Source organism: Pradoshia sp. TA40_28 (assembly GCF_059694525.1).
Genome location: NZ_JCATZO010000007.1, coordinates 57,672 through 115,342, shown reverse-complemented (window position 1 = coordinate 115,342; position 57,671 = coordinate 57,672). Strand labels below are relative to the sequence as shown.

Annotated in this window: 63 protein-coding genes and 2 riboswitches (2 of these 65 cut by a window edge); of the genes, 39 read left to right on the top strand and 24 right to left on the bottom strand. The window is 37.9% G+C overall.

The features are described from left to right. From AC58NB_RS11210 to AC58NB_RS11155, 12 genes are all read left to right on the top strand, one after another. Positions 1-107 carry the final stretch of an FMN-binding negative transcriptional regulator gene (locus tag AC58NB_RS11210; RefSeq protein WP_497426916.1) on the top strand. The gene continues 508 nt to the left of window position 1, outside the view, so the window shows 107 of its 615 coding nt (coding positions 509-615); its start codon lies off the left edge, out of view; its stop codon occupies positions 105-107. A gap of 433 nt (positions 108-540) precedes the next feature. Next, the gene (locus AC58NB_RS11205; RefSeq protein WP_497426915.1) at positions 541-2,604 is read left to right on the top strand and encodes a class I SAM-dependent methyltransferase; all 2,064 of its coding nucleotides are present in this window, start codon (positions 541-543) and stop codon (positions 2,602-2,604) included. Positions 2,605-2,788: 184 nt separating this feature from the next. After that, a complete protein-coding gene (locus tag AC58NB_RS11200) occupies positions 2,789-2,935 on the top strand; it encodes a DUF2087 domain-containing protein (RefSeq protein WP_497426914.1) in 147 nt (48 codons plus the stop codon). A gap of 170 nt (positions 2,936-3,105) precedes the next feature. Further along, positions 3,106-3,651, top strand: a complete 546-nt coding sequence (locus tag AC58NB_RS11195) for a GNAT family N-acetyltransferase (protein ID WP_497426913.1) — start codon at positions 3,106-3,108, stop codon at positions 3,649-3,651. 158 nt (positions 3,652-3,809) lie between these two features. Further along, entirely contained in the window at positions 3,810-4,571 is a 762-nt protein-coding gene (locus AC58NB_RS11190) for an SDR family NAD(P)-dependent oxidoreductase (protein ID WP_497426912.1), read from the top strand. A 41-nt stretch (positions 4,572-4,612) separates the two neighbouring features. Beyond that, positions 4,613-4,894, top strand: coding sequence for a hypothetical protein (locus tag AC58NB_RS11185; RefSeq protein ID WP_497426911.1), 282 nt, complete (start codon positions 4,613-4,615; stop codon positions 4,892-4,894). 311 nt (positions 4,895-5,205) lie between these two features. Further along, positions 5,206-5,829 carry a hypothetical protein gene (locus tag AC58NB_RS11180; RefSeq protein WP_497426910.1) on the top strand — a complete coding sequence of 208 codons (624 nt, stop codon included), beginning with the start codon at positions 5,206-5,208 and terminating at the stop codon, positions 5,827-5,829. Then, complete coding sequence (locus AC58NB_RS11175; protein WP_497426909.1) at positions 5,822-6,583, top strand: ABC transporter permease; 762 nt, start codon at positions 5,822-5,824, stop codon at positions 6,581-6,583. Before AC58NB_RS11180 ends, AC58NB_RS11175 begins: the two co-directional genes overlap by 8 nt. 28 nt (positions 6,584-6,611) lie before the next feature. Then, on the top strand, positions 6,612-7,277 hold the full coding sequence (locus AC58NB_RS11170) for an ABC transporter ATP-binding protein (protein ID WP_497426908.1): 666 nt from the start codon (positions 6,612-6,614) through the stop codon (positions 7,275-7,277). A gap of 19 nt (positions 7,278-7,296) precedes the next feature. Beyond that, entirely contained in the window at positions 7,297-8,283 is a 987-nt protein-coding gene (locus tag AC58NB_RS11165) for an ABC transporter substrate-binding protein (RefSeq protein ID WP_497426907.1), read from the top strand. A gap of 243 nt (positions 8,284-8,526) precedes the next feature. Beyond that, positions 8,527-9,084 (top strand): DUF2238 domain-containing protein, encoded by a 558-nt coding sequence (locus AC58NB_RS11160; RefSeq protein ID WP_497426906.1) that lies wholly within the window; start codon positions 8,527-8,529, stop codon positions 9,082-9,084. 285 nt (positions 9,085-9,369) lie between these two features. Continuing rightward, on the top strand, positions 9,370-10,323 hold the full coding sequence (locus AC58NB_RS11155) for a zinc-binding dehydrogenase (protein WP_497426905.1): 954 nt from the start codon (positions 9,370-9,372) through the stop codon (positions 10,321-10,323). Positions 10,324-10,828: 505 nt separating this feature from the next. Here the strand turns inward: AC58NB_RS11155 and AC58NB_RS11150 are convergent. Next, positions 10,829-11,257 (bottom strand): RrF2 family transcriptional regulator, encoded by a 429-nt coding sequence (locus AC58NB_RS11150; protein ID WP_497426904.1) that lies wholly within the window; start codon positions 11,255-11,257, stop codon positions 10,829-10,831. A gap of 136 nt (positions 11,258-11,393) precedes the next feature. Between AC58NB_RS11150 and AC58NB_RS11145 the strand changes: the two genes are divergently transcribed. From AC58NB_RS11145 to AC58NB_RS11135, 3 genes are all read left to right on the top strand, one after another. Then, positions 11,394-12,152, top strand: coding sequence for an SDR family NAD(P)-dependent oxidoreductase (locus tag AC58NB_RS11145; RefSeq protein WP_497426903.1), 759 nt, complete (start codon positions 11,394-11,396; stop codon positions 12,150-12,152). 670 nt (positions 12,153-12,822) lie between these two features. Continuing rightward, a complete protein-coding gene (locus AC58NB_RS11140) occupies positions 12,823-13,725 on the top strand; it encodes a patatin-like phospholipase family protein (protein WP_497426902.1) in 903 nt (300 codons plus the stop codon). Between the two features lie 382 nt (positions 13,726-14,107). After that, a complete protein-coding gene (locus AC58NB_RS11135; protein WP_497426901.1) occupies positions 14,108-14,395 on the top strand; it encodes a hypothetical protein in 288 nt (95 codons plus the stop codon). A gap of 127 nt (positions 14,396-14,522) precedes the next feature. On the opposite strand, the gene AC58NB_RS11130 is transcribed toward AC58NB_RS11135, so the two are convergent. Then, positions 14,523-15,116, bottom strand: a complete 594-nt coding sequence (locus AC58NB_RS11130) for an SCO family protein (RefSeq protein ID WP_497426900.1) — start codon at positions 15,114-15,116, stop codon at positions 14,523-14,525. A gap of 197 nt (positions 15,117-15,313) precedes the next feature. Between AC58NB_RS11130 and AC58NB_RS11125 the strand changes: the two genes are divergently transcribed. The 3 genes from AC58NB_RS11125 (at position 15,314) to AC58NB_RS11115 (ending at position 17,830) form a co-directional block, all read left to right on the top strand. Further along, positions 15,314-16,570, top strand: a complete 1,257-nt coding sequence (locus tag AC58NB_RS11125; RefSeq protein WP_497426899.1) for a M48 family metallopeptidase — start codon at positions 15,314-15,316, stop codon at positions 16,568-16,570. Between the two features lie 193 nt (positions 16,571-16,763). After that, complete coding sequence (locus AC58NB_RS11120; protein WP_497426898.1) at positions 16,764-17,297, top strand: DinB family protein; 534 nt, start codon at positions 16,764-16,766, stop codon at positions 17,295-17,297. Positions 17,298-17,365: 68 nt separating this feature from the next. Then, positions 17,366-17,830, top strand: a complete 465-nt coding sequence (locus AC58NB_RS11115) for an NUDIX domain-containing protein (RefSeq protein WP_497426897.1) — start codon at positions 17,366-17,368, stop codon at positions 17,828-17,830. Between the two features lie 134 nt (positions 17,831-17,964). Here AC58NB_RS11115 and AC58NB_RS11110 read toward each other — a convergent pair whose 3' ends face one another. Further along, complete coding sequence (locus AC58NB_RS11110) at positions 17,965-18,195, bottom strand: IDEAL domain-containing protein (protein ID WP_497426896.1); 231 nt, start codon at positions 18,193-18,195, stop codon at positions 17,965-17,967. Positions 18,196-18,457: 262 nt separating this feature from the next. On the opposite strand from AC58NB_RS11110, the gene AC58NB_RS11105 reads away from it, so the two are divergent. Further along, on the top strand, positions 18,458-19,039 hold the full coding sequence (locus AC58NB_RS11105; RefSeq protein ID WP_497426895.1) for a competence protein ComK: 582 nt from the start codon (positions 18,458-18,460) through the stop codon (positions 19,037-19,039). Positions 19,040-19,066: 27 nt separating this feature from the next. Here AC58NB_RS11105 and AC58NB_RS11100 read toward each other — a convergent pair whose 3' ends face one another. Then, on the bottom strand, positions 19,067-19,441 hold the full coding sequence (locus AC58NB_RS11100; protein ID WP_497426894.1) for a YhjD family protein: 375 nt from the start codon (positions 19,439-19,441) through the stop codon (positions 19,067-19,069). A 211-nt stretch (positions 19,442-19,652) separates the two neighbouring features. On the opposite strand from AC58NB_RS11100, the gene AC58NB_RS11095 reads away from it, so the two are divergent. Then, positions 19,653-20,264 carry a TVP38/TMEM64 family protein gene (locus AC58NB_RS11095; protein WP_497426893.1) on the top strand — a complete coding sequence of 204 codons (612 nt, stop codon included), beginning with the start codon at positions 19,653-19,655 and terminating at the stop codon, positions 20,262-20,264. Positions 20,265-20,430: 166 nt separating this feature from the next. Here AC58NB_RS11095 and AC58NB_RS11090 read toward each other — a convergent pair whose 3' ends face one another. Next, positions 20,431-21,231, bottom strand: coding sequence for an SDR family oxidoreductase (locus AC58NB_RS11090; protein WP_497426892.1), 801 nt, complete (start codon positions 21,229-21,231; stop codon positions 20,431-20,433). Between the two features lie 167 nt (positions 21,232-21,398). On the opposite strand from AC58NB_RS11090, the gene addB reads away from it, so the two are divergent. Next, complete coding sequence (addB, locus tag AC58NB_RS11085; protein ID WP_497426891.1) at positions 21,399-24,878, top strand: helicase-exonuclease AddAB subunit AddB; 3,480 nt, start codon at positions 21,399-21,401, stop codon at positions 24,876-24,878. Next, a complete protein-coding gene (gene addA, locus AC58NB_RS11080; protein WP_497426890.1) occupies positions 24,871-28,611 on the top strand; it encodes a helicase-exonuclease AddAB subunit AddA in 3,741 nt (1,246 codons plus the stop codon). Before addB ends, addA begins: the two co-directional genes overlap by 8 nt. 195 nt (positions 28,612-28,806) lie before the next feature. Here addA and AC58NB_RS11075 read toward each other — a convergent pair whose 3' ends face one another. Then, on the bottom strand, positions 28,807-29,715 hold the full coding sequence (locus AC58NB_RS11075; RefSeq protein ID WP_497426889.1) for a 3-hydroxyacyl-CoA dehydrogenase: 909 nt from the start codon (positions 29,713-29,715) through the stop codon (positions 28,807-28,809). Between the two features lie 334 nt (positions 29,716-30,049). On the opposite strand from AC58NB_RS11075, the gene hlpB reads away from it, so the two are divergent. Beyond that, positions 30,050-30,352, top strand: a complete 303-nt coding sequence (gene hlpB / locus AC58NB_RS11070; protein WP_497426888.1) for an HNH nuclease-like protein HlpB — start codon at positions 30,050-30,052, stop codon at positions 30,350-30,352. 5 nt (positions 30,353-30,357) lie between these two features. Here the strand turns inward: hlpB and AC58NB_RS11065 are convergent, their stop codons facing one another. Genes AC58NB_RS11065 through AC58NB_RS11040 form a run of 6 tightly spaced genes read right to left on the bottom strand, consistent with a single transcriptional unit; the run spans position 30,358 to position 32,237 of the window. Further along, positions 30,358-30,576 carry a spore germination protein gene (locus AC58NB_RS11065; RefSeq protein ID WP_497426887.1) on the bottom strand — a complete coding sequence of 73 codons (219 nt, stop codon included), beginning with the start codon at positions 30,574-30,576 and terminating at the stop codon, positions 30,358-30,360. Beyond that, complete coding sequence (locus AC58NB_RS11060; protein ID WP_497426886.1) at positions 30,576-30,971, bottom strand: spore germination protein GerPE; 396 nt, start codon at positions 30,969-30,971, stop codon at positions 30,576-30,578. The genes AC58NB_RS11065 and AC58NB_RS11060 overlap by 1 nt, the downstream gene beginning before the upstream one ends. A gap of 12 nt (positions 30,972-30,983) precedes the next feature. Next, the gene (locus AC58NB_RS11055) at positions 30,984-31,160 is read right to left on the bottom strand and encodes a spore germination protein GerPD (RefSeq protein WP_497427046.1); all 177 of its coding nucleotides are present in this window, start codon (positions 31,158-31,160) and stop codon (positions 30,984-30,986) included. Between the two features lie 8 nt (positions 31,161-31,168). After that, the gene (gene gerPC, locus AC58NB_RS11050; RefSeq protein WP_497426885.1) at positions 31,169-31,777 is read right to left on the bottom strand and encodes a spore germination protein GerPC; all 609 of its coding nucleotides are present in this window, start codon (positions 31,775-31,777) and stop codon (positions 31,169-31,171) included. Positions 31,778-31,782: 5 nt separating this feature from the next. Then, positions 31,783-32,004, bottom strand: a complete 222-nt coding sequence (locus AC58NB_RS11045; protein ID WP_497426884.1) for a spore germination protein GerPB — start codon at positions 32,002-32,004, stop codon at positions 31,783-31,785. Between the two features lie 11 nt (positions 32,005-32,015). Beyond that, positions 32,016-32,237 (bottom strand): spore germination protein, encoded by a 222-nt coding sequence (locus tag AC58NB_RS11040; protein WP_497426883.1) that lies wholly within the window; start codon positions 32,235-32,237, stop codon positions 32,016-32,018. A 184-nt stretch (positions 32,238-32,421) separates the two neighbouring features. Between AC58NB_RS11040 and AC58NB_RS11035 the strand changes: the two genes are divergently transcribed. From AC58NB_RS11035 to AC58NB_RS11010, 6 genes are all read left to right on the top strand, one after another. Then, positions 32,422-33,615, top strand: a complete 1,194-nt coding sequence (locus tag AC58NB_RS11035; RefSeq protein WP_497426882.1) for a DUF418 domain-containing protein — start codon at positions 32,422-32,424, stop codon at positions 33,613-33,615. After that, positions 33,612-34,115 (top strand): DNA topology modulation protein, encoded by a 504-nt coding sequence (locus AC58NB_RS11030; RefSeq protein ID WP_497426881.1) that lies wholly within the window; start codon positions 33,612-33,614, stop codon positions 34,113-34,115. Before AC58NB_RS11035 ends, AC58NB_RS11030 begins: the two co-directional genes overlap by 4 nt. Before the next feature lie 16 nt (positions 34,116-34,131). After that, positions 34,132-35,019 (top strand): fumarylacetoacetate hydrolase family protein, encoded by an 888-nt coding sequence (locus tag AC58NB_RS11025; protein ID WP_497426880.1) that lies wholly within the window; start codon positions 34,132-34,134, stop codon positions 35,017-35,019. A 51-nt stretch (positions 35,020-35,070) separates the two neighbouring features. Continuing rightward, complete coding sequence (locus AC58NB_RS11020) at positions 35,071-35,445, top strand: YisL family protein (RefSeq protein ID WP_497426879.1); 375 nt, start codon at positions 35,071-35,073, stop codon at positions 35,443-35,445. Positions 35,446-35,723: 278 nt separating this feature from the next. Then, positions 35,724-36,518, top strand: a complete 795-nt coding sequence (locus AC58NB_RS11015) for a GNAT family N-acetyltransferase (RefSeq protein ID WP_497426878.1) — start codon at positions 35,724-35,726, stop codon at positions 36,516-36,518. A 246-nt stretch (positions 36,519-36,764) separates the two neighbouring features. Continuing rightward, positions 36,765-37,457, top strand: a complete 693-nt coding sequence (locus tag AC58NB_RS11010; protein ID WP_497426877.1) for a copper homeostasis protein CutC — start codon at positions 36,765-36,767, stop codon at positions 37,455-37,457. A gap of 134 nt (positions 37,458-37,591) precedes the next feature. On the opposite strand, the gene AC58NB_RS11005 is transcribed toward AC58NB_RS11010, so the two are convergent. After that, positions 37,592-38,161, bottom strand: a complete 570-nt coding sequence (locus AC58NB_RS11005) for a DUF2777 family protein (protein WP_497426876.1) — start codon at positions 38,159-38,161, stop codon at positions 37,592-37,594. A 222-nt stretch (positions 38,162-38,383) separates the two neighbouring features. On the opposite strand from AC58NB_RS11005, the gene asnB reads away from it, so the two are divergent. Together asnB and AC58NB_RS10995 are read left to right on the top strand one after the other, a co-directional pair. Next, entirely contained in the window at positions 38,384-40,234 is a 1,851-nt protein-coding gene (asnB, locus tag AC58NB_RS11000; protein ID WP_497426875.1) for an asparagine synthase (glutamine-hydrolyzing), read from the top strand. Between the two features lie 254 nt (positions 40,235-40,488). Further along, positions 40,489-41,037: a DUF4240 domain-containing protein gene (locus AC58NB_RS10995; RefSeq protein WP_497426874.1), complete on the top strand. Its 549-nt coding sequence runs from the start codon at positions 40,489-40,491 to the stop codon at positions 41,035-41,037. 74 nt (positions 41,038-41,111) lie between these two features. Here AC58NB_RS10995 and AC58NB_RS10990 read toward each other — a convergent pair whose 3' ends face one another. The 3 genes from AC58NB_RS10990 to AC58NB_RS10980 form a co-directional block, all read right to left on the bottom strand. Continuing rightward, positions 41,112-41,600 (bottom strand): aminodeoxychorismate lyase, encoded by a 489-nt coding sequence (locus AC58NB_RS10990; RefSeq protein ID WP_497426873.1) that lies wholly within the window; start codon positions 41,598-41,600, stop codon positions 41,112-41,114. Beyond that, positions 41,590-41,973 carry a hypothetical protein gene (locus tag AC58NB_RS10985; protein WP_497426872.1) on the bottom strand — a complete coding sequence of 128 codons (384 nt, stop codon included), beginning with the start codon at positions 41,971-41,973 and terminating at the stop codon, positions 41,590-41,592. Before AC58NB_RS10985 ends, AC58NB_RS10990 begins: the two co-directional genes overlap by 11 nt. Positions 41,974-42,472: 499 nt before the next feature. Beyond that, positions 42,473-44,215 carry a glycoside hydrolase family 13 protein gene (locus tag AC58NB_RS10980; RefSeq protein WP_497426871.1) on the bottom strand — a complete coding sequence of 581 codons (1,743 nt, stop codon included), beginning with the start codon at positions 44,213-44,215 and terminating at the stop codon, positions 42,473-42,475. A 506-nt stretch (positions 44,216-44,721) separates the two neighbouring features. On the opposite strand from AC58NB_RS10980, the gene AC58NB_RS10975 reads away from it, so the two are divergent. The 3 genes from AC58NB_RS10975 to AC58NB_RS10965 all read left to right on the top strand — a co-directional run bounded on the left by AC58NB_RS10975 (position 44,722) and on the right by AC58NB_RS10965 (position 49,063). Next, positions 44,722-46,254 (top strand): alpha-amylase family glycosyl hydrolase, encoded by a 1,533-nt coding sequence (locus tag AC58NB_RS10975; protein WP_497426870.1) that lies wholly within the window; start codon positions 44,722-44,724, stop codon positions 46,252-46,254. A gap of 79 nt (positions 46,255-46,333) precedes the next feature. Next, positions 46,334-48,001 (top strand): glycoside hydrolase family 13 protein, encoded by a 1,668-nt coding sequence (locus AC58NB_RS10970; protein ID WP_497426869.1) that lies wholly within the window; start codon positions 46,334-46,336, stop codon positions 47,999-48,001. Positions 48,002-48,031: 30 nt separating this feature from the next. Beyond that, positions 48,032-49,063 (top strand): LacI family DNA-binding transcriptional regulator, encoded by a 1,032-nt coding sequence (locus AC58NB_RS10965; protein ID WP_497426868.1) that lies wholly within the window; start codon positions 48,032-48,034, stop codon positions 49,061-49,063. A gap of 66 nt (positions 49,064-49,129) precedes the next feature. Here the strand turns inward: AC58NB_RS10965 and AC58NB_RS10960 are convergent, their stop codons facing one another. The 5 genes from AC58NB_RS10960 to AC58NB_RS10940 form a co-directional block, all read right to left on the bottom strand. Then, entirely contained in the window at positions 49,130-49,996 is an 867-nt protein-coding gene (locus tag AC58NB_RS10960; RefSeq protein ID WP_497426867.1) for an SDR family oxidoreductase, read from the bottom strand. A gap of 243 nt (positions 49,997-50,239) precedes the next feature. Then, positions 50,240-51,112 (bottom strand): SDR family oxidoreductase, encoded by an 873-nt coding sequence (locus AC58NB_RS10955; protein ID WP_497426866.1) that lies wholly within the window; start codon positions 51,110-51,112, stop codon positions 50,240-50,242. A gap of 233 nt (positions 51,113-51,345) precedes the next feature. After that, positions 51,346-51,837, bottom strand: coding sequence for a YajQ family cyclic di-GMP-binding protein (locus AC58NB_RS10950; RefSeq protein WP_497426865.1), 492 nt, complete (start codon positions 51,835-51,837; stop codon positions 51,346-51,348). A gap of 126 nt (positions 51,838-51,963) precedes the next feature. Further along, on the bottom strand, positions 51,964-52,098 hold the full coding sequence (locus AC58NB_RS10945; RefSeq protein WP_491076499.1) for a DUF3941 domain-containing protein: 135 nt from the start codon (positions 52,096-52,098) through the stop codon (positions 51,964-51,966). Positions 52,099-52,186: 88 nt separating this feature from the next. Then, on the bottom strand, positions 52,187-53,044 hold the full coding sequence (locus tag AC58NB_RS10940; RefSeq protein WP_497426864.1) for a DegV family protein: 858 nt from the start codon (positions 53,042-53,044) through the stop codon (positions 52,187-52,189). A gap of 135 nt (positions 53,045-53,179) precedes the next feature. Between AC58NB_RS10940 and AC58NB_RS10935 the strand changes: the two genes are divergently transcribed. Continuing rightward, positions 53,180-54,022 carry a YitT family protein gene (locus AC58NB_RS10935; RefSeq protein WP_497426863.1) on the top strand — a complete coding sequence of 281 codons (843 nt, stop codon included), beginning with the start codon at positions 53,180-53,182 and terminating at the stop codon, positions 54,020-54,022. A gap of 38 nt (positions 54,023-54,060) precedes the next feature. On the opposite strand, the gene AC58NB_RS10930 is transcribed toward AC58NB_RS10935, so the two are convergent. The 3 genes from AC58NB_RS10930 to AC58NB_RS10920 form a co-directional block, all read right to left on the bottom strand. Continuing rightward, the gene (locus tag AC58NB_RS10930; RefSeq protein WP_497426862.1) at positions 54,061-54,255 is read right to left on the bottom strand and encodes a DUF3813 domain-containing protein; all 195 of its coding nucleotides are present in this window, start codon (positions 54,253-54,255) and stop codon (positions 54,061-54,063) included. Continuing rightward, complete coding sequence (locus AC58NB_RS10925) at positions 54,256-54,393, bottom strand: competence protein (protein WP_497426861.1); 138 nt, start codon at positions 54,391-54,393, stop codon at positions 54,256-54,258. A gap of 78 nt (positions 54,394-54,471) precedes the next feature. Beyond that, positions 54,472-55,290 (bottom strand): Cof-type HAD-IIB family hydrolase, encoded by an 819-nt coding sequence (locus AC58NB_RS10920; protein WP_497426860.1) that lies wholly within the window; start codon positions 55,288-55,290, stop codon positions 54,472-54,474. Between the two features lie 145 nt (positions 55,291-55,435). Here AC58NB_RS10920 and AC58NB_RS10915 point away from each other — a divergent pair, with 145 nt between their 5' ends. From AC58NB_RS10915 to thiM, 4 genes are all read left to right on the top strand, one after another. After that, positions 55,436-56,197, top strand: a complete 762-nt coding sequence (locus tag AC58NB_RS10915; protein WP_497426859.1) for a prolyl oligopeptidase family serine peptidase — start codon at positions 55,436-55,438, stop codon at positions 56,195-56,197. A 71-nt stretch (positions 56,198-56,268) separates the two neighbouring features. Then, a complete protein-coding gene (locus AC58NB_RS10910) occupies positions 56,269-56,577 on the top strand; it encodes a metal-sulfur cluster assembly factor (RefSeq protein ID WP_497426858.1) in 309 nt (102 codons plus the stop codon). 138 nt (positions 56,578-56,715) lie between these two features. Continuing rightward, positions 56,716-56,815: riboswitch (TPP riboswitch) on the top strand. A gap of 67 nt (positions 56,816-56,882) precedes the next feature. Continuing rightward, positions 56,883-56,983, top strand: a riboswitch (TPP riboswitch). An 86-nt stretch (positions 56,984-57,069) separates the two neighbouring features. Next, positions 57,070-57,312 (top strand): hypothetical protein, encoded by a 243-nt coding sequence (locus AC58NB_RS10905; protein ID WP_497426857.1) that lies wholly within the window; start codon positions 57,070-57,072, stop codon positions 57,310-57,312. A gap of 3 nt (positions 57,313-57,315) precedes the next feature. Next, positions 57,316-57,671, top strand: partial view of a hydroxyethylthiazole kinase gene (thiM, locus tag AC58NB_RS10900; RefSeq protein WP_497426856.1) — the beginning only. The gene runs 400 nt beyond the window's last position; only the first 356 of its 756 coding nucleotides appear in the window; it begins with the start codon at positions 57,316-57,318; the stop codon falls past the right edge of the window.

Below are 57,671 nucleotides of genomic sequence, written 5' to 3'. Positions count from 1 at the left end.
AGTCCATAGAAAGACAAGAGTTCATCATTAAACATCTAGAAAGCAGTCATGATCAAAATGATAGGCAAGTAGCTGATTTGATGAGGAAAAATTTAACCAATGAATGACCAGTAATTGGTTTATTCTAGTGTGATATTTAGCTTTTGGACAATATTTAGGGATTCAAAGCAGCTTAGCAATTGAAGAGGATATTAGGCACAAACTATACAGTTAGAAAAGTATATCTAATAATTAGTTCACTTTTCCTTTCAATTATTTTTAAGGGCTATAAATATAACTAAAACAGCTTACCCCTATACGTACGGCATTTTATCAACTCCACCTTGGCTTCCAATTGTAATCAGTTTATATAATGTTCGTTGCTTGTTTAATATATCCTGTTTTAAATTAGCTGGACAATAATAGGTCTTGGTCCGAGAAGGATTAAGGTCTTTTATGTTGAATTTCTATTAGTAGTGAAGAGGGAGCTTATCATTTAGAGGAAATCTAAATGTCCTTGAAAAATAGGAGATATCATTACAACTAGGGGGGAGTTGGTTTATGGTAAAAAGCTTGGAAATCATGAATAAAATCGAACACAAGGAGCGAGGTTGGCTGAAAGCAAATCCATGGGCCAGATACTTACTGTTAACGAAAGAGCATCCAGTCAACATGGAGAATGTGGTAACGCTTGAATCGATTCCGAAAAATCCAGTATGGGACTATACCAAAAAGACACTCGAAATCCTAGAAAATGAACCACACATTTCTGAAGAAATAGCTAATGTAATAGAAGAAACACTGGTTTGGGCAGAAGTCGCTAAGTGTGGATCCCCTTCGGTACGAAAAAGGTGGATAACAGATGGAGTTAATATATATGTACACAATATCGGTTCCGCACAGATTTATCTAAGAGAATCGACTAAACCAGCGGAGCATACCGAATTGGTTGCTACACTCATTTCCACTCATGGGCTGGTAGGACAATATATACGAGGAGAATCTCTCTTGTCGAAAAGCCAATCCCTCTATCCCATTTTGAAACGATGGAGCTGTGGAAAAAACAATCAATCTATCCAGTTGCTCATGCTTTTAAATAAGTGTATCATTGCGGCGGTCAGTCCGTCTCTTTGGGAAACGATTGAAAAAGAGGTTCGACAAGCCGTGACATCTATCGTGAATGACCATTTCGCACAAGAGGATACATGGAAAGAACGGCTTCGTAAACTCCGTCAGCAATCTATTCGAAACGGAGAGAATTTTGATATCGAATTCCGGCGAATTTTCAGTGATACTCGCCTTCAAAAAGTGATAGAAAACCTGCTTGATTCTCGGGATTTATGGTATGTGGAAGCCGCATTGAAGGATTTCACACTAGAGGAGTTTGCAAAGATTTTTCTCTTAATCAGCCTAAAAAGTTCCTTGGAACAGGTGAATCATATTAATTTCTCCAAACTTATGAGAGAGATGTACTATGATTATAAAGGGAAGAAAAAGGTGAATTTATATAAGAAAAGAATCTTTGAAAAATATTTAGCTGAATGCACTTTTGACGATTTGTTGGCGGGGAAAATTAAGGATAACCCACATGTATCGGTTCAGGTGGATCAAAAGGGAGATACATTATTCTTTCGTTTTTCTTTTAGCCCGCCAAGTCAAAAACTGATTGAATTTTGCGTTGAATCAGAGAAATATGGAACCATGTTTGAAAAAGCGATTCTCCTTTTGTACGACTTTTTTGAGTTGAGAAGAGATCAGTTTGACCGCTTTCACAACGAAGATGAGTATTTGGAGACGATGAATCAAACCATTGATTTCAAAAGAGTTATAGTGGACTATATCACGGGAACGGACATTGCAGATATAGGACCGGGCGGCGGAGCGTTGTTGGATGAAATTGTTAAAAGATATCCCGAGGCGAATGCATTCGGCATTGATTTCAGTAAAAATGTCATAGAGTCCCTGGAAAGACGAATTCAAAAGGAAAAATTACCTTGGACAGTTCGGTTCGGCAATGCGTTGGATCTTGAACGGGATTTGGATCAACCCGTAGATACCATCATTTTTTGTTCCATACTACATGAACTCTATTCCTATATTGAGACAGACGGAATCAAATTTAACTTGGAAACCATCCAAAAAGCCCTTCAAAGTGCTTTTCGAATGATACGAAAAGGCGGGAGAATCATTATCCGTGACGGCATTATGACTGAACCAAAAGAGGAATCACGAATCATCCGTTTCCGAGATTCTGACGACTTGAAAATTCTTGATCGGTATATCAAGGACTTTGGGGGACGAACCATTTCTTATGAAGTGGCTGGACAGAATGAAGTTAAAATGCGTATCAATGATTGCATGGAATTTCTCTATACCTACACGTGGGGAGAAGAAGCTTACCCGCATGAAGTTCAGGAACAGTTTGGCTATTTGACCCCTTCTGAGTATGAAGCTTTAATTAAGAAGACCTTAGGAGAGGAAGCAGAGATATTGGTTAACCAGCATTATTTGCAGGAAGGGTACACGCATGCCTTAGATTCGAAGATAGAGCTTTTAGATGAAGCATATCGTCCCGTGCCGTTACCTGATTCAACTTGCTTAATTGTGATTCAGAAAAAAATTTAGAGACAATCCTTGTTTAAAGCTGATATCTTACAATGAAATTTGAAATATGTTCTTAACAAAAGGGTGTTGATCTATAAGGATTACTACCCTTTTCTATTTGTACTTCGTATGTTTGTAAAGGAACAAATTAATGAAAAAGGAATTTGTATATGGATGTCGAAATCATTTATAGAAGTAAGAGAGATTGGTAAGGATATACTCCGAAAAAGAAATTAATGAGATCCTAAAAACCATATACAATGACTTTGCGATAATTAGAAGATCACTAATTGAGTATGGCTTTATGGGACGTAGTAAGGACTGCGCCGAATATTGGATAAAAATGAAGTAGAAAGATAATAGATTTCTAGCCTTTCTTATTGTTAATAGAAAAAGTTAGAGAACTAAATATGCACTTTAGTGGTAAAGAATTGTATGCTCTATAGTGATTAATGGGAAACTTTAAAAATCAATAGTCTTTTACAGATATAAGAATAGGAAAGTTGAAAGGGGATTTGGTAGATGCTTGTACATAAAGTGGATGATGAAGTTTCGTTGAGAATGTTTACTAAAGATGATGCAGCTGAGTTCTATAATTTAACAATGAATTCTAAATCCTATTTAAAAGAGTGGCTCGGTTGGCTCGACTATACTAAAAGCGTAGAAGATACTGAAAAAAATATTCAATCTAGATGGAAAGAACTAATAGATAACGGCGGATATCCTCAATCTTTTGCGATTATATATAATGAGAAAATTGCTGGTACAATCGGGTTCAATGAAATTTATCGAGCTAATAAAATTGGCATTGTAGGTTATTGGTTAGGAGAAGACTTCCAGGGAAAGGGCATAATGTCGAAAGCTTTTAAAGCATTAATGGATTACGGATTTAGTGATCTTAAGCTGAATCGAATTGAAGTCAGAGTTGCCGTTGAAAATAAAAAGAGTAGAGCACTTCCAGAAAGATTTGGTTTTAAGGAAGAAGGATATATAAGACAGGCAGAGTGGTTATATGACCATTTTGTAGACCACGTAATATATGGTCTATTAGCTAGTGAATGGAAGTAGGTTAAAACCCACTAACGCAGGAGATCATTTTCATGCATCCAAATACAGGTATTGATATCACTATTAGTATAGACTGATTCCTATAAATTTTTTGATTGTCATATATAATCAATGGGTAAGCATCAACTAAATACAAACTATGCAAAGGGGATTATACTATGGGGAGATTAGCCGGAAAAGTAGCTATTGTTACAGGAGCAGGCCAAGGGCTGGGACTGTCATTTGCGAAAGCGCTTGCTGAAGAAGGGGCGAAAATTACCATTGCTGAGTTCAATGCTGAAACAGGGAGAAAAGCTGTTGAAGAACTAAAAGAAATGGGTGCGGAAGCTTTATTTGTTCAATGTGATGTTTCGAATGAAGAGCAAGTAAAAAACGTTGTCAATAAAACGGTTGAAACACTAGGTACTGTAAATATTTTAATTAATAATGCACAGGCCTCAAAACCAACGGCTTCTATCCTTGAAACAACATATGAATCAATGGAACTGGCCTGGAAAACAGGTACAGTTGCTTCACTTTTCTTTATGCAACAATGTGTCCCGCATATGAAAGAGTCAGGTTACGGCCGTATTATCAATGTGTGCTCAGATACTGGTATTGATGGAATGGAAAAATTCGCGGCTTATGGTTCAGCAAAAGAAGCCATTCGTGGCTTAACACGTGTAGCTGCACGTGAATTCGGTAAATTTGGCATAACGGTCAATGTCGTTTCTCCAGGTGCACTGACACCTGCAGCAAAACTATGGATGGAACATGATCCAGAAGGATATAAAAAAACAATGGAGCCAGTTCCGTTAGGCCGTCTTGGTGACCCGGAAATGGATATAGCTCCAGGGGTTGTGTTCTTAGCTAGTGAAGAAGGAAGATTCATGACAGGACAGACTGTATTTTTAAATGGTGGGCATACTTTCGGGCGCTAAGAACCTATTGTGTTGGTAAATTCAGGTATGGAGTGCAAAATATGAATCTTGTCAAACACTTGGGGATAGAGTGTATACTAATTGTTGTAATTTTACTATCTAATTTTTATGTAGATAGTTATCTTAGTAAGCCGTTTACTTACACGGATCTAATAGCAATCATTATTGGAATTCCTATCCTAATCTTTAATTTTACTTTTTATGATAAGTTAAAAAAACGTCTAAAACCTATTTCTTTAGCTAAAGAAATTTTACTTTTGGTAGTAGCCTTTTGTATCGCCATTATTTTTACGGGGATTTTAATAGGAGAATTGCAGTTTTAATCCTTTTTAACGACCGATTGCTTTTATGAAATTCAAATAACGAAGGACATACCAAATTATATTTGGTATGTCCTTTCCCATTTATCGCTATTTTAGTTTAGGTCTTGATAAGTGCTAATAAGATTTTTAAGTAAGATAGTTTTGAAGAATAATGTAAAGGCTTAATAGAGTGTTCAGTGTTTAACTGTTGATGTAAATATCAGTTGAACCATTTTGATAATCATTATCATTTATGATAATATTATTCAGGAATAACTTTTATTACTATAATCTTTATCACTTTCTAGTAAGAAAGGAGAAGGAAGTGAAAAGTGAAAAAATATATTTGGCTAAATCCTGTCGTTTTAAAGATGTACGATCAGGAAGAATTACATTCTACTTTAGAAAGTTTAGGGTTTCAAATTGTTACTTGTGATGAAAATCACTTACAAATAGTGAAAGATAAATATAAAGAGAGATACGAAGGTTGTAAGAATCTTCTTTGTGATAACAGATGTCCTAAAGCTATATCCTATGTAAGAACTCATTATGATCATGCTAGTTTGGAGTACTCTTCTATCCAGCCGATCTTAATTCATTGTGCTGAAGAACTGGCTAATAGATATAAAGACGATGATGCAGAACTATATATCATTACTCCTTGTACAGATTTAAGAAATCTAGGGAACAAATTAGCATTTAAAAATACGATATTTCAAACATGGACTCAATTTTGCAGAGAACATCATGTCAGATTAAATAGTCAACCAACTGAAAACAGTCCGATACCACCAGGGTTTTTTGATAATATCCCTAATGTGGTCAGTCTTGCATCTAAGGATGATATCGATCGCTTTTTCCAGGATACATCTAAGGAAGATAAGCAATTAATCGAAATGTTGTATTGCCAAGGTGGTTGCCATAACGGAGATGGAGTTCGAATAACAAATGAATAATATAATAAAAAGATTGATACCGATTGCTGTTATTTTAATCGTATGGTATTTATGCAGCTATTTCGAGGTATGGAGCGCCTATATTTTGCCTAGTCCAATGCAAGTATGGGATACCTTTGTATCAATGGTACAAACCGGAGAACTGTTTATTCATATCTTTGCAAGTTTGAATAGAGTACTAGTTGGTTTTTCAATTGCTTTTGTATTCGCCTTTATCCTAGGCACCATTGCTGGTTTAAAGCCATCTCTTTCTCCTTATTACAATCATATTGTGGAGTTCATTAGAAATGTGCCTCCTCTGAGCCTGATTCCCTTGTTGATTTTATGGGTTGGGATCGGAGAAGAATCAAAAACGATCATAATCATTTTAGCATCGTTTTTTCCAATGTTTTTAAATATAAAAAAGGGATTTAGTTCATGTGATCATAAGCTTCTGGAGGTCGGAGAGGTTTTAGGATTAAATTCGGGGCAACGTTTTTTGAAGATCATACTCCCATCTGCTGTCCCAGATATTCTATTAGGGATGAAGGTTGGCCTGGGATATAGCTGGAGAGCTATTATTGGTGCAGAAATGATTGCCGCTTCAAGCGGTTTAGGATACTTCATATTGGATGCGCAGACGATGTCCCGCTCTGATAAAGTGATTGTGGGAATTCTCGTGATTGGTCTCCTTGGAGTCATCTGCGATAAAGTTTTCTCGTTCATAAGCAAGAAATTCACTCGTAGAGGAGGGATAAAAAATAGCTGGGATTAAAATAAATCAACTTTATAAAAGTTTCATAGTGGATGGGAAAAGGCATGATGTATTGCAAAATGTTAACGTTGATTTTCCGCAGAATAGCATCAGTGTCATTCTGGGGAAAAGCGGATGTGGGAAGACGACACTTCTACGCATCTTAGCCAATCTTGAACAATGCGATCAAGGCGAAGTCTCGATAGATAGTAATGAAAAAATTAGCTTTGTTTTTCAAGAACCACGTTTGATGCCATGGTTATCTGTATCCAAGAATATTACATTTGGATTAGAAAAACAAAAGATTAACGATGAGGAAATAGAAGAGTTAATGAACTTGATTGGATTAAAAAAGTTTGAAAAAGCTTATCCACATCAATTATCCGGTGGTATGCAACAAAGAGTTGCATTAGCAAGAGCATTAGCCTATGACCCATCCATCATTTTAATGGACGAACCATTTGCTGCACTTGATTATTTCACACGTGAAACAATGCAGAAAGAATTAATAAGAATTTATCAACTAAAAAAGAAAAGTATTATCTTTGTTACCCATAGTATCGAAGAAGCTATAGCAATAGGGCAAAATATATTTGTAGTTAATGATGGGAAAATTCATGCTCAGTTTAACCTGGAGCCTTATGAATATCCAAGAGATGTTTTATCGCCATCTTTAATCGAAATAAAGAAAGACATCATAGAAAAATTAGCGTGAGAGTGAGGACATCAAAATAATGAAGAAATGGTTATTATCTTTACTTGCTTTACTGAGCGTTTCAGTTATTGTGGCCTGTGGAAAGGATAACGATTCCGATAAGGAAAGCTCCAAAAACAATGAAGAGAATACGTATACAGTTGATAAGGTGCAGGCAACTTATGTGCAATCTCCTTTAAATGTACCGTCGATTGTCGAAAAAGAAAAAGGATTGTTAGCTGAGTCTTTTGCAGAAGAAGGAATCGAATTCGGATATTCTAATCTAACGACCGGTCCAGAACAAACTCAAGCATTAGCTTCGGGAGATATCCAATTCCTGAATGCAGTAGGTGCTACATCTGTCATATTATCTGCATCGAATGGGGCGGATATCAAAATTTTGAGCATGTATAGTCGTTCTCCTGAGGCTTTTATGTTATTTACAAACCTTAAAGGTATTAAATCACCTACCGATTTAGTAGGGAAAAAAGTAGCGGGTCCAAAAGGAACAGTTTTACATGAATTGCTTATCAATTATTTAGCAACTGAAGGCCTAACAGAAAAGGATATCGAATTTGTACAAATGGATATTCCATCTGCACAAGCGGCGTTAGTGGCAGAAGAAGTAGACTTTGCGTTACTGGCTGGTCCGACTGCCTATAATATGATTCAAGATGGGTATCAGGTTGTTACAAATGGTGATGGACTGGTTGATGGAACAATCGTAGTGGCTACTAGTGAAGAATTCTATTCGAAGAATCCTGGCTTAGTAAAGAAATTTTTACAGGTACAGAAAGAAACATTGCAATACATGGATGAAAATTATGAGGAAGTTATGGAGATTGCAGCAAAAGAAACCGATCTGCCTCTTGATGGCGTAAAAGAGATGTATGAAATGTATGACTTTAATATGGAAATTTCACCTTCTGATATAGAAAGTATGGAAAAAACAGTGGAATTCATGAAAGAGAATAATATGATTGAAAACGATGTAGATATCCAGTCATTACTATTGGACGTAGAATAATTGAAAGAAGCATGTTTCTTTACTACTTAAGAAACATGCTTTTTTATTTGTACTTTCTAAGAGGAATTAGCTTCAACACTGAAAACGATAGTTGTTTAACTACCTTGTGCAAGGTATATTTTCCCTTCAAAAGTCACCGTTCACGCATCTTTTTTTATTTTATACTAAAGTAAGGACGCACCTATACATACAGCATATTTTATTAAAACAGATTAAATTTTGGCACCGAGAGGAGATATGGTGATGAATAGGATGAAAATGGTGACGGCTATTTTTTGGATAGTTACTCTGTTAATGTTAGTTGGAACGATGATTATGTTTTTAGAAGACGACGGTACGAAGGGGTTCATGGGCATTTTGACTTGTGTGACCTTACTTGTTATTGGGGGCTGGCAATGGAAGGCAAAGCAACCGCTTGATGGGCCACTTATGATCATGACGTATTTATTTATTTTTATTTCAGTTGGAATTGGTACATTCAGTGGAGGGTATGGGATTAAGCATTTTGATGATTTCCTCCATGTTACCTCTGGCATTTGGCTCGGATATGCGGCATTGGTGCTAACCAGGCAAATAATTGGTGAAGAGCTCATGCGGAATTTACCGAAAGTATTTCTGACTGGCCTGATGGTTGTTTTTGCGCTTTGCTCAGCTGGTGCATGGGAGCTGCTCGAGTTTACCGGTGATCAATTGTTTCATTTTACCGCTCAAGGGCGAGATCTCAAGGATACGATGTTCGATATGATGGATGGATTAATTGGCGGAATCATTAGCGCCATCGTTTACTTTATTAGACAATAATGAGAACAAGTCGGCCGTTTTAGTGTGGCCGGCTTTTTTATGTAATTTACCTGATTTTTTCTCATTCGATTTTTACGCTGAAAAGGTTATTTTGTTCTGATTCTTCGTTTAAATATGAGGCTGTTTTCTTTAGTGAAATTCCATATACATAGAAGGATAGGGTAACAATTAATACGTCCAATATACTATATGCGTATAATTTGATTGTTATCTTTTTATTGTTAAAATATAAATAAATCAAAATATTCTCAAATATCAAGAAGAAAACAATTAGGAGGCGGTATTATGAAAGGCTGGCTATTTTCAGGTACTAATATTCCACTGGAATTAATAGAAAAAGAAGATCCAAAAGCGATTCCAGGTCATGTTGTTATTGATGTAAAAGCTGCTGGGTTATGTCATTCAGACGTAGCTGCATTACAAGACCCAGGTTGGATGCCACTCTTCCCGAATGGTCCTGTCATTATGGGGCACGAGTTTGCAGGGGTTGTTATTGAAGTGGGTGAGGGTGTTGAAAATATTAAAGTTGGAGACCGCGTTGGAGCTAATCCAATGAATAGAGAAACGAAAATAACTGCCGGGTATACCTATGATGGCGGCTATGCAGAAAAAGTACGTGTTCCTGCTGATCAGTGCGTCGTCATTCCTGATGGCGTGTCCTTTGTAGAGGGTGCCGCGTCAACGGATGCAGGAATCACATCTTATCGCGCTCTTTTCAGTATTGGACAAGCGAAAGAAGGTACAAAGTTAGGGATTATCGGAGTAGGCGGTCTTGGTCAATTTGCACTGCAAATGGCATTAATTAAAGGGTGCGAAGTATATGCTACAGATGTTTCTCCAGAAGCTCGAAAACTTGCCGAAGAACTTGGTTGTAAAAAAGTATACGATACTGTTCTTGATATGAAAGAAGCTGAATGCGATGTCATAGTTGATTTTGCTGGTTTCGGACAAACAACTTCAGATGCCCTGGAGGCTGTGAGACCACAAGGAACAGTTGTGATTGTTGGTATGGGCAAATTAGAGTCTAATATCAATACTTATTTAATGATTACAAAAGAAATTAAGCTTTTAGGAAGTACTGGGGGAACAGTTGAAGACTTAAAAGGTGTATATGATTGCTTTGCTACTGGGAAGATGAGTCCAAACCTCACCACAATCCCATTTGAAGAAATTGACAAAGGCTTAGAAAAACTCAAAAAACATGAAGTGAAAGGCCGCTTAGTAGCTGTATTTGAATAAATATAAGGTATCTTAGTAACAAGTATAGGAAAGGGCATTAATCCATCTTTGATCTGACCCAAGAAAGTTAGACACCAATCTCGGGGCAGTTCACTTAGATTAATGCCCTCATTCTTATTAATATGGTTGGTCAAACTGGTCAGAAAAAGGTTGATGCCTCTGACGGGATTCGAACCCGCACTCCTTTCGTAAGCATAGGCTAGGGGAGAACACGCTTCCCTACGGAATTTCACCGACAGGAATTCCACCTGTCTCAGCTGATTTGCTTTTCGGTGCTTCTGAAACCCTTGCCTTGCGACCCGTTCAATACAATGTTTTACGGCGCTCTTCCCTTCTAGAGCTACAGAGGCTTATTCATAATTATTATATAGCACCAGTTTGGCATTGAGTATAATATTTTTAACAAATAATGGAGTTTAGATCTGAACAATAAATTTAATGTTCGTTCTTGATACCCGTCTTACTTTAATGGTAGAGAGGCTGTTTGTCGTACAATATGGTTGAATCAAAACAGATTGCTTTTTAAAGAACCTTTTACAAGATTAGTAATAGAATATTTGCTCAAGACATCTTTTATTTTCTGTTGCGCTTCTAGTAGGATATCTAAAATAATTTGATCCATCTCATCTATTTCTTTATCCATTTTAGTTGGATGTGCGTGTTTCACAATCGCAACATACACATCATAAAGAGTTGTCTCATCGGGATTAACAATTAGTTTATATCCACCGTAGCGTCCTTCGAATCCTTCGACCATTTTTTCCTGTATTAATTTAGCTAATACCTTCCTAATAAAGCTCGATTCAACACCTAGTTTGTTAGTTAAAGAGCTACTTGTTACAAGATCTTTTTCGTCTGCAAGTATGGCTAAAGACTTAATGGCAACTATAAAGTTTGTTTTACCTAAGTAGCTTAATTGTAAGAGGTCTTCCATACATTCACGTCCAATCTGTTAATATTTTAGCAATGAATTGTTTGAAAATAAAGATAAAATGGTTGACCTTACATGAATGGGTTGTTACGTTTTAATTGTGATATATAATCACATTTAATCGGATGGAGGGATTTTGATGGGACGTTTAGATAATAAAGTAGCGATCATTACGGGTGCTGCTTCAGGTATGGGATTAGCTGCAGTTCAATTATTTATAAAAGAAGGCGCAAAGGTTGTTGCAACAGATATTGCGTTTGATCAGCTAAAAGAAGTAACAGCAGTAATAGAAGGTGATATCCTATGTGCTCATTTAGATGTAACTTCTGAAGAAGATTGGAAAAAGGTTATGGTACAAACAAAAGAAGCGTACGGCAAAATTGATATTTTAATAAATAATGCCGGTGTATCGTTCCATAGAACACTTTTGGAAGAAACAGTAGAAGGTTGGAATCGTACAATTAACTTGAATTTAACATCTGTTTTCCTCGGTATGCAATCTGTAATTCCTTTCTTGCAGGAAAATGGTGGTGGATCAATCGTCAATTGTGTATCTTTATCAGCCATTATAGGTAGCGCTGACAATGGTGCTGCTGCGTATGCTGCGGCAAAAGGTGGCGTACGTGCTTTATCCAAGCATGCAGCTATTAACTTTGCAAAAGATAATATCCGTGTAAATTCTATTTATCCTGGAGCGATCTTAACCGGTGCTGCCGAGCGTCATGGGGTAACATCTCGGGAAGTATTGGGTAAAGCATTTGAAGGTACAATACCCTTACCGCCATTTGCAGGGGAAGCCCTTGATATTGCGAACGGTTATCTATATTTAGCATCTGATGAATCCAAATTTGTTACTGGTGAGGAATTAATCATTGATGGTGGATGGAGTTCTAAATAGTTGAAGCACTCTCACTGATTATACTGAGTAAAAACGATAGATGAAAAAGAGATATTTTACCTTATTGAGGCTTATAAGTTGAATATATATAATGAAACCAAAGGTAGCGTTGATTCATAAGGATTAACGCTTTTTTCTGTTGAATCTCTTATGTGGTCTGAAGAAGGATTTCTTAAATCTAATGGAGAGCTTACTTAATTTAATGTGATTCTTTGGAAGAGTGTGCCCGAGTATAATTATTAAAATCTATCTTCGTTCATTAATCCCTTTGGAATTAATTTGAACGTTATTATTGTTAGAGAAATTTATATTAATTCCCTTATAATAAAATACAAAGGGAAATAGTTAGTTGTTCAGTAGTATAGTTAGTCACATCAAAAATATCCCTGATGATAGGGTATTTTGTGACCGGAACGTACTGAAAAGAAAAGTAATTGCTATCATACCATTTAAATAGAAAGAGCTGCCCCTTATTAGCCATTACTTAACTGGCTTTCGGGACAGCTCCTTTTTACGAGAAAAATAGTATAGATGAACCAGCGCTATAGAAGTTTTGATACGTTACAATGGATTGTGGATGAGGAGTTATGAAGAGAGAGCATGGAATTCCTTGTGGCTTAAATAACATCTATAAACATATATAATGAGCAAAAATAAAGGAGACTTTTTGATGATTCCTATCAATATAAAAAATACGAGCTTGATCTTAGAGGGCGGAACATTCCGCATGGTATATACAGCGGGTGTCTTAGACGGTTTTTTAGAGAAAGAGATGATGTTTCCTTACATATTGGGAATCTCTGCGGGTGCCATTAGTGCTTGTTCCTATATTTCTGAGCAAAAAAACAGAACGATTCGCTTCATATCTACTTATCGGAATGATAAGCGATATGTCGGAATGCGTAATTTTCTCACGGAGAGAAGCCTATTTGGGCTGACATTTGCCTATGATACGGTTCCAAACCAATTGGATTTCTTTGATTGGGAGACATTTCAAAGCTACCAAGGTGAGGTTTTATTTGGTGTGACAAATGCTTATACCGGAAAGGTAGAATACATGGACGGCAAAACAATGGACAAAGGGGCTACTATTTTACGAGCCACATGCGCTATTCCCGTTCTGTTTCCTGAAATCAAAATAAATAATATTCCTTACTATGATGGAGGATTAGCTGATTCGGTACCAATCGAAAAGGCGATAGCGGATGGTTATGAAAAGCATGTCATCATTTTGACCAGACCAAAGGGCTACAGGAAGAAGCTCGACAGTCAGACAAAATGGGCAGTGAAGCTATTGCGTAAGAAATATCCTCAACTGGTTCAAGCCATGGTGAACCGTGCACAACATTATAATCAAACAATGGATTTGATTGAAAAGCTGGAGCAAGAAGGGAAAGCATTCGTTTATCGACCGCCGTTTGAGCTTAAGAGTTTTGAAAAAAACACGGAGATTATGTGGAAATCACATAAAAAAGGGTTAGAACAATTTCATGACCGAAATCAGGAATTGCTAGACTTTCTCGGTACTGATTATATAGGCTGCAATGCTAAAGATTCACTCATGAAAATATAGGTTTCTCTAATTGGGCGAGGTATTCTAAGTTCCGTTGCCGAGGTCGAGAGCATAGGGAAAGGCTGTCAACTGACAGTCTTTTTCTTATGCTCTTAGAGGGCAGGTTGGCGAAGGAAGGATTAGAACTAGCTTTCGATCCTAAGAGAATGCTTTAAAGAATCATCCCTGAATCGGCAGATCTACGTTGGTTTATAATGATGGGCTATGGGGAGTAGGGATAAACATATATTTTTAAAGGTATAATTTTGGAAAAAAACGCCCTTTTTTGTTAGTATTTATTTGAAATTGAGAGTAATAATACATTTTCTTGTATTTTTTATGAGTAAAATACTCTTTAACATCATTTTCAATAGTAACTTGAATATGAAGGAGAATTATACTTATGCACCAGACCTGCTATACCATCACAAAACTGAAAACCTTGTATACTCATCATAATACAGCTATTGTAGAAGTCTTTTATAAAGACGATGTTCCGATTTTTGTTCTTTATTTATCCTCAGGTTACTATAAGATTATCGATATTGAACGGAATACTAAAATAAAAACTTACCATTGGAATTATATTAAAGTAGTTGAAATAATTATGTGCCATACCAGACCCCTATTACCTAAACAGGATATTTTATTGAAATATCCTCATTTCAGCAATGAACAGGTAACTACTTAATATAAGATTTTTAACGATCATGATACCGTATAATCAGACATTAACTACAAGTAAAATAGACGGCAAAAGAGCTGTCTTTACTTTTAATTTATCTAGCTCTTCTTTATGCAAAACCTTCTGAAAAGGACTACATTTTTTCCGCATGCTTGACGATTTTCTTATACACTTCTTCGCGGTCAAAATCCTTTTCTCCCATTCCAAAAACTTCAATGACACGGTTTTTTTCATTAAGAAGGTAAGTCGCATTGGTGTGGATCAAAAATCCGGAACCAGGGTCTTTATATTGGAAGCGGAATGCATCTGCCAGTTTTCGTGTATCCTCTGCTTCTCCACGTAATACATACCATCCATCTGCGGTATTTGTTTTGAAAGTCTCCCCATACTCTTTCATAATTGGGAGTGTATCCCGTAACGGATCAATCGTGACAGTCAGGAATTCTACTTTATCACCAAATAGCCCGTCTTTCACAAGCCGGTCCCGTATATCGACCATTTGATAGGTTGTATTGGGACAGACATCTGGACAATTCGTATACATAAATTCCAATAAGCGTATTTTTTGTGCCATTTCCTTGAAAGAATAATCTGTACCGGTAGTGGATTCCATCGTAACTTCCTTTGGAAAGTCCATTTGCGACTGTCTATAACCAGTGAAATAATAAATTCCAGCACCAATACTTAAAACTAATAAGATGGTAAATCCTATGTATAGCTTTTTCATAACTTCAACAGTTCCCCTCTGCTTGTTAGTTCTCCTTATTTTACCATTATATATATGATGGTTATGGTGAAGTTATTGGAAACTTGTGAGAAATACATGACTATTTAGTGTCGGAATAGAGAAAGAATGAATAAGAGTTCTAACTTGTACGAATGCTTGTAAACTATATAGATGGAATGTTTTTAGGAGGGGTAATTTTGCGAAAAAAATGGACATGGCTCATCATTGGCTTATTTCTGATTTATGCATTGGCGATATATGTTTATCTCTTTCATGGTGCCAATACAGCTATTCCTGAATCGGTGAAGGGAACCAGTGCTGATCCCAACACATTTATGAACAAGGATTTGATAGAAAAGAGTGAAAGCTACTCTAAAATACGGAACTTTTTCTTCTTTATCAGTACACCGCTTGAGTGGCTATTTTATGCGATGGTCCTAATTTCTGGACTGTCCAAAGGAATTGAAAAATGGGGCAAGCAAACCTGGAAAAGACGTTCTGTTCAAATTAGCGCCTATGTCTTTTGGCTTTCACTCTTGTTATTCATTGTCTTTTTGCCGCTCTCATACATTCGATATAAAATCTCGATGGTCTATGGTATATCCTCTCAGGTTTTCTCCTCGTGGATGAAGGATAATTTAATTGAATTTTGGGTGGATTTAGGAATGACTTTAATTGTTGTTCTCGTATTGTACTGGCTCATTAGGAAAAGCCCTGCTCGCTGGTGGCTGTACAGCTGGCTGCTATGTATTCCATTTACGATATTTGTGATGTTTATTCAGCCAGTTGTTATCGATCCGCTGTACAATGACTTTTACCCGCTTAAAGATAAAGCGTTAGAAGAGCAAATTCTTGAGCTGGCGGCAAAAGCCAATATACCGGCTGAGCATGTGTATGAAGTAAATATGTCGGAGAAAACCAATTCTTTAAATGCTTATGTAACAGGGGTTGGCTCAAATTCCAGAATTGTTCTGTGGGACACAACATTAAACAGTCTTGAGGATGATGAGATTCTTTTTATCATGGCTCATGAAATGGCTCATTATGTGGAAAAACATATATACATCGGAATTGGCGGCTATTTGATCCTTATGTTGGTTGGCTTATGGCTGACGGATAAATGGATGAAGAGGACGATACGGAAAAGAGGAGATTTATATCATTTAGAATCGATGAGTGATATTCGCTCATTACCGCTCTTTTTATTGATTACATCAATTCTTTTGTTTGTCGCAAACCCCATTACAAATTATGTTTCGCGTGTACAGGAAACAAGAGCAGATAACTATGCGTTAAAAATGACTAATAATCCTGATGCGGCCATTTCCTCTTTTCAGAAGCTATCCGAAAAGGGGCTAAGCCAAATGAACCCACCTTTGCTAGTTAAAATATTCCGTAATAGCCATCCAACCATGCTAGAGCGAATTGAGATGGTAGAAGAATTTAAAAAATAGTTTCTGTTACCTTTTATTGCTGATAAGGAGGAAGGGAGTCTTTTTGACTAAAAAACTAAATAAAGATAAAAGAAAAGTAAAGCAGAGCCATCCCAAAGAAGGATTGGCTCTGTTTTCTTTTTGATGATTGATAAAGGATTTTAGGCAGAGAATGATGAATATATAGTAAATAAGTGAAAAGAGGAGAAGTCATATGCAAAATCGATTAGATGAAAATGAGTATGCGCCTTATTATCAACCGTATGTGGAAATGGTTCCAGATGGGGAGTTAATTCAGATTCTTTCCGAACAAAGGGAGGAGACAATGGCTTTCCTGAAAGACATCACTGATACGCAGGGCGATTTCCGTTATTCAGAAGGGAAATGGTGCGTTAAGGAAGTCATTGGCCATATGATTGATACAGAGAGAATCATGGCATATAGGCTACTTGCCATTGCAAGAGGAGAACGTGTGAATCTCCCGGGATTTGATGAAGATGAATATGTTCAGCACGGATCCTTTATGAGGCTATCGATAGATGAACTTCTTCAAAACTTTTCGATAGTCCGTCAGTCTACGATTGTATTAGTGAATAGTCTAAGCGATGAAGACTGGCTTCGCTGGGGATCAGCCAACGATTTCGAAATAACCGTTCGTGCGCTGGCCGTTATTATTGCCGGGCATGAACTACATCACCTTACGATGATCAGAGAGCGTTATATGAAATCTGATTCCTATCCAAACTAATAAAGCTGAGGCTGAGTATTCAGCTCTTTTTTGTGATTGGAGAATACACAAATAAAGGAGAATCTATAATGCCTATTCGAAATTCAGTTAAAGCCATTATTATTCAGGACAATCAGCTACTCGCGATCAAGAAAGAAGATCAGGAAGGAATCTATTTTATATTACCCGGTGGTGGACAAGAGTACGGAGAAACCTTTCATCAAACGTTGAAGAGAGAATGCATAGAAGAAATAGGACAGGATGTTGAAATTGATGATTTAATCTTGATTCGTGAATATATTGGAAAAAACCATGAACATTTTGCTTCTGATTCTGAGACTCATCAAATTGAATATATGTTTTCGTGTAAGATCAAAGGCGCTCATACAATGGTGCAAAATGGAATTAATCCAGACGAAGGTCAAATAGGAGTGGAGTGGCTGTCATTAAGTGATTTATTAACCTACAGACTCTATCCGCAACAAATGCGGCAATATCTTATTAAATATACTCAAGGTGAACCTGTTCCCGTATATTTGGGAGATGTAAATTAGAGGATCCTTTGTAATGGATTCAGTATAGTATGTACTAAAAGAGTGCAAACAAGAAAATCACAGGGCGGGAGTAAAAAATCCTCGCTCTGTGATTTTGTTTATACACCATATTTACCTGTTACAAGTTATTGGACTTAGTTACCAAAGTTTTTCTCCAATTCAATTAGCTCGGCGGAAAGTTTCATAAACGCTTCTTTGTCTTTATTGTCCAAGGCCAGATCAATTTCTTTTTTCAATTTCCTATGTGCATGGGTTAGTTGGGCTTCGTAAATCATCATATCCATCAGTAGATCTTCCATGGTCCCCTGGTCAACAGTCACATCAACAGCTTTTACGATATCTGTATTTGCTTTTTCGTGATTCATGGATAATCCCCCCGTTGCTTTTTTTTATTATAAGTCAGATAAAAAGAAAAATCAACTAAATATTTAAATTATTCAGAAAATTTGTTTTGATAGTTTGATATAGTTATTATATAAAATACCCAATCTGTAAGATGGAAAAACCACTTAGGAAACATAAGAGTTTTGGTTTAAATTTGAAATTTTGGTGAATAAACCAATTATTTTGAAATATTATGTTATATTGAAATGGTAGGTTAATGCAGGCTCATATAAGGAGGAAGCCATGGAAACAAATGTGATAAGCAGGAGAGAGGATTACGAAATCAGTCCATTTACATTTGCTGTTATGCCAGTGGAATATGGATCAAAAACGTATTCTAAAATTATTGAATTTGATGATGAGATTTTAGTACCTTTAAAACCATCCGAAGTAGTTAAATCCAGCTGTGATTATTTTGGTGCAGACTATCCTGGAAGATGCCAGTCAACGAAAACGCTTCTTGGTATCTCGCATAAAGTCCCTATTTCATTAGAACCGGGAAATCGCTTATTCTTTTTTCCAACTACATCTCCTGCGAAAGAATCGTGTATCTGGCTTTCTTATGAGCATATTGTATCCAGAGTCAAGATTAGTTCGACTAAAACACAAATTAATTTCCACAATAAACAATCTATTGTCATACCGGTATCCTATAGTATCATTGAAAATCAAATGCTCCGAACAGCATTGCTAAAGTCTAAGCTCCTTCAGAACCTTGCAGAGGCAGAGCGAAAGACAAATTATTTATACAATGCCCTCCAAGTTAATGATCGGAAATCGGATTTTCAGACAAAGAGTCTGAACCAGTCTCCAAATAGAGCCTAGAAAAAGTATTATCTTTCTTAACGTCGTTTATTTTTTTAGTTCATCAGTCCACTGCTTCAAAAAATAATATTCCAGTAATTCCTGTACTTTATTGCGGATACGGGGATTAAAATAATTATGATACTCCTCATAACCCTTATAAAGAAATAAAAAAGATGTGAATGATTCGTCTCTTTTGGTTTCTTCCACTTTGAGTTGATGCTGCCTCATATAGTGGCTTACTTGCTTTAATTCCGCTTGGACCTGTTTCATGGTTTCATCAATTAGTAATAGGTAAGGTTGTTTTAATTTGAAGGGCGATACTTTTACTACTTGAAGATCTCGTGAAAGTACGGTGAGAACCATTGGTAAATAAATCGCTTTTTCCATTATATTGCGTTCTTCTGTAGGGATGCGGGTCATGTATATCGCGTCCTTTCAATGTCTGTAAAAAACGAACATACGTTCCTGTATAGAATAATCGCTTTTCACATTTTTGACAAGTTTATTTTCTAACTAATTCTCTCTTTACAGCAATCTGATATAATAGAGGCAAGGATTGTTTTAATCTATCGTATATGGGGATATTTATATAGTATGGACTGAATTTGTTATTTGTTTGTGAGGAGAGACTATGGATCTTAATTGGTTAACAGAATGGCTAACAATGGAGCATTTAGCCGAATTAATAAGTGATTATAGAAACTTAGGTCCCATTCCGGGATTGCTGCTCCCGTTTGTTGAAGCATTCCTTCCTTTCTTACCTTTGTTTGTTTTTGTGACGGCTAATGCCAATGCTTTTGGTTTATGGATTGGATTTCTTTTATCCTGGACAGGTGCTGTGGCTGGTGCGATGGTTGTGTTTTATTTGTCCAGAAAATATGGAAAGAAAAAAGCCCTGTCATTTTTATATAAACATTCTGCTGTGCAAAAGGCGATGCTCTGGATCAATCATCATGGATTTGGTCCGTTGTTTATCTTACTTTGTTTCCCATTTACTCCTTCCGCAATCGTTAATATCGTTTGTGGATTATCTGACATTAGTCCGAAACAATATCTGCTTGCGGTCTTTACTGGGAAATTGGTTATGATTTTTACTATTAGTTATATTGGCCATGACATTATGTCTTTAATTCGCGAACCGGTTAAAAGCATTATTGTTGGTATCGTCATTTTTCTTTTATGGCTTATAGGTAAGCAAGTCGAGATGCGTTTGAAACGGGTGGAACAGAAGGAACCTTCGTAGAGGGCATGACATCTATTTGAGAAAAAATAGTAGTTGGCAAAAATTTACTGAAAGTTTATAATTATAATTAAATTAATCGTTGAAGGTTTTTAACGGACTTTTACTACAAAAATAAAAACAATGATCATCTGTATCGAAGATCATTGTTTTTATTTTTGTGGTGTGCTTATATAGTTTTTTCCCACATATCTCTTTCGTATGTCTTGCTTTGATTTTCAGATGCTTCCGGATAAACTGTTCTGAACTTATGTTTATCAGCTGGAATGATCTCGACCATTTTGGCAATCATTTCTTCCGGGTCAAACTGCTTCTCGAAAACGTTTACCCCTTTTTCGAATTCCTCGCGTGGCGTGAAATTCTCTTTAGGGTCATACCATTTCCACGGTTCCTCCATCATGCGGTCGTTAAAGCCTGTTTTAAATGGCCCTGGATTGATGGTCGCCACCTGTATACCCAGTGGTTCCAGTTCTTGATACATCGCTTGGGCGATTCCTTCGAGGGCATGCTTTGAAGCGCAATAAGGCCCTAAATAAGGGGAAACAGTGAGACCGGCAATCGAACTGATAAAAACGATTTTTCCTGACCGTTGTTTGACGAACTTTTGTGCGGCTAATTGTGCCGTCTCAAGCGTGTTAAATACATTCGTTTCGAAGATCCTTTTTAAACGCTCAACAGGAATTTCGGAAATCGGGCCACCTTCACCGATGGCTGCATTTGCTACAAATATATCAAAATCATATGTGCTGATCAGTTCCCGGTCTCGCAGACAATTGATATCTAGTTTTAAGACCTCTAACTCCACACCCTCTGCTTGGGCTGCCTCTCGCAAGCTTGTCACTTGGCTAGTGATTTCTACTGAGGCGATGATACGATGGCTGGCTTTAGCTAAGCCGATGGCGGCTCCTTTTCCAAGCCCGGTACCTGCTCCGGTAATAAAAATAGATTTTGTCATATGATTCCCCTCCATGAGTTGTTTTTTCTTCTTTACCCTTAGATATATCGTGAAAACTTCATTTAGTATCGGGATTAAATGAACCAATTTTTACAATCTTGGGATATAGAGTCAATCAGCAAGAAAATGCGCTTAAATATGATAAAATAAAGAGATAGGTATAAAGGGGGGAGGCAGATTTAATGTCTTTGCAATTTTATATTGGAAAAACAGGTACAGGTAAAACAGAGACAATTTTAAATGATATTAGGACTAAATTGGAGAATGATCCAGAAGGTCCATCAATTATATATATTGTTCCAGATCAGATGACTTTCCAGGCTGAACTGGAACTAATCAATACTCCTAATCTTGGCGGTATGATACGTGCTCAAGTGTTCAGCTTTAGTCGGCTGGCATGGAAGGTGCTGCAGGAAACTGGCGGTATGGGCAGACGGCATTTAAATAATGTCGGTGTCAATATGGTTATCCGTAAAATTATGGAGGAAAAAAAGGACGAATTAAAGACCTTTCAACGTTCGAGTGATAAGCAGGGCTTTATTACTCAATTAAGTGATTTGTTGAAGGAGTGCAAGCGATATTGTCTCACTCCAGAGGAAATACTGAACCAGTCAGAAGATAAGGTGTCGCCGATTTTACGTTCTAAGCTCGATGATTTATCTATTCTTTACAATGGATTTGAGCATGAGCTTGAGGGACAATACGTTGATTCTGAAGACTACTTCAATTTGCTGGTAGAAAACATGCCAGAATCATCCTACTTGCGGGATGCTGAAATTTATGTAGATGGATTTTATAGCTTTACAACCCAGGAATATGGGATTATGGCAAGCTTGATGCAACACTGCAGAAATGTGACCGTTTCATTAACATTAGATCAGCCATTTAAAGATTTAGCGCCTGACCCATTGCATTTATTTAGGATGACAGGTGAAACCTATTTTGATTTGTATCAAATCGCGCTCCAAAACGGAGTGAAGGTTGAAGAAGATCGATTGTTTAAAGAACCGCATCGTTTTATACAAAACGAATCCATACAACATTTGGATAAATGGTTTGCCAACAGGCCGGCACCTGTATTTGAACATACGCCGCAATTCGAATTTTGCCCAGCCGGAAACAGAAGGGCTGAGGTGGAAGGGATTGCGCGTAAAATTTTGAAGAGTGTACGAGAGGGATATCGATACAGAGACATCTTTGTGTTAATGAGAAACAGTCAGGAATATGCTGAAGTGGTTGAAACTGTCTTTACGGACTATGGCATACCTGTCTTTATTGACCAAAAGAGGCCTATGCTCAATCACCCGCTGATTGAGTTGATACGTTCCACTCTTGAAGCTGTCACGAATAATTGGCGTTATGAACCGATGTTTCGGGCAATCAAAACGGATCTTTTATTTGCAAAGGATGCGTTTATACCAAAGGAGCGGGAGAATGCTGCTCTGCTCGAAAATTATGTGTTGTCGAGGGGCTATTTTGGTGACCGCTGGATTAAGAAGCAGGATTGGAAATATAAAAGAAACCGCGGGCTGGAGCTGGTGGACAGTGCCCAGACAGATGCCGAGTTGAAAATGGAAGCTTTGCTAAATGATACAAAAGAACAAGTGGCAGAGCCCCTCCGCCGTCTTGCAAATCGTTTCAAGAAAGCGGAAAATGGTACGGATTATGCTCAGGCTCTATACATGTATTTAGATGAGCTTGATATACCGGAAAAGCTAGAAAAAATGGCTCAAAATGATGAAAAAGAAGGCAGACTTGTCCATGCAACCGAGCATGATCAGGCATGGAACTCAGTTATGGATCTGCTTGATCAATTTGTTGATATTGCTGGGAATAGACCAGTTACGTTGAAGAATTTTACGGCTATTTTGGAAAGCGGTATGGAAACGTTGAACTTTTCATTAATTCCGCCTTCTCTTGATCAGGTAGTCGTGACCAATATGGATTTGTCACGTCCACAAAATGTAAAAATAGCTTTCATAGCAGGCTTGAATGAAGGGGTAATTCCTTCAAAGGTCAGCGAAGGAGGAATTCTTTCGGATGCTGATCGAGAAACCCTGAATTCTTCCGGAATCAAGATGGCTCCAACATCGAGCACTAAGTTATTGGATGAGGAGTTTGCTGCGTACAAGGCCTTTTTGCTCGCATCAGACTATGTCTATTTTTCCTATCCATTGGCTGATGATGAAGGAAAGCAATTATTAGCGTCCTCTTATATAAAACGAGTAAAGGATTTATTCGGCCCGGTAAAAGAAACCTTTTTTGTGCATGATCCGGCTGAAATGAATGATGATCTGCAATTAGAGTATGTGGTTCAGACGAGAGCAACGCTGTCATTTTTGGCAGGTCAGCTTCAGCAGAAGAAAAGAAATTATCCAGTATCACCTGTTTGGTGGGATGTATATAACGAATATGTAAAAGATGGTCCGATGAAGGATCAAGCAGCTTTTGTCCTTTCTGCTCTTTCTTATCAAAATAAGGCTAAGAAAATTCCGGATCAAAAAGCAGTTGAATTGTATGGAGAGACAATCCAGGGAAGCGTGTCCAGGATGGAATTGTTCAATAGCTGCCCATTTGCTCATTTCTCCTCACATGGCTTAAAACTGAGGGAACGTGATATCTATCGTTTGGAAGCTCCTGATATCGGTGAAATGTTCCACGGTGCCTTGCAGTGGATGACGGAACAAATTATTGAGCGTGGCACCAGCTGGGGAGCTTTATCACGTGAACAGTGTATCCAATTAGCCAGAACAGCAGTAGAGGTAATGGCTCCCAAGCTGCAGAATGAAATTTTATTATCATCCAATCGTTTCCATTATCTAAAAAGAAAGCTGGAGCAAATTGTAGCGAGAGCATCTATTACCCTAAGTGGACAAGCTAAAAACAGCCGGTTTTCACCGATTGGGCTTGAGCTTGGATTTGGCAGGCGCGGTGAGTTGCCGCCACTGACATTTGAACTTAAAAATGGAACAAAGATGGAGTTAGCCGGTCGAATCGATCGAATTGATCAGGCAACCACAGAGGATGGAACCTATTTACGAATCATTGATTATAAATCGAGCTCGAAGGATTTAAACTTTACAGAAATTTACTATGGAATCGCTTTGCAAATGCTAACCTACCTGGATATTGTCGTCACGCACTCACCACTCTTGGTTGGAGAGCAGGCTAAGCCTGCGGGTGTGCTCTATTTTCATGTTCACAATCCATTAATTAAAAACAATGGGGTCTATTCGTTAGAACAGATTGAGCGTGAAGTCTTTAAAAGCTTTAAGATGAAGGGATTGCTTTTAGGGGATGACCAGGTTGTTAAAATGATGGACAGTGATTTAGAAAACGGAGAATCTCTAATCGTCCCGGCTGGTTTTAAAAAGGACGGCCATTTCACGGCAGCATCTCGGATTGCAAGTGAAGGAGAATTCTCTCTTTTAAGCCGTCACGTGAAGAAAATGTACGCTGATACAGGGAATGCGATTACGAGCGGTGTGGCTGATATTAAACCATATCGTCTGCAAAATAAATTACCATGCACATTCTGTAATTATAAAACGGTTTGTCAGTTTGATCCTTCTCTTGAAAGCAATGAATACAGAGTGTTTAAACCAGCTAAGAAAGAAGAAATCTTCGAAGCTATACGGGAGGAGGAAGAAGAAGATGAATAACCTGGGTCAGATTCCCGTAAAACCGGCCGATGCTTTATGGACAGATGACCAGTGGAAAGCAATCACAGCGGATGGGAATGATATTTTGGTAGCTGCTGCGGCAGGCAGTGGTAAAACAGCGGTACTGGTTGAGAGGATTATTAGAAAGGTTATTTCAGAAGATAACCCTTTAGATGTGGATCGTTTATTGATTGCCACCTTTACGAACGCTTCTGCTGCTGAAATGCGTCACCGAATTGCGGAAGCTTTAGAGAAGGAAATTAAGAAGAATCCCGAATCCAGGCATTTACGAAAGCAGCTCAGCTTGCTGAATAAAGCGAATATCTCTACCCTTCACTCCTTTTGCCTGGATGTGGTCAGAAGTCATTATTATTTACTGGATATCGATCCTGGTTTTCGAATCGGTGATTCAACGGAAATTGAATTAATTAAGGATGAAGTTCTTGAGGAAGTACTGGAAGCTCAATATGGAATTCTAGATAATGAACCATTTTTCCGACTTGTCGATGCCTTTACCGATGACCGCAGTGACCGTACCATACTCGATATCATTCGTGTGTTGGATGACTTTTCACGATCCAATCCCAATCCTGAAAAATGGCTGTATAGCCTTGTGGATATGTATGAGGTAGGGGAACAGACCAAGATTGAAGATTTGTCATTCTACCCGGTCTTAAAATTTGATATCATGATGCGCCTTGCGGCCGCTAAGGAAATGACGCATGAAGGTTATCAATTAACTTTACTGCCTGATGGTCCCGCCGTCCTTGGCGAAACCTTTAAATTAGATGAAGGGCTTCTTAACAAGTTATCGGAATCAATTAAGACGGATTGGCAAACGATGGCGGATACATTTTCGCAGGTTAGCTTTGCTAAAGCTAAATCGATTCGCAAAGGGACATGCAATGATGAATTAGCGAGTCAAGCAAAGAAAATGAGAGATGATGTTAAGAAATTGATCAATGGAATCACGAGCGATTTATTCTTTCGAAAAGCGGATAGCTTTTTGAAGGATATATCGGATATGAAGCCATATGTGGCGACGCTTGCTGAGCTGGTCATAGCGTTTCAAAAGAGATTCCTGGCAGAAAAGCTGGAACGTGGGATTGTTGACTTCTCCGACTTGGAACATATGGCTCTCGAAATTCTGGCAATTGATGAGGATGGAGTACTTAAGCCAACGGATGTTGCATTGGAATATCGAGATAAATTTAAAGAAGTACTAGTCGATGAGTATCAGGATACCAATATGGTGCAGGAAACAATTCTTCAGCTTGTCACACAGGACGGCGAATCAACCGGCAATATGTTTATGGTTGGTGACGTTAAACAATCGATCTATCGATTTCGCCTGGCTGAACCAAATCTTTTTATGGGAAAATACAGCCGATTTTCGACAGAGCCTACTGATACCGGAATGAAGATTGATTTAAATAAAAATTTCCGAAGCCGAAGTGAAGTATTGGCCGGTACGAACTTCTTATTTAAACAATTGATGGGGAAAACGGTTGGTGAAATCGAATATGATGAAGCAGCTGAACTGAAAAAAGGAGCAGCCTATCCTGAGGATGAGCAGTATCCAGTGGAGCTGTATTTAATCGATAAAGCAGCAGAAGGGACATCGTATGTTTCTGAGGAGAATGACGAGACAGATGAAGATCTCGAGACGGTTTTGTTGGAAGCAAGGCAAATGGCTGAATTGATTAAACAAATGATTGGTGAACGCCGCAAAGTGTATGATGCGAAAACGAAAACACACCGGAATATTACCTATCGGGACATCGTCATCTTGCTGCGCTCTATGCCATGGGCTCCTCAAATCATGGATGAATTTAGGGCACAGGGTATACCGGTTTATGCCGATCTTTCAACAGGTTATTTTGAGGCGACAGAAGTGGCTATTATGATTTCTCTTCTGCAAGTAATCGATAATCCGTATCAGGATATTCCACTCGCGTCTGTGCTGCGCTCTCCTATAGTAGGGTTGGATGAGGAGGACTTATCCGATATCCGGATTACCCTTCCAAAGGGACAATTCTATGATGCATTAAAATCCTATTGTCAGAATGGTTCCCTTGAAAAATATGGAGCAGTCTATTTAAAAGTAAAGCGGTTCTTTGATTATCTTCACGAATGGAGAAATCAGGCACGGCAAGGGGCATTGTCCAATTTAATTTGGCAGCTGTACCGAGACACCGGCTATTATGATTTTGTTGGCGGGATGCCTGGCGGTAAGCAAAGGCAGGCTAATTTATTGGCATTATATAATCGTGCCAGACAATATGAGGAAAGCTCATTTAGAGGAATCTTCCGTTTTCTCCGTTTTATCGATCGAATGAGGGAAAGAGGCAGTGATTTGGGTGCAGCGCGTGCCTTAGGTGAACAGGAAGATGTCGTTCGAATTATGACGATTCATAAAAGTAAGGGACTTGAATTCCCTGTCGTAATCCTGGGTGGACTGTCTAAGAAATTTAATCAAATGGATTTAAAACGTTCCTATTTAGTGGATAAGGACCTGGGACTTGCCTTTCGATATGTGAATCCGGAATTGAGAATCACATACCCATCCTTACCGCAAATCGCCTTTAAGAAAAAACAACTTCTCGAAAATATAGCGGAAGAAATGCGCGTTCTGTATGTTGCGTTAACCCGTGCAAAAGAGAAACTGTACTTGATTGGAACCCTGGCAGATGCCGAAAAATCGTTTAAGAAATGGTCTGTCTATGAGAATAAAGAGGGATGGCTGCTTCCGGATTATACAAGAGCAAATGCTACTTCCTATATGGACTGGATTGGACCTTCTCTAGTAAGGCATCGCATGTTTAAAGAGGAAACAATAGCGAATGACTCGATTCTTGAGATTGCTGCTCATCCTTCTGAGTGGCAGGTTCATGTGCGAAAGTCGAATACACTGCAATCGACAAAAGAAGAAGAGAGCCTGGAGAGCAAACAGCTATTTCAATCGATTGAGCAAATGGAGCCCATTGCGATTGAATCAGTATTTAAAGAACGGGTCAGGGAACAAATGGAGTGGGATTATCAATTTAAAAGTGCGACTACCGAGCGCTCCAAGCAATCTGTTTCCGAGTTGAAACGAATGAATGATTCAAAAGATGAATACAGTGCAACTGATCTAGTAAAAGCTACCTTCAAACGAATGAATTTAAAGAGACCAGCTTTTATGCAGCAAAAAACAATGTCACCTGCTGAAAGAGGAACCATGATGCATTTGGTGATGCAGCATTTGGACGTTACGAAGCCAGTCACAGAAGAATCTATTCAGACGTTGCTTGAGTATTTGGTAATGAAGGAATTTGCTACGCAGGAACAAGTCAGTGAAATTAGAGTAGACCAGATTCTGAGCTTTTTTGAGAGCGAATTGGGACAACGTTTGCAGCATGCTAAAAAAGTGCGCAAGGAAATACCATTTACGATGGCATTTCCAGCCCATGAAGCCTACCAGGATTGGCAGGCTGGTGATGAAAACATTCTTGTTCAGGGGATTGTAGATTGCTTGTTTGAGGATGAAAATGGACTTGTGTTGCTGGATTATAAAACGGATGCAATTACGGATCGTTTTAAAAATGGATTCGAAGAGGCAGAGCCTGTGTTAAAAGAAAGATATGAAAAACAAATTCAATTGTATACAAGAGCCATTGAACAAATTCTGAAAAGAAAAGTATCAGAAAGATATTTACTGTTCTTTGATGGCACACATGTATTAAAACTTTAACTAATAAGGGTGACACAGATGTATGGAAAGCATACGTGGTGTGTCGCCCTTTTTTATATCTTTCCTCTAGATGGCTCATTGGGTTTCTCGCCATTCGTATAATAAGAAATCCTATTAGCTATCAGGCCAATAGGATTTCTTATTAATCATTATGTTATGGAAGAGTAAAAGTAACTCTCATTCATTAATAGTGTATTAAGGCTGTAAAAAGTCTTTTTCTTGGTAGGCCGGGTTTGGATATTTGTAGAATCCTTCTCCCGTTTTCATTCCTAACTTGCCTTTATCGATGAATTCACTTTTAACCAGGTCAGCAATCTCTTTGAAAGGATTTTGCTCTGGGTTTGGATGGTGTGCTGCTTTTGTGCTGACGATGTTATAGACAGTTTCGAGGCCGACTACATCCATAATAGCAAACGGTCCAAGAGGTGCCCCTGTTCCGATCATCCAAGTTTTATCGATTGTATAAGGATCGGCAACACCATTCCCCCATAATATTTGACCTGCATCAAGGAACGGAACCAATAAGCTATTTAAGATATAACCAGGTTGTTCTTTTTTAATATGAAGCGGAACCATTCCAATAGCAGCAGTGAATTGTAATACATCTTCGACGATTTTCTCGTTTGTACCAGGATGTGGCATCACTTCACCGGTATTATTTTTCCAAATACTATTTGCAAAGTGAAGAGCTAGAAATTTTTCAGGACGTCCCGTAAATTCAGCAAAATCACTTGGAAGCATAGTAGAAGAGTTTGTTGCAAAAACAGTATGTTCAGGTGCAACTTTACTCAACTCCGTGTAAAAATTAAGCTTGATTTCTTTTAACTCTGGGATTGCTTCAATAACTAGGTCAGCGTTAGCTGTCGCTTCTTTTAAATCTGTCGCATATTGAATCCGTGATTGGGCTGATTTAGCTGCTTCCTGTTCATTTGAAAAAAAGGAAACATACGTATTTTCTAACGTAGAAATACGCTCTTTAGCTTTATCAATGGCAGCTTCATTTATATCATAAATGGTGACTTTGAAACCTTTAAAGGCTGTTTGGAAAGCAATTTGGCTTCCTAAAACACCACTGCCTGCAACCGTAATATTTTTGAAATTCATATTTATTTCCCCCATTCTCTCTAAAATGGACATTCAATTGTATCAGTAAATATCCAATTCCTTCAAGAATAATATACTACTATATTGAAAAAAATGAAAATAGTATGACTTTTAACCTACATAATTAAATCAGAAGGATAGAGAAAATTGTATGGAAAGAATGGATTTGTTTTTGAATGACAAGATAATATAATCCAATCTTTTATGATCATTATTTAGCTCATTTGGATGAAGAAGATAACGAAGCAAACCACTCTCCTTATCCTTATTTCAGAAGCATTTTGTCATGCGTTCTGCTAATTGGAATAGGAGTGTGAGAAATGGAGGTGATTGGATGAGCAAAGCAAGTATAGGAAAGTGTGAATTGTGTTTAAGGGACCATGTTGAACGAACCGTTCACCATCTGCTTCCGAGGGAATTTGGCGGAGGCCCTGAGGACACCTCCAAGCTATGTATTCCTTGCCATAAACAAGTTCATGCCCTTTATCCAAATTCAGAATTAGCTGTTAGGCTCAATACAATTGAAAAGCTGCGAGATGATTTAGAAATAAAAAAATATTTGAATTGGATTAAAAAGCAGCCAGCAGGTAAATTGCCGAAAGTAAAAAAATCCGGCTATAGAGCCGGGAGGAGATGAGCGATTTAATTGTTGGCTGAGATTGGCTGGTCAACTCCATTTATGCCAATAACAGAGTTTCCGCTAATCCCGTTAGTATCAAAAATAACGCCTCCGGTAATTCCGGACCCTGAACCATTTACACTTTTGGTGGCATATTTTGGTGATATAACAAGGGAGTCGCCGAATTGAATAATTCCGCTTCCTGCATTAAGTACTTGAACGGAACCGACTAGAGCAGGCATCAAGTTTCCTCCCTTCTAACGTTTTTAGACTGTTCCATAAGCTGTCTGACATTCATAACCCTGGTTTCGGAACGGATAAAACGTCCGTTTCCGATTTGTAATAAGGAGGAGGCTGAGATAGCCTGTGTTCTGATACAATCCACAAAAAGATAGGGATTGGGATTTTCAAAATTAATAGTAATCATCTCATCGATTGGTTCGAAATCCGGTACTTTGTAAAACACTTTGTAATCGCCAAAATTTCCTTCCTGTCCATAAAAAATTTCCTGCTCACGTTGATAGGCAAGGACATTATCAACAGAGTAATAATATTGAACTTCACCTATATCGAAGGTCGATCCTCTGGATAATATGGATACATGTATATTATTAACAATCGATGTTTTTTCCCACATATCATCATCCTCTTAGCGATTGACAATCGGCTGCAATGGCCCGAATTCTAAGGCGTTTAAAGGAGTGTCAGATGCAGCAAATAACTGCATGGTTTCTGTGTCGCCTACTTTAATGACAGAAGAGCTTGATACTGATATTAATTTAATACAACCAACCTTAATTTGTTCGTTTACGACATGGAAATTCATCACGCTGCTCACGGCTCCTTCATGGAATTAGGATAAACTTCTATAAACCTGATGATGGCGTTTTCGATATCCGTTTTCAACACTTCTGATATTTGCTCCCGGATATCTGGTATTTTATGCTCTGCCCGGTTATGTGGCGGCGTTTGGTCTAAATAATGGTGAATCCGCTGTGGCAGCTGTCTGGCAAGGTCCTCCATGATAAAGGAACGCATCGTATCATCTGCTTTTTGCTCACATATCTTTTCGGCTCTTTTAAAAATTTCATCCTTATTAGTAGTGAGATCAAGTAAGATTTCGCTCGATAGTTGATGGACAAATTCATCACGGGCTGGAAAGAGAAATGGACCGGGAGGGGTCTGATGATCGATTGCCAATTCATCAATTTTTTCTAAATCGGATGGAGTAAGGCCTATATTTAAGGTTCCCTCTAATCTTTCCACCTTCAATTGATCAAATTTATATTCAATCCGGTCCACTCGAATCGGTGCTTGTTGTTTTGTCGCTGTTAATTCTTCTTTTAATTTCTTTATATCGTCTTCAAGCTTACATATAGCTTGTTGTTGGCCCTCGAGCGTATTTTGTAAATAGTATAGGAATTGGGTTAAATCCTGTTGCAAATGACTCATCCTTTCCTATTTTGGACTTGGACCTGTGGGGTATTCTCATCAGTCGCAAAAAAGGGATGGTGGGCTTCCGGAGCCGGTGCCTCAAATCCACCGGAATTAGTCATAAGAGATTTCGATTTTATGATACCGGCACTTCCGATTTGCAGGACGGATGCATTGGCAATTGCATTAATTTTAATGGTATTGATCATAATGGTTTGTTTAACAAAGAAGTTCATTTTTATCACCTCTATAACGTAAATGCAATTGGTTGGTCAACGGTATCTGCATCAAACGTATTCGTGGCACTATAAGGATTGTTTACCGCTACATAGTCACCCGTATTAAAAGAACCCGCTCCGGAAAATGTTTTGGCGTTAGAGTAGGGAGTAACTTTATATATATCCCCTACATTAAATACACCGCTGCTCCCAACGCTGAGAATCTGGACAATACCTACAATACCTGGCATTTGTACACCTTCCTTGGGTATCTCTGTACCTTCCTTACTAATTCTTTATCAGTATATGTGGAATGGGCTGAAAGGTGAGGGGCCTCCTGTTTTTTAGCTATAATGATATTTTGATAGGGAATTTTTGTAGAAACTGCTAAACTGGTATTAAAAGGAATTATTAGGAAAAGGTGAGGTGATTGATTTGCAATCTATAAAGGACCAAAACAGGATACATGTCATAGATTTTTTACGAGGGATCTCCATTGTAGGAATACTGCTGGTAAACATGCTCGATTTTCATTCGCCCTTTTTATACCTTGAATATGATTATTGGGAAAATAAAATAGATCGCTATACATATGCACTCATTGATATTTTGGCCCAGGGGAATTTTTACCCGTTATTTGCCTTTTTATTCGGGTTTGGCGCCGTTCTTTTGATCAATAGAGCAGAACAAAAGGGAATTTCATTTCCTGCTCTATTTTCGAGACGGATGATATTTTTACTTTTTCTTGGAATGCTTCATGCTTTTTTTATCTGGCATGGTGATATTCTGATTACGTATGCGGTATGCGGACTTTTATTATTACTTATGTATAGATTGTCAGGTAAAACTTTGCTCAGGATATCGATTTGGTTATACGCCATTCCGTATGGAAGTTTAGGGATGCTTATGCTTCTTATTGAATTCGTGGATTCAGCACCTGATCTTATAAAAACCAATGTTTCAAAAGTAAATGAAGCCATTACGATCTATTCAAACGGGTCGTTTATGGAGATTTTCTCCTACCGATTTGATGAGTGGGTTATAGTTAATATATCCTCTAATACAATCTTTATATTTTTGTCAGTCTTTCCATGTATATTAGCAGGGATGGCATTTGCTAAGCTGGAATGGCTCACCAATCTGAAACTCCATCAGAGAAAATTAGTAATAATTCTCTTGGTATCATTGCCAATAGGATTGATTTTAAAAATGTATCCCTATCTATCGGGCCACAATTATGCGAGTGTATTCATGCAGGATACGTTTGGAGGCCCATTATTAACATTGGCTATTATCACTAGTTTGACTCTTTTTTATGATAAATCTCCTAGGCTAAGAAAAATAGCTGTTCCATTTGTCAGGCTGGGACGTATGTCACTTACGAACTACCTCATGCACTCAATTATATGTACGTTCCTCTTTTATTCTTATGGACTTGGATTATATGGGGATGTAGGAGCATTTATGGGCTCCATCCTAGCTCTCTTGATTGTCCTGTTTCAACTGGTCTTTGCGAAATTTTGGTTGCGTTATTTTAGAATGGGTCCCATTGAATATGTCTGGAGAATCGTTACGTACTGGGATAAACCTTTATTCAAGCGGGAAAAGGAGGTTGATGCTTCTCAATGAAAAGAATCATGATAGTCGGAAGCGGAGGGACAGGCAAGTCTACTTTGGCGAAAGAACTTGGGTCAGTATTGAGTCTACCCGTTTATCATCTGGATTCCTATTATTGGCGTCCAAGTTGGATTCCAACTCCGGAAAACGAATGGGATGAGATTGTCAGCAGGCTTGCCAGTAAACCCTTATGGATTATAGATGGCAATTACAATCGGAGTATGGATATTCGTTTAAATCAAGCAGACACGGTTATTTTCCTCGATTATTCTAGATGGTCTTGTTTATATGGAGTGATTAAACGGCGATTTATGTATCATGGAAAGACACGACCAGATCTGAATGAAGGATGCCCAGAAAAGCTTGATTGGGAATTTATCCATTGGATATGGGAATTTGAAAAGAAACAGGCACCGAGGTTACGTGAGAAGCTTCATAAGATAGATAACAAACAGATTTACCATTTTAGAAATAGGAAACAGTTACAAAAGTGGCTTGCCAACTTATCTTAGAAGGGATGGATGAAAAATGAAATTTTCAACAATTAAGGAAAATGGACAATCTGTAGCTGGACTTATTCATCATGATACTTTTTATTCTTTGGAAGCAATTAAACAAAGCTGCCCGGATCTCGAAGGGCTGCCGACAACCTTGCAGGACTTGATTGAAGAATCTGATTCATGGCTGCCGAAGCTTGAAGAGTGGGAGCAGGCTGCAGAGAAAATAGAGGGGAGATCAATTGATTCATTGATATGGTTAGCTCCGCTGCCAAGACCACGCAAAAATATCTTTTGTGTAGGTAAAAACTATGCAGCACATGCAACAGAGTTTGATGGCGGTGTTCCCCCAGAAAATATGATTGTGTTTACAAAGGCTCCAACAACGGTTAATGCTCATAAACAACCTGTGCCACTTCATAGTGAAGTAACATATGAGCTGGACTATGAAGGAGAGTTGGCTATTGTGATTGGCAAAAAGGGAACCTCCATATCCCGCGAAGAAGCCTATAATCATATTTTCGGATATACGATCTTAAATGACATTACAGCACGTGATCTACAATCGAGGCATCAACAGTATTTCCTGGGAAAAAGCTTGGATGGTACGTGTCCGATAGGTCCTTGGATTGTTTCAAAAGAGGCAATTCCGCATCCAGAAGATCTTGAAATTGAAACAAAAGTTAATGGGGAAACAAGGCAACATGCCAGAACATCTTTATTTTTGTTTCCGATTGATGAAATCATTGCAACTATTTCTAAAGGAATTACATTAGAGCCTGGAGATATCATCGCAACGGGTACACCGGCCGGCGTTGGAAAAGGGTTTAAACCACCGCGTTATTTACATGACGGTGATGTGATTGAAATAACCATTGAATCAATTGGAACATTAAAATCGACAATACGTACAGAGTAAGGACGTAATAGTCGAACAATGTTAGCTATTATGCTACTATTATGTTGAATAATGCTGAAAGTAGGGGATTTTATGGGTGGAACTTATGAACATATTTTTATGTGGGTGTTATCTATTATTGTGTTCTTAGTATCTTTAAAGATGACAGGTAAAAATCTAAAAATAATGATGATGATTAATAGGGTACTATACATATTAATTATTGCAACTGGTATCATGATGTTAATGAATGTTTCCAATATTAATGGCGAATATATTGCCAAGACAATTATTGGTGTTTGGGTAATTGCTGCAATGGAAATGACAAATGTGAAGCGATCAAAAGGAAAAAATCACAAATCATTCTTGATCCAGTTTTGGATTGCATTTGTTTTAGTTATATTGCTTGGCTTTAGATTACCATTTGGTATTCAATTATTCGGATAAGAAAGTGGCTCAGTCGATGAAGACTGAGCTTTTTATTTTGGCTATTTTCGTAGAAAGAGTGGTTGGGAGGGGAGCCTTGCCATTTAGTTAATCCGAAAAGATATGACCTCCCAATCCTGGGAAGAATTTTGTGTAAAATTTTTCAAATTAAAGGTTTTTCAATTACTCTTCTAGAATTCTTAAAAAAATCAGAAGGGAGATGAGGGTCCCTGAAATTTACTGAACGTACGTTAAGAATTTTTAAATATGCAGAAATCGAGGCCAAAAGAACAACAAATATGGTTTATCCAGCCCATTTAGTATCAGGTATATTGCTCGAGAAGACAGGAGTCTGTGCTGAGCTCTCTTTTAAATATCCTAAACTTTTGGATTTAGTAAATGAGCGAGTTAAGAGAATATATCCCAATAGATATGAATTAGGGATTGGTTATGAACCCTTTACAATAAATATTTCCTTGTCGACTGAAGAGGTACTACTAAATGCATGTAACCGAATGAAACATTTTAAACAAGTTTATTTAAATGAGGGTCATTTGGCTGATGCGCTATTTAGAAGCAATGACGATTCAACAAGTGCCATACTGGATGGATTAGATATTTCAGGCATACTTGGAATCGTATCATCTCCAAGAGATATGATTGTTTCTCTAAAGGATTATGAATTCCCAATCATTTCAACAAGTAATATACATTGTAGGAAAGCAAAGCAAAAGGATGCTACATGGTTAAAGTCTTTTGTAGAAAATGAATTTGGAAACAGATGGATCGCAGCGGTTGAAAACGGATTGTCACAAGAGAATATTCCTATTTTCATCACAATTGAAAATAACCAGATTAATGGTTTTGCTTGCTTTGATGTAGGTAGAAACAAGAAAGGATTGTTCGGTCCAATGGGTACTTCTTTATCAAACCGTGTGCAAGGAATAGGATACACTCTCCTTCATCATTGCTTAAGAGAAATGAAAGAAAAGGACTATGAATATGCTATTATTGGGCAGGCTGGCCCGTTGGAATTTTATGAAAAAGCGTGCAACGCTGTTATAATTCCAATGAATGAAGAACTTAACATTTAGCCCCATATGTAAGAAAGTGATTTTGTCATTCATGGGGACATTTCTTTCTAAATTGATGGAGTGAGTCAAACCTATATTTTTTGTAGTAGTGATAATATTAATTCTAACTAAAAACTCTTATAATACTAATACGTATCGCCTAAAAAATTAACGGTTCATTTTGTTATAATAAAGTTTATGAACTAATTTTTTCTCCGGGATAACAATCCGTGGATTTAATAGTGTGAACGAGAAGCAGGTGATCATATGATTTTTGAATGCATTGTTGAAAATGAAAAAGATGCCATTAAAGCAGAACAGCTTGGCTTTACCCGGTTGGAATTGGTGTCAGCCATGTCGGAAGGCGGATTGACTCCAAGTTACGGGACGGTAAAACGTGTCATCGAAGGTGTAAAGCTTCCTGTTCAGGTGATGCTGCGCCCGCACGGCTATTCATTTGAATATGATGAATTCGATTGGATGTCAATGAAGGAAGAACTTCAAGCCTTTTCAGATTTGGGTGTAAAAGGAATTGTATTTGGCTGTCTGAAGAATGGAAAAATCGACCAAGCTCTTTTGGAGAAAGTAATAAAGGAAGTACCGCATTTTGATATTACATTTCATAGGGCGTTCGATGAACTCAAAACTCATGCAGATGGGCTTGAAGTTCTTTGTCAGTATTCCCAGCACGTGAAAAGGATTCTAACTTCCGGCGGTAAAGTAAGCGCTTATGAAGGCAGGGGAAAACTAAAGCAGATGATTGCTTTATCAGATGTATGGTCAGGTCCTGAGATATTGGTTGGCGGTGGCCTTGGTACAGAGAATATTAAGGAATTACATACATTCCTGAATGCAAAGGAGTACCATTTTGGAACCGGGGTCCGAAAAGACAAATCTTTTGCCAACGGGTTCGACTTTAAGAAAATCGAATACTTGTTTAAATTTTTGGGGGATAAGTAATAGATAGAAGGGAACATTCATATTTTTAGATGGGTGTTCTTTTTGTTTTTTAACCAAAGGGACGTCAGACGGAAGTCCCTTTAGTTATACCCTTTTAAAATGGAGTAGAGGATAAACAGTTGTTGCCTCATTCCTTAGTCTTTATTCCTTAATAGCTTTTCGATGACCATCCGTTTGCCTGTATTCAGGGTGAATTCGAAGCGGTTGTGTTCTTTATTCTGCTCGTAAAAATGATGATGAACAGAACAGATATAGTCACCATTATCAAAGATAAAAAAGTTCGTACCCGTTAATTGCGCCGCGGATGAAAAGGATAGTTGATTATATCCATATATACAATCATAGACAGAAAAATTCATGCTGTTTAACGTTGTGATGAATTGAAAGAAGGCATCGTCCTGTAATTCTTCAAGTAAACGTTCTAATGAATATTGTAAATTTTTTTTAATCCGAACCTGATCCTCATCTTTTATAAATATAATTTCTTTACCTGATAATAATTTTCCGTCCTCCACCAAAGTTCCCTTACGCCAGCGATTATTGCGATAGATGGATATTTCGTTATTCATATATTCTTCAAGTGGGTAGGCCTCATCCGTTTCTTCATCGAAAAAGACCCATTGATCATTTATATTTTCAAAAATTCCTTCGGTATATGCTCTTAGCTGCTTACTTAATAGTTGAATTCTAAGTTGGTTTTTCAATGTGTGCGCCTCCAAGTGCAGATAAAAGAGTCATATGTAGAACTCAAATTCCTGCATTTCCGTTTTGTAATCATAAAATTTATGGCACTGCCTTCTATTTCTTAACATAAGCATCCTTTTTTATAACTCCGTTCCTTAAAGTTGGACAATTAACAACTTTGTGCCGAGAGCATATCATGATAGCAGGAATGGGCCATTGCTTGTTTGAAAGGATGATGCATTTTGTGTGGTATTACTGGCTGGGTTGAATTTAATCGATCTATTGATCAAGAGAAAGAGATTCTCATTAAAATGACAAATACACTATCAAAACGTGGACCGGATGACACGAATATTTGGGATAGCCAACATGTCGGTTTAGGACATAAGAGGCTCATTGTGGTCGATCCGCTTTGTGGAAAGCAACCTATGGTCCGTGAAAAAAATGGAAATCGGTTTGTATTATGCTACAATGGTGAACTTTACAATACAGAAGATATTCGAAAAGAACTATTATTAAAAGGATATTCATTCACTGGCCATTCGGACACTGAAGTTCTGTTAACTGCCTATATGGAATGGCAAGAAAAATGCGTGGATTTTTTTAATGGGATATTCGCCTTTGCGATTTGGGATGAAGCCAAACAACAATTATTTGTGGCAAGAGATCGAATAGGGGTAAAACCTTTTTTTTATTCCCTGCAAAACGGTCAATTCCTGTTTGGATCTGAAATAAAAGCAATACTGGCTCACCCAGGAATTAAGCCGATTCTGACAAGAGAAGGACTGGCGGAAATACTTGGACTTGGTCCATCTCGATCACCGGGATCAGGAGTATTTAAAAATATTAAGGAACTCCGTCCAGGCCATACATTAACCTTTAATAAGGATGGAATAGAGATTAATCGTTATTGGAATGTGAAGAGTGAAGCACATCGCGATAATCTGGATGAAACAGCAGAAAAGGTCCGTTTTCTAGTGGGTGATGCTGTGAAGAGACAGTTGGTTTCAGATGTACCATTATGTACGTTCCTATCGGGGGGGCTTGATTCAAGTGCGATAACAGCCATTGCGTCCAAACAATATCAAGAAGAAGGAAAACCTGCTCTCAATACGTACTCGATTGATTATGAAGATAATGCGGCCCATTTTCAAGCGAACGAATTTCAACCAAATGCAGATGGACATTGGATTGAATTAATGAACCAGGAATTTGGAACGAAACATCATTATTGTGTAATCAGTCAGGAAGAATTGATTACTAATCTGAGTGAGGCCATGATGGTAAAGGATTTACCAGGAATGGCTGACATTGATTCTTCCTTGCTCTGGTTTTGCAGAAAAATTAAAAAAGATTATGTCGTAGGTCTTTCTGGAGAATGTGCGGATGAGATATTTGGAGGCTATCCGTGGTTTCATAATCCTGAACAGTTAGCAAACGATACTTTTCCATGGATGCGCTCTATACATGAACGACATCAATTACTTAGGAAAGATTGGCAAGATAAACTCTCCATTGAAGAGTATGTAAAGGATAAATATCAAAAAAGCATACTTGAGACGCCTTTACTATCAGGGGAATCTGATTTAGAAACGAAAAGAAGGCAGTTATTTTATATAAATATGACCTGGTTTATGACCAATTTATTGGATCGGAAAGACAGGATGAGTATGGGAGCCAGTTTGGAAGTACGGGTTCCATTTGCTGACCATCGCTTGGTGGAGTATGCCTGGAATATACCATGGGATATGAAAATGGCAGATAACCGTGAAAAAGGCATTTTACGAAGAGCTTTGAAGGGAATTCTTCCAGAAGAGGTCCTGTATAGAAAGAAAAGTCCATATCCGAAAACACATAATCCCCTTTATACAAAGCTGGTGAAGAAGTGGCTAGAAGAACTGCTGGAGGATACAGATTCTCCCTTATACGAATTCTTTGACAGGGATCAGCTGAAAGCACTTGTAGAATCAGGAGGATCTTCATTTAAGACGCCATGGTATGGTCAATTAATGTCCGGTCCGCAATTACTAGCCTATTTGATACAGGTGCATCTATGGTTTAAACACTATAATATCGTTTTGGAAGATTCTTGAGTAAGACTGTGGGCTGCCGAGCTAATTGGCAGCCTTTTTGATATGTATTTGTTGGATTAATAATGGATAATTCACCTGTGAAATGAGTTTATTTATAGTACGTGGAAAATATCCTAATTGCTTGTTTTTAGTTTCAGGAAAATCAATGAGTTTCTAAGGTAACTCTTTGATTTTGTGTCCGTTTACTTAAAAGAGGAAGTTGCTTAATGTATGTCGAATATAGTAATCAGAATTACGGAATGGGGGGTTATATAGTGGGAGAGAGAGAATTTTGGCGTTTAATTGAAAAGTCCAAAGCATATGATGAACAAACGGAATGGTTAACAGAGGTGCTGGTTCAAAAAGGACTAGAAGAGGTCATTGAGTTTGAATTTTTATTTCAAAAATTAATGAATGCCAGTTATCAATCTCGTTTATGGGGAGCGGCATATGTTCTAATGGGTGGCTGTTCAGACGATACTTTTGATTATTTTCGTGGGTGGTTGATTGGACAGGGAGAAGATATCTTTAACAAGGCCATGCAAAATCCTGAGTTTTTAGCAGAATACATAGATGAAGATAATCTCGATGACGAAGGATACCCGCAAAATGAAGAAATGCTAACGGTTGGATTAGATGCCTATACCCTGATCAAGACAGGTGATACTGAATGGGATGAGAAAATAGATGATGAGCTCTTAGAAGCTCTTGAAGAAAAGGGGTTACAGCCTGTACCTAACATAGAATTTGATTGGGAAGAGGATGATTTGGAAGTTCTATTTCCTATTCTTTGGGAAAGATTTGGCGAAGAACCACTAGGATAAGATAATGTAGCATTATAAAAAATAGCCGGAAACCATTGATGACTGCAGTCAACACGGTTCCCGGCTCGTATTTATTACTTGAAAATTTGGCTAATTACTTCATCTAGTGACATCGTACTATCGACTTCAAAAACGCCAGGTTTTAACTTGTTAGATAAATTCCTGCTTTCAATTGTTTTTGTAAAACTGGAAGCATTGTCAATAATTTTCCCTTTAACCAACGCGTTAGCCACATCAATACTTGTCATACCAGATGCAACATTTATAACCGTCTTGTAGATAACCTTTTGTTCCTCCTGTTGGTCAGGGGATTCCGGTGCGGCTTGTTCCGCTGCATCTTTCAGATCAGCTGTATATTCATCGTCTGTTTTTATGATATATCCTAAAGAAGATAACTTATCTTTCATCTCATCTTCTGTTATTTCTTTAGTAACCGTATTTTTCGGAGATTTTGTAGTTTTAGTAACTGTTCCTTCCTCAGAGGAAGAAAAGTATACAGCCCCGCATACACCTGCTGCTACAATTATTCCGGCAGCAAAACTGCTTAAAACTTTAGGCGTCATTGGTTACTTTCCTCCTTCTTTGGTTTGGACTTTCATATGAAGCAAGCAGTTCTACCACTTCATCCTCTGTCAGTTTAGTAATAGAGGCAATACTTTTAGTGGAATAGCCGCGTTTATATAAATCTAACATTTTTATCATGGCTTGGCGTTCCTCAGAGTGATATCCCATGATTCCAGCTTCCTTAGCTGTAACTTCTTCATGTAGTTCTAGTTTGTTGATTTGTTCCTGTAGCTTATTTGTTTCATCCAGCATAACTGCATAATAGGTATCCAGCTGCTTTGTTTCCTCTTTCGCCTGCTTCTTCATTTTAAGAAATGAAATAAGGAGCAAAATGACTGCTATACTAAATAAAATGATTAGCGCTATTTTCATTGGTTTTAAATCCTCCTAAAAAAAATCTTCTTCCTATTATACATAGAAAATCAAAGAAATTACGACTGAAATCGCCAAAATGAAAAGAATCTGTAATCTATTTCTTATTGAGATGAACTCTATAAGTATATATCCATTGTTGTATTTTTTGGTATGTAAAAAAGTTCCACATAGAGTATTCTATCAAAAAAATATGGTTACGGTAAAAGTAGAGAGATAACGGATGTTTAGAGTAGAAGATTTAGTTGGGTTTTAAAAGTACCTTGTTTTAGAAATGAAACCTATGCAGATTGGAAGGAGGGAGTGGAAGTGATTGGTGAAACAATAGCAGAACTTGTAGAATCTATTATTGGAAGGAGATAAACGGTTAGCCATCTTTAAGATATAGGTTAGAGGAAAGAGAAGCGGAACGACTAGGTTTATTGAGCGTTCAAAGAAAAGTGAGTGGTACGAAGGGATAATGGAAAAGGCCATCTTAGAATAGAGATGGCCTTCCCGGTTATTTAGATAGTAATAGAATCGCATACCCGTTTTCTGAAAGAGTAAGCTGGTTCTTATTATCCCATTGGCTTTTGGAATCCATGTAAAGAGGTGCAGCTTTCTCCCATTCATCAAGTGAGATAGATTTTGAGTCTTTGCCGAGATTAATGCAAACATAGGCTATAGAATCAGCACTTTCTCTTTTATACATGACTACTTCAGGATCATGAGCGACAAAAAGGATGTCGCCATCATTGGCAAGAACTTTATACTCTTTACGTAAGTTGATTAAGGTTTGTACGTGCTTATGCAGCTCAAGGTTTTGATTTTCTTCATCCCAAGGCATACATTTACGGCATCCTGGATCTTGTTCGCCATCAAGTCCAATCTCATCTCCATAATAAATGCACGGCGTGCCGGTAAAGGTTAGTAATATCGTGAAAATTTGTTTAATCTCATCCAGATTGTTTTTACATTCTGTTAAAATCCTTGGTGTGTCATGGCTTCCAATCAAATTGAAGGCAGTCTTATTTACGGTATGAGGATACATATGGTAGACCTTCGTCATTTTTTCAGCGAATTGTGCAGGTGTAATGTCCTTCTTGGCGAACATTTCCAAAATAGCTGTTAAAAATGGATAGTTCATCACGGCATCAAATTGGTCTCCACGTAACCAAGGCATGGAATCATGCCAAATTTCGCCGAGTATGTAGGCATCTTCATTTTCGGATCTAACGGCTTTGCGAAAATCACGCCAGAAATCAAAGTCTACTTCATTGGCCACATCAAGTCTCCAGCCATCAATATTGCATTCACGAATCCAATACTTGGCTACATTTAGCAAATACTCTCTTACTTCTGGGTTTTTTGTATTTAATTTAGGCATCGTTTCTACAAAACCAAAAGCATCATAGTTGAGATTTTTTTCATCCAGTGGAAGGCTGTGTGCATGGAACCATTCCTTATACTTGGAATCTTCCCCTTTTACCAGGACATCCTGAAATGGCTTGAAATGATAGCCGCTATGATTAAAGACAGCATCAAGCATGACTTTTATCCCTCGTTTGTGACTTTCCTCAACAAGTTGTTTTAATGTTTCCTTCGTACCAAATTGTGGGTCTAGCTCCATATAATCAATCGTGTCATATTTATGATTGGAATAAGCATGGAATATTGGTGTGAAATAAATACCTGTTATACCAAGATCCTTTAGATAATCCAAATGATCAATGACACCGGCTAAGTCACCGCCAAAGAAATTGGTTGTTGTTGGTTCTGTGCTTCCCCATGGAAGAGTACCTTCAGGGTCCAATTTGTGATCGCCATTTGCAAAGCGTTCAGGAAATATTTGATACCAAACCGTATCTTTAACCCATTCAGGAGCTCCGAATACTTCTGTATGGTGGAGGTATGGTAGGGCAAATAGAAGACCGACATCAGGAAGTTGCTCATAAAATCCCTTTTCGGAAAAATAAGCGGTTTCGCCATTCGTGTCAGTTAAGTGAAAAGCATAACGAGCTCTGCGGTACGGTAGTTCAATAGTATGTCTCCAATAATCATATAGTTCATCGCTGCCCGTATATTTCATATCCTCAGCCTTATAAACCCATTCACTATCTTTAAATTCATATGGATCTCCATGTATTAATTCCATTTTTTTAATATCATTTTTTTTACTCATAATCATAATCGTGATGGTATTTAATGAAGAACTGTACATAAATTGATCGCGGGCAAAGTGAATAACAGATGCTCTATCCATATAATCTTTCTCCTCTCCATATAGTGAAAATGCAAACGTTTGCGCTATCCTTTGTTTTAACTATATCAGGTCAAAACAAGATATCAATCTCTAAAATTTCAGATTATAACATTGTATTTCTACCCAAAATAGGGACCAAACTAACATAATAAACGGATCCTAAATTTATTATTTTAGAAGGATATGGTGTAAATAAAGAGAAATTCCATTTTCTTTTACGACGTCTATGCTTTTTCACAATATCACTGAAAAAAGGTAGACCTATTCTATTTGTATATAATTTTGAACTTGGCAGCCAATTGACCAGTATACGCTGGCAGGTAGTTTGTATGAACGATTGGCGGGAGATTTGGTGCTGAATTTACCAGGTAGGCAATAGGTTTTGGCTAATTTGTCTACCAATCTCGACTCTTTTTCCTATTCTTCAAAAATACTTTGTTTCTGGATTGACGTCTGGCTGTACAAAGGGATAAGGTTATTTATGGGAGAAATAAGGGGGACAGCTTATGTTGAAAAAGGTAATGGTTATTTTGCTAATGCCATTAATCCTGCTTTCCGCAATTCCTGTATCTGCGGATGAAAAAGCAGAAAGAGAGTGGCGGGATGAGTCCATCTACTTTATCATGGTGGACAGGTTTTATAATGGGGATACGAAAAATGATTTTAGTGTAGACACAGATAATTTAAATACATACCAGGGCGGAGATTTTGCCGGTATTCTACAAAAATTGGATTATTTACAGGAAATGGGTTTTACCACAATCGCATTGAATCCAATTGTTGAGAACACAGAATCGGGCTACCATGGGAATTGGGCTCTGGATTATAAGAAGATTAATGAGAATTATGGAACATTAAAGGAATTTAAACAGCTGGTAACAGAAATCCATAAACGTGATATGAAAATTATCATAGATTTTAATGCCAATCATGTCGGACCGGATCATCCTTGGCTTAGGGATCCAGTAAAGAAAGAATGGTTCCACGATAAGAATAAACTGGCGTCAGGTAGCCAACAGGAAGACATGCAGACTGGTTGGATAGATGGATTGCCTGATTTGGCACAGGAAAATCCTGAGGTTGCTGACTACTTGATAGATTCTGCCAAGTGGTGGGTATCAGAAACCAATATTGATGGTTATCGATTAAATGATATTCAGTACGTGTCTGTTGAATTTTGGAAAACCTTCAGTAAGGAAATGAAATCAGTAAAGAATGATTTCTTCCTGCATGGTAATGGAACGATTGAAAATGAATCTGATTTGGTTGCTATTGCGGAATCAGGTATTTCCGGATTAATAGATGATCAACAAATGAACGCATTGAGAAATGTATTTGCTAAACCGGATCAGCAGATGGATTCATTATTCTCTATCTGGAATGAACGAATGAAATCGTTGAGTCAGTCTCATCAGTTGGGTATCATGGTTGATAATGAAATGATACCGAGATTCACAAAATCACTTGAAGATAATAATCAATTTCCGGGCACAAGATGGGAATTGCTAATGACCTATATGTACACAACACCTGGCATTCCAATGGTGTATTACGGCTCTGAAATAGCCTTGAATGGCAACGAGGTACCCGATAATCGCCGGATGATGGATTTTAGAACAGATAAGGACCTAATTGAGTATATCGGTAAGATATCTGACTTGCGTAAACAATATCCGGCACTGAGAAAAGGTACACTTGAGCTTCTGGATGAGCAAGATGGAATGGCCGTCTATAAAAGAGAATATAAAGACCAAATGATGATTGTGGCGATTAATAATAGCTCGAAAACGAAAACGATTCAGCTTAATCCAACTGCGCTTGCATCCAATGAAGAGTTACGTGGCAGGCTTAACGGAGATATGGTAAGAAAAAGCAATGATACTTACTCGATCACGTTAGATCGTGAAACATCAGAAGTCTATTTGGCAGCAGAAAAAAGCGGCGTGAATTTTATTTACTTGGCTGTTATTGTTTTCGTTATTATCGCATTTCTTGGATTTCTTTATCTGGCTTGGAAAAAAGGCAGACAACAACAATAATTAAATTGTAATGGAGGGATTTATATCTCTCCATTATTTAAATAAAATTATAGATGAGCAGAAGTGGGGATGAAAGCGTTTGAATAAGAAATGGTGGAAGGAAGCAATTTGTTATCAAATTTATCCAAAGAGTTTTAAAGATTCCAATAAAGATGGAATTGGCGATTTGCGGGGGGTCATCAGTAAACTGGATTATTTAACCGAGTTGGGCATAGATGTTATTTGGATTTGCCCTATTTATCAATCACCCAACGCGGATAATGGATATGATATCAGTGATTATCAAGCAATCATGGATGAGTTTGGTACCATGGACGATTTTGATGAATTACTTGAGGAAGTACATAAAAGAGGGATGAAGCTCATTATGGATCTCGTTATTAATCATACAAGTGATGAGCATCCTTGGTTTTTAGAATCTAAGACATCAGTGGATTCGCCGAAAAGAGATTGGTATATTTGGAGTGAAGGAAAACCGGGTATACCACCGAATAATTGGGAGAGCATTTTCTCCGGCAGTGCATGGGAATATGATGTGGAAAGTGGACAATACTATTTACATGTATTTGCAACGAAGCAGCCGGATTTAAATTGGGAAAACAAGGATATGAGGGAAGCTTTATATAATATGGTTAACTGGTGGCTGGATAAAGGGATTGATGGATTCCGTGTTGATGCCATTAGCCATATTAAAAAGAAAGCTGGTTTACCAGATGCACCAGTGTTAGAAGATAACGGAATAAAAGGGTTTAAGATGTACACGAATCAGGAAGGGATTCATGAATTCCTTCAAGAGCTAAAAGTAAATACATTCTCAAAATATGACATTATGACTGTTGGAGAAGCCAGTGGGGTAAGCGCAGAGGATGCAGACCCCTGGGTAGGAGAAAAAAATGGTGCTTTTAATATGGTGTTTCAATTTGAGCACCTGAAATTATGGGAAAAGGAAGCTAAAGTTGACCTCGATCTTGTAGAATTAAAAAGAATCCTATCAAAATGGCAAACCGGATTACATGGTAGGGGATGGAATGCGTTATTCCTTGAAAATCATGATAAGCCACGTATGGTATCAACGCTCGGAAATGATCAGAAGTATTGGAAAGAAAGTGCTAAAATGCTTGGAGCCATGTATTTCTTCATGCAGGGGACCCCTTTTATTTATCAGGGACAGGAAATTGGCATGACAAATGTAACGTTTTCTTCCATTGATGATTACGATGATATAGGGATGAAGAATTTTTTTCATTTGGAAACAGCAAAAGGGAGAGACCCTCTTGATATCATGAAAGTGATTTGGAAAAATGGACGTGATAATTCTAGAACACCAATGCAATGGGATGATTCGGTAAACAGTGGATTTACATGTGGAACTCCTTGGATGAAAGTGAATCCAAATTATAAGAAGATTAACGTTAAGCATCAGCGCCAGGATTCAAGTTCAATTCTCTCCTTTTATCAAAAAATGATTCGTTTGCGAAAAGAGTATGAGTGCTTTGTGTATGGGGAGTATAAGCTTTATTTGGAAGAAGATCCTAATGTATTCATGTACTCGAGATATACGGATGATCAACTAGCATTGGTTATCAATAATTTCAGTGAGGCTCATCAGGTTATTAAACTTCCAGTATTCGATGGGTTGACAGCGGAGCTTATCCTTAGTAATTATAATAATCATAATGATGATGCGGACGGACAGGGACAAATTCGTTTATCATCTTATGAATCAAGAGTCTATCTCTTCAAATAGACGCTCGAGTAGGAAATGAGGAACAATTGTATGGCGATAACGATAAAAGATGTAGCGAAATTGGCAAATGTGGCACCATCGACCGTTTCAAGAGTCATTGCCAACAATCCACGAATAAGTGAGAAGACAAAAAGAAGAGTCAGAGAAGCAATGGAGGAACTCGGATATCACCCAAATTTTATTGCAAGAAGTTTGGCAAACAAATCGAGTGAGGTATTAGGCATCGTTATGCCAAAATCCGGTGATGGGTCATTTCTTAATCCGTTTTTCTCCACAGTTATGAAAGGGTTGAGTCAGGCAGCCCATGAAGATTTGTATGGTTTGCAAATTACAACGGGTATATCAGATGATGGGATATTTGACGAAGTTGAGAAAATGATACATGGCGGCAGGGTGGACGGAGTAATTTTACTTTATTCCAAAATTGACGATAAAGTATTGAACTATCTTTATAAAATGGATTACCCTTTTGTTGTAATCGGAAAGCCTCCTATACATGATAGCAGTATAACGTATGTAGATAATGATAATTTTCAGGCTGGTAAAGATGTGGCCGAGTATTTACTGACGAACGGCCATAAGGATATTGCCTTTATAGGGGGAAGTGCTCATCTTGTCGTCACGATTGAACGGATGAGAGGGTATGAGGAAGCGTTGAAGGAAGCTGGCATATCTATTTTAAAGGAATACGCAATTCATGAAGATTTCATGCTCGAAGGCGGGAAAGAAGCAGTCAAGCAATTAATGAATCTCGAAAATCCGCCTTCAGCCTTGATTGTGGCAGATGATTTTATGGCACTTGGTGTCCTAAATATGCTGGATGAGATGGATATTCGGGTTCCGGAGGATATCTCAGTTGTAAGCTTTAATAATATATTGACCTCACAATTGTCCAAGCCTCCACTCTCATCTGTTGATATCGATATTGAAACATTGGGTTATCAGGCCGTAAAATTGTTGATATCGAAAATTAAGAACCCCATGGGACCAAGCATGCGCATGATTATTCCTCATCAATTAATTGTCCGATCTTCAGTAGCTAAAAAGGAACGATCTTTATAACTTGATTATAAGAAAACGGTGAAGAAACGAAATCTGGTTTCTTCACCGTTTGTTATATCTTGGTGTTTATCCGTTAACGACACTACCGCCATTCACATGTAAAGTTTGTCCGGATACATAGGAGGAGTCATCACTAGCCAGATAAACATAGGTTGGTGCCAATTCATCTGGTTGTCCTATACGTCCCAGTGGAGTATTTTGTCCCCAGCTTTCCTCAATTTGTTCTGCAGAGAAGGAAGCAGGAATTAGAGGGGTCCAGATAGGACCCGGTGCGACAGCATTTACATAAATGCCTTTAGGAGCGACACTATTAGAAAGAGCACGTGTAAAGGAAACAATCGCACCTTTTGTTGATGAGTAATCAATTAACAATGGATTACCCTGGTAGGCTGTAACACTGGCAGAGTTAATAATTTTACCGCCTTTTGGAAGGTGTTTCATTGCCGCTTTTGCCATGTAAAAATAACCAAATATATTTGTTCGGAATGTACGTTCTAATTGTTCTGCTGTAATGTCAGTAAACTCCTTCTGAACATGCTGTTCCCCGGCATTATTAACAAGAATATCGAGTCTGCCGAAAGTTTCCACTGTCTTTTCCACAGCGTTTATACAAACTTCCTCAGAACCGACATCGCCTGTAATTAGCAAACATTTGCGACCTTCAGCTTCCACAAGCTCTTTTGTTTTTTCAGCATCTTCCTGTTCTCTGTCGATATAAAGAATAGCGACATCGGCACCTTCTTTGGCATAGTAAACTGCAACAGATCGGCCGATTCCACTGTCACCGCCAGTGATAATGGCCACTTTATTTTTTAATTTCCCACTGCCTTTATAGGAAGATGAAACGGTAATTGGTTCAGGATCCATTTCATGCTGTAATCCTGGTTGTACCTCTTGTTCCTGTCCTGGTGCATTATTAAATCTTTCACTCATAACTAAAAACCTCCTATATTTTTCATCTATGAGTATACTTTTCCACAGTTTGGTGAAACAAAACATTTTTCCTAAAGCGAGTGAGGAAAGAGATTGTCTATTTAACAACTTGAGAGAATCATATGGATTTATGGGGAAGAGAGGCAAAGTAGGTTGCATCCAGCCTTTGAAAATAGAAAAGGGTAACCATTCTAAGTGAACGTTACCCTTCTCTTTGGAAATTATCTTAAATAGCGAATGGATTTATCCATTCACAACAGAGCCGCCATTTACATGAAGTACTTGTCCACTGACATAGCTGGAATCATCACTAGCCAAATAAACATAAGTTGGTGCTAGTTCGGATGGTTGTCCAGCGCGACCTAGTGGAACGTTTTTGCCAAATTCAGCTACTTTATCAGCCTCGAATGTAGCCGGGATTAATGGTGTCCAAATAGGTCCAGGCGCCACGGCATTGACACGGATTCCTTTGCTGGCAATATTATTGGAAAGAGCACGTGTAAAGGAAACAATCGCCCCTTTTGTTGATGAATAATCAATCAATTGTGGGTTACCTTGATAGGCTGTAACCGATGTAGTATTGATGATAGCACTTCCTTTAGTCAAATGAGGAAGAACAGCTTTCGTTAAATAAAATTGTGAGAAGATATTTGTTCTAAATGTTTTTTCCAATTGTTCATCACTAATATCAAGGAGGCTTTCTTGAGGATGCTGTTCAGCTGCGTTATTAACCAATATATCAATTTTGCCGAATTCGTTTTTCACTTTCTCAACGATTTCACGACAAAACGCACTGTCACCTACATCTCCTGCTAAAAGCATGCATTGTACACCTTCGTTTTCAATTAAATCTTTCGTTTTATTTGCGTCTTCATGTTCATTCAAATACACAATGGCAATATTGGCGCCTTCTTTAGCATAATAATGGGCAACAGAACGGCCAATTCCACTGTCTCCGCCTGTAATAAGGGCTACTTTCCCTTCTAGTTTACCACTGCCTTTATAATTTTCATCCACTTCTTTGGGCTGTGGGTTCATTTCGTTTGTGACACCCGGTTGAGTACTTTGTTCTTGTTCGGGAAAACCATCTTTACCGATTTTTATATCTTCATTCATTTCACAACATCCTTTCCAATTAATGTTTCCCTATTGTTATTCCTCATTTATGGAAAAAGAAACATGGGAAAGGGAAATAAACGAAAGATAAATAAATGAGAAAACTCACCCTAGGATATATATGCGATCCAGTGGCAGTTGAGCCAACTGCCATTTGCAATATGTTTGAAAAAGCTAAGAAACCCCTTCCATATTTGGAAGGGGTTTATGGATTGAAACATCCTATGTAACTACTAGCGGAAGTTGATAAATTGAACTTCGATCGAAAGATCAGCTGCCCGAATTGCTGCAATAACTTGCTGAAGATCATCTTTGTTTTTTCCCGTTACGCGGATTTGGTCATCCTGTATTTGGGATTTCACTTTATTGCCTGTATTTTTGATAATAACATTAATTTTCTTGGCATTTTCTTTGTCTATGCCTTGAACCAATTTAGCTCGTTGTCGAACGGTTCCGCCTGAAGCACCCTCTAATTTTCCATAATCAAGGTTTTTAATAGGAACACCACGTTTTACCAGTTTGCTAATCAAAACATCCTTCAATTGCTCCATTTTATAATCATCGTCAGAAACAAGAACTAGTTCTTCATTTTCCAGACGAATATCACTTTTGCTTCCTTTAAAATCATAGCGTGTTTTAATTTCTTTCACAGCCATCGTAACAGCGTTAGATACCTCAGATAGGTCAATTTTTGAAACTACGTCAAATGAGCTCTCTTTAGCCATATTATCCCTCCATTTTTATACTAATTATAAAAAAACCTCTATATAAGTTCAAATACAAGTAAAAAAAAAGAGGATTTTAATTGAAATCCTCTTTATACACAGTTAAGATGTGAGATGGAGATTTACTTATAAGTGATCAGTTTTTTTTGAAAAAGATTTTTTTCCGGCTTTTCGGTTTTTCTCTTCCTGAATATTTTTTAATTCATGCTTTGCTTGGTTATCTCTGGCTTTTTTATTGTTATCTGAAGTATGATATGCCATGTGTGCTATCCCCTTTGCAGTTTATTTACTGAGACTACGTCTAGTATGTTGCAAGTAGGGGAAAATATGTATACATCAGAATACAGACTCAGGATAATTTATTTAGGAAGAATATAGCAATGGTACCTGGGCCGGCATGAGCGCCAACAGTTGCACCGACAGATGAAATATAAACAGATTTTGGTTGGAAATTCTCCTCAATCAATTGCTTAAATTCCATCGCTTTTTCGATATCGTCGCCATGGCTGATTCCAATTATTTGTTTATCCAATTGGTCGCCGCGTTCTTTCATTGTTTCAATTACGGCTTGCAATAGTTTTTTGCGGCCGCGAAATTTGTCTAGTGGAACCAGTTTACCATCTTCAACATTCAACAGTGGTTTGATATTCAATAATCCGCCGATAAAGGCTGAAGTTTTAGAAATTCGGCCGCCTCGAGCCAGGTATTCCACATTGTCTACGGTAAATAAATGTTCCATATGGGAAGCAGTGAACTGTGCTGTTTTTTTCAGTTCTTCCATGCTGGCTCCCTTGGCAGCTTTGCGTACGGCTTCCATGACGACTAAGCCATAGCCTAAAGAGGCACATTTACTATCTATTATTTCCAATTGAAGATCTGGGTACTCAGCTTTAACTTCGTCTCTCATCATAACCGCTGTTTGGTAGGTACCGCTTAATTCGGAAGAAAATGCGATATAAAGCCCGGATTGTTTATTTTTTGCCAGCTGTTCAAATTTTTCATAAAAATCTTGTGGAGACACCTGTGATGTTTTAGGTGCTTTTCCTTTACGCATGGCATCGTAGACTACTTTTGGTTTGATGGTGATTTGATCATCATAGTCCTTGTCATCAAGATGTACTTTTAATGGAAAAAGAATGATATTGTTATCCTGGAAGTATTCTAATGGCAAATCACTTGCACTATCAGCCAAAATTTGTACACTCATATAGACACCTACTTTTTTAAAATTTTCTTAGTTTAATTATAAGTCTACAATCTTTTTTAGAAAACAAAAATTGTTCACAACCTATCTTATAATGGAGAATTTATTTGTAGTTGTCAACTTAAGGAGGAGCTAGATTTGGTTTGGAATGAAACAAAAAAAATACTTGCTGTTGTGATTGGAGCTTTATTAAATGCAATCGCAATGAATTATTTCTTAATTCCTGCGAACATTTTTGCGAGTGGGTTTACGGGCACAGCTCAAATTATTTCTGCAGCATTGGACATGTTTACGAATATTAATTTATCAACGGGGGTATTATTACTTGCTCTTAATATTCCGATTGCTATCCTTGCTTGGTTTAAAGTTGGGCGGTCATTCACGGTGTACAGCTTTTTAGCTGTTTTACTAATGTCCTTATTCTTAGAAATTTTACCTGTGCAGTCGTATTCGGATGATATTATCCTTAATGCTGTGTTCGGTGGTGTAATTGGAGCCGCAGGTGTTGGAATCACTTTACGATTTGGTGCTTCCACGGGTGGTATGGATATTGTGGCAATGATTCTTTCAAGGATTAATGATAAGCCAATTGGGATTTACTTTTTAATGCTGAATGGAGCTATTGTGGCCATTGCTGGACTTATGTACTCAGAAGAACAAGCACTTTATACATTAATTTCTTTATATGTATCTACAAGAGTCATTGATGCGATTCATACAACACATATTAAAGTTACGGCTATGATTGTAACGAGACATGCTGATGAATTGAAACAGGCTATTCATTCCAAGCTGGTACGCGGAATAACGATGATCCCTGCTGTCGGAGCCTTTACTGGTGAAGATAAAAACATGCTGATGATTGTAATCAGCCGTTATGAACTTTATGATTTGCAGAGTATTATTCAAGAAGTCGACCCGCATGCCTTTACGAATATCGTTCAATCTACCGGTGTTATCGGTTCTTTCCGTAAAGATTAAAAAAAGGGCACAAGACCTTAGTCTTGTGCTCTTTTTCATTAGTTTGAATGCTTTTCAAGGGAATCAAGTATATCCTGCATGGTATGCAATTGAGCCTGCTCAGCCAGAGTAGAGTTAGCGAATGCAGAAGAAAGCTCATTCCGTGCTTTGGTGATTAATTCTTGCTGATTGGAGCCATTTGTCTGCGCCAATTCTACCGCTTTCTGAGCACGGCTAAATAATTCATTACGCATTTATAAACCTCCACAGGTAGAATTCTGTGCTGCTTCCGCCTCAGCCATAGTTGTGCGATATGGGAATCGCTCACTATGTTTGGATACAGCAGTCTTACCGTCTTGGACAAAGCGCTTTGATTTATTCCTTTTTCCCATGGAATAACCCCCCGCATTCAAGTTGTGACTCTAGAAATGAGAGTCATTTTTATCTTAACCATCAAGAGATTATGTTAGTCATGCAGACTTAATATTGAATTTTTCTTCAAGGAAGACGGCAATTCCATCTTCTTCATTCGTTAATGTAATATGGTTAGCGACCGTTTTCAGCTGTTCGATACCATTGCCCATGGCCACGCCGGTGCCAACATAATCAAGCATTTCTAAATCATTATCTTCATCACCAAATGCGATGATATTCTTTCTGGAGATCCCTAAATCTTTCGCAACCAAATCAACGCCAACGGCTTTACTCATCCCACTTTTTACGATTTCGATAACATGCCATGGATCTGCCCAGCGTCTGTGATCAATGACTTCAGCATGGACATCGGAAAGGTGCTTTCTGATATTGGTAACATCATCCTCGTCAGAATGGATAAGCATGGACGTAGGAGAGGTCTGTAAAAATTGACGAAGATCTCCGGTAGTCACATTAGGGCTTCCAAGTTGGAAAATATCAATTAATTTTTCATCATGATAATGGAAATACACATCATCCTTTACCTCAGCGATAATATTGTGATAACGATAATTATTCAAAGCTTCCACAATTTCTTTGGCCACTTTAATATCAAGCGGTGAATGATGCATGCCCCAGCCTGAATGGAGGGGATGATGGATAAACGCGCCATTAAAATTCACAATTGGTGTTTTAAATTGCATTTCACGATAGTATGGTTCGCTGGAACGGTATGGTCTGCCTGTCGCTATCATAACTTCATGGCCATTATTTTGTAATGTTTGTAATACGTTTTTAGTACGTGGAGAGATGGTTTTATCATCTTTCAACAAAGTTCCATCCAAATCAAGTACAATTAAATGTTTATCTGTCATAGGGCTCTCCTTCTAAATAAAATTTATTTTAGAATTATAAGTTTAATTAATTCCATTTAGATTCCTCATTTATATATCATAACAAGTATAAGGAGTTATTGGTATTGTTTGGTTTATAAAATATATATATAGAATGGGGATAACAATGATACAAATAGAAAAAGTATATGTAGAACATATTCCAATGCTTATTGTCGGAAAGCAGGATATGAATAATGTACCTCTTCCCGGGTTTATCTTTCTTCACGGATTCACCAGTGCGAAAGAACATAATTTACACTATGCTTACCTCTTGGCGGAAAAGGGATTCAGAGTGTTTTTGCCTGAGGCCTATTTACACGGTGAACGAGAGGATGGGGGTACAGAGAATTTATCAAGTTCATTTTGGAAAATTGTCATAACCTCTATAAAAGAGCTGCATATGATAAAAAAATCTATCACTGAACATGGTTTGGCCATCCATGATTGTATAGGTCTTGGCGGAACGTCAATGGGGGCGATTTCCACGCTTGGTGCATTAACTCAATATGATTGGATTCGTGTTGGAGTAAGCATGATGGGGAATCCAGCCTATAGAGAGTTTGCGGAATATCAAGTAAATGAATTTGAAAAACAAGGGATTGATTTAGGAATTACGGAAGAAGAGAAATTAAAAATATTCGGTACTCTTGAAGAACTTGATTTATCCCTGCAACCTGAGAAATTAAAGAATCGCCCACTTTTCTTCTGGCATGGGGAAAAAGATCAGGTTGTACCAATTGCAGGGGGTCGTGCATTTATTGATCAACACCACGAAAAAGTAGAATCTGGCATGATTACTTACATATCTGAAAAAAACGCCGGACATGCCGTTACAAGAAAAGGATTGCTACAGGCTGTTAACTGGATAGAGGAAAAGCTTGTATAAGGATTAAGAATGGTCAGATTGTTCAAAGTTTGGTAGGATTGAAGAAAGAATATGATGGAAGGAGATTTACTATGGATCAAGATATGAAAGATAGCATTATGAGCGCGTTGGAAGAAGTTTTGGACCCTGAATTGGGTATTGATATAGTGAACCTGGGGTTAGTCTATGATGTGAACATGACTGAAGAAGGTGATGTGACAGTGAAAATGACTTTAACAGCGATGGGTTGTCCATTAGCTGGAACGATTGTCGATCAGGTCCGTTATGCACTGAAAGAACTTCCAGAAGTCAAAAATGTAGAAGTTGACATCGTTTGGACACCAGCATGGACAAAAGATCGTATGTCCCGCTATGCAAAGATTGCTTTGGGCGTTCAATAAGATGAAATTTTTCGAAAGAGAGAGTTATTTATGAGCTCTTCTTTTTACGGAAGGGTACTTAGCTTGAATCGACATCCAGCAACAAACATAAAGTTGGATTGAAAGTAGCTTTTCTTTCTGTTAAAGTATAAATAATCAAATTATTTGCAGGGGGACTCATTTCTGAGTTGAGAAGGTAAAACCTGACCCTTTGAACCTGTCAGTTAACACTGGCGTAGGGAGCAATTAGTACATAGGCCTATTCGATATGTGCGAAAAGCTCTTCAAGGTATTTAGAAGAGCTTTTTTTGTTTCCAATTAAATAGTTTTGATTGCGGGGGGACTCATTTCTGAGTTGAGAAGGTAAAACCTGACCCTTTGAACCTGTACAGTTAATACTGACGTAGGGAGCAATATCATCAGTTGATATGAGACCCTTTTTTAGTATGTGAAATACTCACACTATTAAAGGGTCTTTTTCCATACGTCCACCAGAAAAATGGAGGGCTGAAAATGAATTTTTGCAAAGAAGTACAAAGAGAGAAGAGTATTTGTTGGCAAAGGAGATTCGAATATCCATTCATGCTAAATTTCGCCGAAAGGACATTGCCGTTTGTGAATTTGAGCCGCTATGTGCAGCATGCCGATGAACAAAAGCAATATAAGTTAAAAGAACCTTTCCAAAAAAGCCATTTGTACGAGCGATTTTTTGTAAAAAGGCACTGCCTAAACAAAATTGGAATTCGGAGGGGTTAACTAATGTTTAAACAAATTCGAAAAAGGAAGCCGCTTATTCATTGTATGACTAATTATGTGGCAGCACCTATACAGGCAAACGGTCTTTTGGCAATTGGTGCAGCTCCTATTATGGCTGATGAAGAAAATGAAATGGAGGAAATTGTCAGGAGGGCAGATGCTTTACTCCTCAATATTGGAACACTTAATAAACGGACAAAAGAAGCTATGCTGACAGCGGGGAAGGCAGCAAATATCCATGGCATTCCAGTCGTACTTGATCCGGTAGGTGTGGGAGCGAGTACATTTCGTAAAGAAAGTGTTCAGGAGTTCTTGGAAGAAATTGATTTTACTTTAATTCGTTGCAATGCAGGGGAGCT

Bases quoted from the DNA above. Each gene is read 5' to 3' on its own strand.
- AC58NB_RS11205 (WP_497426915.1), top strand. From the start codon at position 541: ATGGTAAAAAGCTTGGAAATCATGAATAAAATCGAACACAAGGAGCGA.
- AC58NB_RS11195 (WP_497426913.1), top strand. From the start codon at position 3,106: ATGCTTGTACATAAAGTGGATGATGAAGTTTCGTTGAGAATGTTTACT.
- AC58NB_RS11190 (WP_497426912.1), top strand. From the start codon at position 3,810: ATGGGGAGATTAGCCGGAAAAGTAGCTATTGTTACAGGAGCAGGCCAA.
- AC58NB_RS11185 (WP_497426911.1), top strand. From the start codon at position 4,613: ATGAATCTTGTCAAACACTTGGGGATAGAGTGTATACTAATTGTTGTA.
- AC58NB_RS11175 (WP_497426909.1), top strand. From the start codon at position 5,822: ATGAATAATATAATAAAAAGATTGATACCGATTGCTGTTATTTTAATC.
- AC58NB_RS11165 (WP_497426907.1), top strand. From the start codon at position 7,297: ATGAAGAAATGGTTATTATCTTTACTTGCTTTACTGAGCGTTTCAGTT.
- AC58NB_RS11160 (WP_497426906.1), top strand. From the start codon at position 8,527: ATGAATAGGATGAAAATGGTGACGGCTATTTTTTGGATAGTTACTCTG.
- AC58NB_RS11155 (WP_497426905.1), top strand. From the start codon at position 9,370: ATGAAAGGCTGGCTATTTTCAGGTACTAATATTCCACTGGAATTAATA.
- AC58NB_RS11150 (WP_497426904.1), bottom strand. From the start codon at position 11,257: ATGGAAGACCTCTTACAATTAAGCTACTTAGGTAAAACAAACTTTATA.
- AC58NB_RS11145 (WP_497426903.1), top strand. From the start codon at position 11,394: ATGGGACGTTTAGATAATAAAGTAGCGATCATTACGGGTGCTGCTTCA.
- AC58NB_RS11140 (WP_497426902.1), top strand. From the start codon at position 12,823: ATGATTCCTATCAATATAAAAAATACGAGCTTGATCTTAGAGGGCGGA.
- AC58NB_RS11135 (WP_497426901.1), top strand. From the start codon at position 14,108: ATGCACCAGACCTGCTATACCATCACAAAACTGAAAACCTTGTATACT.
- AC58NB_RS11130 (WP_497426900.1), bottom strand. From the start codon at position 15,116: ATGAAAAAGCTATACATAGGATTTACCATCTTATTAGTTTTAAGTATT.
- AC58NB_RS11120 (WP_497426898.1), top strand. From the start codon at position 16,764: ATGCAAAATCGATTAGATGAAAATGAGTATGCGCCTTATTATCAACCG.
- AC58NB_RS11115 (WP_497426897.1), top strand. From the start codon at position 17,366: ATGCCTATTCGAAATTCAGTTAAAGCCATTATTATTCAGGACAATCAG.
- AC58NB_RS11110 (WP_497426896.1), bottom strand. From the start codon at position 18,195: ATGAATCACGAAAAAGCAAATACAGATATCGTAAAAGCTGTTGATGTG.
- AC58NB_RS11105 (WP_497426895.1), top strand. From the start codon at position 18,458: ATGGAAACAAATGTGATAAGCAGGAGAGAGGATTACGAAATCAGTCCA.
- AC58NB_RS11100 (WP_497426894.1), bottom strand. From the start codon at position 19,441: ATGACCCGCATCCCTACAGAAGAACGCAATATAATGGAAAAAGCGATT.
- AC58NB_RS11095 (WP_497426893.1), top strand. From the start codon at position 19,653: ATGGATCTTAATTGGTTAACAGAATGGCTAACAATGGAGCATTTAGCC.
- AC58NB_RS11090 (WP_497426892.1), bottom strand. From the start codon at position 21,231: ATGGAGGGGAATCATATGACAAAATCTATTTTTATTACCGGAGCAGGT.
- addB (WP_497426891.1), top strand. From the start codon at position 21,399: ATGTCTTTGCAATTTTATATTGGAAAAACAGGTACAGGTAAAACAGAG.
- addA (WP_497426890.1), top strand. From the start codon at position 24,871: ATGAATAACCTGGGTCAGATTCCCGTAAAACCGGCCGATGCTTTATGG.
- AC58NB_RS11075 (WP_497426889.1), bottom strand. From the start codon at position 29,715: ATGAATTTCAAAAATATTACGGTTGCAGGCAGTGGTGTTTTAGGAAGC.
- hlpB (WP_497426888.1), top strand. From the start codon at position 30,050: ATGAGCAAAGCAAGTATAGGAAAGTGTGAATTGTGTTTAAGGGACCAT.
- AC58NB_RS11065 (WP_497426887.1), bottom strand. From the start codon at position 30,576: ATGCCTGCTCTAGTCGGTTCCGTTCAAGTACTTAATGCAGGAAGCGGA.
- AC58NB_RS11060 (WP_497426886.1), bottom strand. From the start codon at position 30,971: ATGTGGGAAAAAACATCGATTGTTAATAATATACATGTATCCATATTA.
- AC58NB_RS11055 (WP_497427046.1), bottom strand. From the start codon at position 31,160: ATGAATTTCCATGTCGTAAACGAACAAATTAAGGTTGGTTGTATTAAA.
- AC58NB_RS11045 (WP_497426884.1), bottom strand. From the start codon at position 32,004: ATGAACTTCTTTGTTAAACAAACCATTATGATCAATACCATTAAAATT.
- AC58NB_RS11040 (WP_497426883.1), bottom strand. From the start codon at position 32,237: ATGCCAGGTATTGTAGGTATTGTCCAGATTCTCAGCGTTGGGAGCAGC.
- AC58NB_RS11030 (WP_497426881.1), top strand. From the start codon at position 33,612: ATGAAAAGAATCATGATAGTCGGAAGCGGAGGGACAGGCAAGTCTACT.
- AC58NB_RS11025 (WP_497426880.1), top strand. From the start codon at position 34,132: ATGAAATTTTCAACAATTAAGGAAAATGGACAATCTGTAGCTGGACTT.
- AC58NB_RS11020 (WP_497426879.1), top strand. From the start codon at position 35,071: ATGCTGAAAGTAGGGGATTTTATGGGTGGAACTTATGAACATATTTTT.
- AC58NB_RS11015 (WP_497426878.1), top strand. From the start codon at position 35,724: ATGGTTTATCCAGCCCATTTAGTATCAGGTATATTGCTCGAGAAGACA.
- AC58NB_RS11010 (WP_497426877.1), top strand. From the start codon at position 36,765: ATGATTTTTGAATGCATTGTTGAAAATGAAAAAGATGCCATTAAAGCA.
- AC58NB_RS10990 (WP_497426873.1), bottom strand. From the start codon at position 41,600: ATGACGCCTAAAGTTTTAAGCAGTTTTGCTGCCGGAATAATTGTAGCA.
- AC58NB_RS10985 (WP_497426872.1), bottom strand. From the start codon at position 41,973: ATGAAAATAGCGCTAATCATTTTATTTAGTATAGCAGTCATTTTGCTC.
- AC58NB_RS10980 (WP_497426871.1), bottom strand. From the start codon at position 44,215: ATGGATAGAGCATCTGTTATTCACTTTGCCCGCGATCAATTTATGTAC.
- AC58NB_RS10975 (WP_497426870.1), top strand. From the start codon at position 44,722: ATGTTGAAAAAGGTAATGGTTATTTTGCTAATGCCATTAATCCTGCTT.
- AC58NB_RS10965 (WP_497426868.1), top strand. From the start codon at position 48,032: ATGGCGATAACGATAAAAGATGTAGCGAAATTGGCAAATGTGGCACCA.
- AC58NB_RS10960 (WP_497426867.1), bottom strand. From the start codon at position 49,996: ATGAGTGAAAGATTTAATAATGCACCAGGACAGGAACAAGAGGTACAA.
- AC58NB_RS10955 (WP_497426866.1), bottom strand. From the start codon at position 51,112: ATGAATGAAGATATAAAAATCGGTAAAGATGGTTTTCCCGAACAAGAA.
- AC58NB_RS10950 (WP_497426865.1), bottom strand. From the start codon at position 51,837: ATGGCTAAAGAGAGCTCATTTGACGTAGTTTCAAAAATTGACCTATCT.
- AC58NB_RS10945 (WP_491076499.1), bottom strand. From the start codon at position 52,098: ATGGCATATCATACTTCAGATAACAATAAAAAAGCCAGAGATAACCAA.
- AC58NB_RS10940 (WP_497426864.1), bottom strand. From the start codon at position 53,044: ATGAGTGTACAAATTTTGGCTGATAGTGCAAGTGATTTGCCATTAGAA.
- AC58NB_RS10930 (WP_497426862.1), bottom strand. From the start codon at position 54,255: ATGCGTAATGAATTATTTAGCCGTGCTCAGAAAGCGGTAGAATTGGCG.
- AC58NB_RS10925 (WP_497426861.1), bottom strand. From the start codon at position 54,393: ATGGGAAAAAGGAATAAATCAAAGCGCTTTGTCCAAGACGGTAAGACT.
- AC58NB_RS10920 (WP_497426860.1), bottom strand. From the start codon at position 55,290: ATGACAGATAAACATTTAATTGTACTTGATTTGGATGGAACTTTGTTG.
- AC58NB_RS10915 (WP_497426859.1), top strand. From the start codon at position 55,436: ATGATACAAATAGAAAAAGTATATGTAGAACATATTCCAATGCTTATT.
- AC58NB_RS10910 (WP_497426858.1), top strand. From the start codon at position 56,269: ATGGATCAAGATATGAAAGATAGCATTATGAGCGCGTTGGAAGAAGTT.
- AC58NB_RS10905 (WP_497426857.1), top strand. From the start codon at position 57,070: ATGAATTTTTGCAAAGAAGTACAAAGAGAGAAGAGTATTTGTTGGCAA.